We start from the raw sequence: 45607 nt of genomic DNA on the forward strand, positions 1-45607 counted from the left end.
GCACCCGCTCGCGCTGGCCGGCGTCCAGCGGCACTCGGCCTACCGCGAGGACCCGTGGAAGCGGCTGGCCGGGACCGCCCGCTGGCTGGTGGTCAGCACGTTCGGCTCGGTCGAGCTGGCCGAGCGCGAGGCGGCGCGGGTCCGGGGCATGCACGAGCGGGTCCGCGGCCGGGTCGGAGGCACCCCCTACTCGGCGTCCGACCCGGCGCTGCTGCGCTGGGTGCACCTGGCCTTCACCGACGCCTTCCTCGCCGCCCAGCAGGCGGTCGGCAGCGACCTGACCTGGCGGTTCGGCCGCGGCTGGCCCGACACCTACGTGGGGGAGTGGGCCCGCGCTGCGGAGGAGCTGGGCGCCACCGACCTGCCGCTCACGAGGGCCGAGCTGGCCGAGGCGCTCGCGGCGCACGGCTCCGAGCTGCGGCCCGTCCCCGGGGACCTGCGCGCGTTCCTCGCCGCCCCGCCTGGCCTGAGCGCCCCGGAACGGGTCGTCTACCGCGGGCTGTCGGGTGCGGCGGCGCACGTGGTGTCGCCGTCGATCGCCGGGTGCGCGGGGGTCCCCGGGCGGGGCCGTGGCGGCGCGGCGCAGCTCGCCGTCACCCGCGCTCAGCTGCGGGCGCTGCGCCTGGCGCTCGGCCCGTTCAGCCCGTCCGAGGAGGCGGCGCGCTGGCGGCTCGGCATGGGCCCCGCCCCGGCGTGGGCCGACGCCGGCTGACGGCCGACGACGCCGGCCGTCAGCCCGAGGTCAGCTCTCGGGGACCTCGGCCAGGACGACGTCGACCGTCAGCTCGCCCTCACCCGGCCGCACGACGAGCGTGCGGATCCGGCCGGCGTCCACGAGGTCCGACTGCCCGGCCTCGACGAGGGGCAGCTGGTCGGGCGCCGCCGTGACGGTCGCCGTCTCCACCTCCGCACGCATCGACTGCTTGGCGTCTGACTTCGCCTTGCGCACCCCGGCCAGCGCCGCCGCCGTCACCGCGACGACCGCCGGGTCGCCGTCGGCCGGCAGCTCCCCGGCGGCCGGCCACGGGGCGCGGTGCACCGAGCCGGTCTGCCACCAGGACCAGACCTCCTCGGTGACGAACGGCAGCACCGGCGCGAACAGCCGCAGCTGCACGTCCAGCGCGATCGCCAGCGCCGCCTGGGCGGAGGTGGCGGCATCACCGGAGCCGTACGCGCGGGATTTCACCAGCTCCACGTAGTCGTCGCAGAACGACCAGAAGAACGCCTCGGCGACCTCGAGCGCCCGCGTGTAGTTGTAGGACTCCAGCGCGGCCGTGGCCTCCTCGACGACGGCGGCCAGCCCGGTCAGGAGCGCCCGGTCGATCGGCTGGGTCACCTGCTCGGCGGTCAGCGAGGCCGAGGCCCCCAGCCCGAGCACGAACTTGCCGACGTTGAGGATCTTCATGGCCAGCCGCCGGCCGACCTTCATCTGGGCCTCGTCGAACGGCGAGTCCGCACCCGGGCGCGCACCGGCGGCCCGCCAGCGGACGGCGTCGGTGCCGTACCGCTCGAGCACGTCGATCGGCGTCGTCGCGTTGCCCTTGGACTTCGACATCTTCTTGCGGTCGGGGTCGACGACGAAGCCGGAGATGGTGGCGTGCGTCCAGGGCACGGTGCCGTGCTCGAAGTGCGCCCGGACGACGGTGGAGAACAGCCAGGTGCGGATGATGTCGTGCGCCTGCGGCCGCTGGTCCATCGGGAAGACCGTGGCGAACAGCTCGGGGTCGGTGTCCCAACCCGAGGCGACCTGCGGCGACAGCGACGACGTCGCCCAGGTGTCCATGACGTCGGGGTCGGCCATGAACCCGCCCGGCTTGCCGCGCTGCGACTCGTCGAAGCCGGGCGGGACGTCGGAGGACGGGTCGACCGGCAGCGACTCCGCGGCGGCCAGGATCGGGCTCTCGAAGTCGGGCTCGCCGGCCTCGTCGAGGCGGTACCAGACCGGGAAGGGGACGCCGAAGAACCGCTGGCGGCTGATCAGCCAGTCGCCGTTGAGGCCCTCGACCCAGTTGTCGTAGCGGTGCCGCATGTGCTCGGGCACCCACTGGATCTCCCGCCCGCGGGCGACCAGGGCGTCGCGCAGGTCGGCGTCGCGGCCGCCGTTGCGGATGTACCACTGGCGGGTCGTGACGATCTCGAGCGGGCGCTCGCCCTTCTCGAAGAACTTGACCGGGTGGGTGATCGGCTTGGGCTCGCCGTCGAGGTCGCCGGACTCGCGCAGCATCTCGACGATCCGCTGCTGGGCGCTGAACACCGTCTTGCCGGCCAGCTCGGCGTACGGCTCCGCGGGGACCTCGGCCGGGGGGTCGGCCAGGATCCGGCCGTCCCAGCCCACGATCGCGCGCGTGGGCAGCTGCAGCTCGCGCCACCAGGTGACGTCGTTGAGGTCGCCGAAGGTGCAGATCATCGCGATGCCCGAGCCCTTGTCCGGCTCGGCCAGGCGGTGCGCCACCACGGGCACCTCGACGTCGAACAGAGGCGTCCGCACCGTCGTCCCGAACAGCGGCTGGTAGCGCTCGTCGTCGGGGTGGGCGACCAGGGCGACGCAGGCCGGGATCAGCTCGGGCCGGGTGGTCTCGATGAAGACGGGGCCGGCGGGGGAGTGGAAGGCGATCCGGTGGTAGGCGCCGGGGCGCTCGCGGTCCTCCAGCTCGGCCTGCGCGACGGCGGTGCGGAAGGTGACGTCCCAGAGGGTCGGTGCCTCCTGCGCGTAGGCCTCACCGCGGGCGAGGTTGCGCAGGAACATCCGCTGGGCCGTGGCGCGGGAGGACTCGGAGATCGTCCGGTAGACGTTCGACCAGTCGACCGACAGGCCGACGCGGCGCCAGAGCTTCTCGAACTCGGCCTCGTCGTCCTCGGTCAGCTGCATGCACAGCTCGACGAAGTTGCGCCGCGAGATCGGCACCTGGTCCTTGCCGGGTTTCGCGGGCGGCTCGAACGACGGGTCGTAGGGCAGCCCCGGGTCGCAGCGCACGCCGTAGTAGTTCTGCACCCGCCGCTCGGTGGGCAGGCCGTTGTCGTCCCAGCCCATCGGGTAGTAGACGTGCTTGCCGCGCATCCGCTGGTAGCGGGCGACGATGTCGGTGTGGGTGTAGCTGAAGACGTGGCCCACGTGCAGCGAGCCGCTGGCGGTCGGCGGGGGCGTGTCGATCGACCAGATCCGCTCGCGCGGCGCGGCGAGCGCGGCCTCGCGGTCGAAGCCGTAGGTGTCCTCGGCCGCCCAGCGGGCGATCCACTTCTCCTCGAGGCCGTCGATGGTCGGCTTGTCGGGTACGCCGACGGTCGCAGCCGGGGCAGTCGTGTCCGGGGTCGCGATGTCGGGAACCATGCGCCCATCCTAGGAAGGGCGGGCAACGAGGCTCCGCCCCGCCGGGGAACGCTGCGCCGGTGTCGTCCGTGGACATGACGTGGACACGCTTCGCCTCCTGCTCAACCTCGTCTGGCTGCTCCTCCAGGGCTGGATCCTCGCGCTGGCCTACCTGCTGGCCGGGGTCATCGCCTGCCTGCTGGTCGTCACCATCCCGTTCGGCATCGCCGCGTTCCGGCTGGCCGGCTTCGTCGTCTGGCCGTTCGGGCGCACGACGGTGCGCGCGCCGGGCGCGGGGGTGGCGTCCGCGGTCGGCAACCTGCTGTGGTTCCTCGTCGCCGGCTGGTGGCTCGCGGTCCTGCACGTCATCGCGGGCATCGGGTTCTGCCTGACGATCATCGGGATCCCCTTCGGCATCGCCTCGTTCAAGCTCGCCGCCGTCGGGCTCTTCCCGCTGGGCAAGCGCGTGGTGGAGACGGCGCCGCCGAGGAACTGGATGCACGCGGGCGGCGGCGTGGTCGGCGGCGCACCCCCGCGGCGCGCCGCGGCGTACTGAGCGGCTGGCATCCTTGACCGGGTGAGCAGCAGCACCGGTGACATGGCCCGGGTCGAGAAGGAGCTGCTGGCCCGCTGGCCGGAGAGCCGGCTGGAGCCCTCGCTCACCCGCATCTCGGCGCTGGTCGACCTGCTCGGGTCCCCGCACCGCGCGATGCCGGTCGTCCAGGTGGCGGGCACCAACGGCAAGACGACGACGGCCCGGATGATCGACGAGCTGCTGCGCGGCTTCGGCCTGCGCGTGGGCCGGTTCACCAGCCCGCACCTGGAGTCGATCCGGGAGCGCATCGTGCTCGACGGCGAGCCGGTCAGCGCCGAGCGCTTCGTCGAGACCTACCAGGACATCGCGCCCTACGTGCGGATGGTCGATGCCGCCGGCGAGACGCCGATGAGCTTCTTCGAGGTCATGGTGGGCATGGCGTACGCGCTCTTCGCCGACGCGCCGGTCGACGTCGCCGTCATCGAGGTCGGCATGGGCGGCACCTGGGACGCGACCAGTGTGGCCGACGCCCGCGTCGCCGTCGTCACGCCCGTCGACCTCGACCACGCCGAGTACCTCGGCCCCGACGTCGCGACGATCGCGGGGGAGAAGGCCGGGATCATCAAGGCCGACGCGATCGCCGTCCTCGCCCACCAGCAGCCCGGCGCGCTGGACGCCCTCGTCCGCCGCGCCGTCGAGGTGGAGGCGGTGGTCGCCCGCGAGGGCACCGAGTTCGGCGTGCTGGAGCGGCGGGTCGCCGTCGGCGGGCAGCAGGTCCGCCTGCAGGGCCTGGGCGGGGAGTACGAGGAGGTCTTCCTCCCGCTGTTCGGCGCCCACCAGGCGCAGAACGCGGTGACGGCGCTGGCCGCGGTCGAGGCGTTCCTCGGCGCGGGCGCGGCGACCGGGCCGATCGAGCAGGAGACCGTCCGGGCCGCCTTCGCGGCCGTCCGGTCGCCGGGCCGGCTGGAGCGGGTGCGCACCAGCCCCACCGTGCTGGTCGACGCGGCGCACAACCCGGCCGGCATGCGCGCGACGGCAGAGGCGATCCGGGAGTCCTTCGACTTCACCCGGCTCGTCGGCGTCGTCGGCTGCGTGCACGGCAAGGACGTCGCCGGGATGCTCGCCGCGCTGGAGGAGATCTGCGCGGAGCTCGTCGTCACCCAGAACGGCTCGCCGCGGGCGATGCCGGCCGACGAGCTCGGGGCGCTCGCAGTCGACGTCTTCGGCGCCGACCGGGTGAGCGTCTCCCCGCGGCTGACCGAGGCGCTCACCGAGGCGATGGAGCTCGCCGAGGCCGGGCCGGACGACGCGCTGGGTGGCTCCGGCGTCCTGGTGACCGGCAGTGTGATCACCGCCGGCGAGGCGCGGACCCTGATGGCGCGGGGCTCGCGGTGACCGCCCCGGACCCGGTCCGCGCGGCCAAGGCGCTGCGCGGCGCCGCCGCCGCGGTGCTCGTGCTCGAGGGCATCGCCGTGCTCTTCGTGCCGCGCGGCATCGCCCAGACCGACGAGGGCCTCGGCGGCGGCCTGCTCGCGGCCCTGCTCGTCCTGGCCGTCGTCCTCATCCTGGCCAGCGGGATCCAGCGCCGTCCCCGTGGGCTGGCGATCGGGACGGCGCTGCAGGTGCCCCTGCTGGCGACCGGGCTGATCAACGGTGTCATGTGGTTCGTGGCGGGGGCGTTCCTGCTGATCTGGGCCTACCTGCTGCAGGTGCGCAAGGAGCTCATCGGCAGCGCCTTCGGCGACGTCGAGACGCCCGACCGCACCGACGGCGGCGGCGACGCTCCGGCCACCCCGTAGGCTGCCGCCCCGTGACCGAACGCACTCTCGTCCTCGTCAAGCCCGACGGCGTCTCCCGCGGCCTGGTCGGCGAGGTGATCACGCGGCTCGAGCGCAAGGGCCTGCGCCTGGTCGCCGCCGAGCTGCGCACGCTGGACCGCGAGACCGCCGAGACCCACTACGCCGAGCACCGGGAGCGGCCGTTCTTCGCCGACCTGGTGGAGTTCATCACCGGCGGCCCGCTCATGGCGCTGGTCGTCGAGGGGCCGCGGGCCATCGAGGCGTTCCGCGCCCTGGCCGGCGCGACCGACCCGGTGAAGGCCGGCCCCGGCACCATCCGCGGCGACTTCGCCCTCGAGGTGCAGAACAACATCGTGCACGGCTCCGACTCGCCGGAGTCGGCCGCTCGCGAGGTGAAGCTGTTCTTCCCCGACCTGGGCTGAACTGCCGCTGGGATCAGGGAACCTGATCATCGAGCGTCCTCCCTCACCGTGCACCGTGAGGGAGGACGCTTCACGATCAGGGGAGCTGATCGTGGCGTACCCGGCGGCGGTCAGGTGTCGGCGTCGGCCGGCTCCTCGGGCGCGGTCCAGGCCAGGTGCCAGTAGGACAGCAGCCCGGCGGCGAGCCACAGCAGGAACCCGAAGCACAGCGCCAGCGGGACGTGACCGCTCAGCGCGACGATCGCGACCGCGCCGGTGAAGGCGAGCAGGTGCAGCCCCGTCGCCGGCCACGCCATCGCGGTGAAGGACCGGTCGCGCAGCGACTGCTGGTGCTCGTCGAGCGACCGGGCGCTGCGGTCGAACACCCCTCGGATGCCCAGGTTGAGCAGGGAGTGCAGCGGGATGAACGCGAGCATCCCCACCGTCCAGACGACGAAGAACCACGTCGACCAGCCCTCGGTCGAGGTGGCGCACACGAGCGTCGCGGTGACGAGCGCGGCGAACAGCGCTGCCTCGGCGAGCACCGCCCGGCGCCGGGTCGGGCGGCTGCGCGCCCAGTCGTAGCGGCTGTCGTCGAAGGTCCGGGCGAGGTAGGTCTGCTGCGGGTGCGTGCTCACGGCGTCCTCCTGAGGAGCTCCTCGCTGAGCGAGGGCAGCGGGTCGAGGGAGAAGACCGCCTCGACGGGCAGGTCGAAGAAGCGGGCGATGCGCAGGGCCAGGGCCAGCGACGGGCTGTACTCGCCGCGTTCGACGTAGCCGATCGTCTGCGGGTGGACGCCGACGGCGTCCGCGAGCTCCTTCCGGCTGACGCCGCGGTCGGCGCGGAGCACCGCGATGCGGTCGTGCACCTTGTCCGCCTCGGACTTCGGCTGTCGTCCCATACGACGAAATGTAGCAATAATGCTACGACGGCTCGAACCTCCGCCCGTCCTCCCTCGTCGCAGCGCGTCCTCCCTCGTCGTCTGCGGTGCGGGAGGACGCTCGACGATCAGGTGACCTGATCGTCGACGGCGTGGGCGGCGGTCGGCGGCGGCTACCCTGGACGGGTCATGACTGGTGAGACCCTCTACCCCCGCCTCGAGCCGCTGCTGGCCCAGATCCAGAAGCCGATCCAGTACGTCGGCGGCGAGCTCAACGCCCAGACCAAGCCGTGGGAGTCCGCGGCCGTGCACTGGGCGCTCATGTACCCCGACGCGTACGAGGTGGGGCTGCCGAACCAGGGCCTGATGATCCTGTACGAGGTGCTCAACGAGCGCCCCGACGCCCTGGCCGAGCGCACCTACGCCGTCTGGCCCGACCTCGCCGCGCTCATGCGCGAGCACGGCGTCCCGCAGTTCACCGTCGACGGCCACCGCTCGGTGCGCGACTTCGACCTCCTGGGCGTCAGCTTCGCCACCGAGCTCGGCTACACCAACCTGCTCGAGGCGCTCGACCTCGCCGGGGTCCCGCTGCACGCGGTGGACCGCGACGAGACCCACCCCGTCGTCGTCGCCGGCGGGCACGCCGCCTTCAACCCCGAGCCCGTCGCCGACTTCGTCGACTGCGCGGTCCTGGGCGACGGCGAGCAGGCCGTCGGCGACATCACCGACGTCGTCAAGGCGTGGAAGGCCCAGGGCCGCCCCGGTGGCCGCGAGGAGCTGCTGGCCCGCCTCTCGCGGATCGACGGCGTCTACGTGCCCCGCTTCTACGCCTTCTCCTACGGTCCGGACGGCGCCATCGCCGCCGTCGCCCCCACCCGCGACGACGTGCCCGCCAAGGTGGGCAAGCGCACCGTCATGGACCTCGACGAGTGGCCCTACCCCAAGCAGCCGCTGGTGCCCCTGGCCGAGAGCGTGCACGAGCGGATGAGCGTGGAGATCTTCCGCGGCTGCACCCGTGGCTGCCGGTTCTGCCAGGCCGGGATGATCACCCGCCCCGTGCGCGAGCGGACGATCACCGGCATCGGCTCGATGGTCGAGCAGGGCCTGAACGCCACCGGCTACGAGGAGGTCGGGCTGCTCTCGCTGTCCAGCGCCGACCACTCCGAGATCGGCCAGGTGGCCAAGCAGCTCGCCGACCGCTACGAGGGCACCAACACCGGCCTGAGCCTGCCGAGCACCCGCGTGGACGCCTTCAACGTCACGCTGGCCAACGAGCTCTCGCGCAACGGGCGGCGCTCGGGCCTGACGTTCGCCCCCGAGGGCGGCAGCGAGCGCATCCGGCGGGTGATCAACAAGACGGTGTCCAAGGAGGACCTCGTCCGCACGGTCACCACCGCCTACGCCAACGGCTGGACGCAGGTGAAGCTCTACTTCATGTGCGGCCTGCCCACGGAGACCGACGAGGACGTGCTCGAGATCGCCGAGCTCGCGGTCGAGGTGATCCGTGCCGGCCGCGAGGCCAGCGGGCGCAAGGACATCCGCTGCACCGTGTCGATCGGCGGCTTCGTGCCCAAGCCGCACACCCCCTTCCAGTGGGCCGCCCAGGCGAGTGCGGAGACCATCGACTCCCGGCTCAAGCTGCTCCGGCAGGCGATCAACAGCGACCGCCGCATCGGCCGCTCCATCGGCCTGCGCTACCACGACGGCAAGCCCGGGATGATCGAGGGGCTGCTGTCCCGCGGTGACCGCCGGGTCGGCCGCGTCATCGAGCGGGTGTGGCGCGAGGGCGGGAAGTTCGACGGCTGGAGCGAGCACTTCTCCTACGAGCGGTGGACGAAGGCCGCGGCCGAGGAGCTGGCCGCCTTCGGTGTCGACCTCGACTGGTACACGACCCGCGAGCGCACGGAGCACGAGATCCTGCCCTGGGACCACCTGGACTCCGGGCTGGACAAGGAGTGGCTCTGGGAGGACTGGCAGGAGGCCCTCTCCGAGGAGGAGGTCGCCGACTGCCGGTGGACCCCCTGCTACGACTGCGGCGTCTGCCCGACGATGGGCACCGAGATCCAGATCGGGCCCACCGGCCGCACCCTGCTCCCGCTCACCGTCGTCTGATGGCCCGCCAGCCCGAGGGGCCCCCGCCGCCGCCCACCGTGCAGAAGCTGCGCATCCGCTACGCCAAGCGGGGCCGGCTCCGGTTCGCCTCGCACCGCGACCTCGCCCGCGCGCTGGAGCGGGCGCTGCGCCGGGCGCGGGTGCCGATGGCGTTCTCCGCCGGGTTCAGCCCGCACCCCAAGATCTCCTACCTCGGCGCCGCGCCCACGGGCTCGGCCAGTGAGGCCGAGTACGTGGAGATCGGGCTCGCCGAGCGCCGGGACCCCGAGGCGGTGCGGGCCGCGCTGGACGCCGCGCTGCCGGAGGACATCGCCGTCCTGGAGTGCGTCGAGGCGGTCCAGGGGACGGGCTCGCTGGCCGACCGGATCGACACCTCCGTGTGGCGGGTGGAGCTGCCCGGCGTGCGCCTGGAGGAGCTCGCCCCGGCGGTCGAGAAGTTCCTTGCGGCCGACGTCGTCACCGTCGCCAAGCGGACCAAGAACGGCCTCAAGGACGTCGACGCGCGCCCCGCCGTCGCCAGCGCGTCGGCGGCGGAGGAGGCAGGTTGTGCCATACTGCACATGGTCGTCCGGCAGGTGACGCCCGCTGTACGACCCGATGACGTGTTGGCCGCCCTGGCTGCCGTCGCCGACCTGCGCCCGCCGTTGCCCCCCCGGGCCGTGCGTGAGGCGCAGGGCCGGCTCGACGACACCGGGACCGTGGCCGATCCGCTCGGTCCTGACCGTGCGGCGCGCACCCGCTGCCAGGGGGAGCACGCGACGGTCTGACCGGCGGACGCCCGGAGACCGCGCGCTGTCGAGCGGCACGGCTGCCAGACGTGACGCGCCAGTCCCGGGTCAGCCCGGCCGGGACGCCCAGACCACCGCAGGACCCGCACCACCGCCCCCGGCGTCACCGGAGACGGGCACCACCGCACACCGGCTCCCTGCCGCGGCAACCGTCGCGCGGGAGCCGCCCACAGACTTCGCAGGGCGAGCCCGTCCGCCGTACCCCGCGCGGCGGCCCGCCCCGCCCAACCCCGTGCTCCTGCGCGGCCGCCAGTCCCTCCGGATCGGCGCCCGGGAGCAGCACAGGAGGCGAGAGCCCTCGTGGCTGACACCGACCACCCGACCACCGAGACCGACGACACCACGGCCGCCGCCGTGCCGCCGGGCACACCGCAGCCCGCCGAGGCGGAGGCCACCGGGATGCCGGCCACCTCCGAGGAGGGGGCTCCGGAGACCGGCGCCACCGACGAGGACGACGAGGCGACGGCGGAGCCCGAGGACGCGGCCGAGCCCGAGCCCGACCCGGAGCCCGAGCCCGCCGGGCCCCGCTTCGGCGCCCAGTTCAGCTCCCCGGAGCCCACCGCGGTCGTCGCCCGCCCGCGCCGCCGGGCCACCCGCCCGGCCGGTGCGGCCGCCCCCGACCCCGAGCCGGTCGAGCCGGTGCGTCCGGTCACCGCCGCGGCGATCCCGGCCTTCGTCAGCTTCATGGCACCGCCCGACGACGCACCCCCGGCGCCGCGCCGGCGCAGCCGCCGCCCCGTCGAGTCACCGGACGCCGACGCGGCCGACGACACCGCGGCCGAGCGGTCCGGCGACGAGGACGCCGCCGAGGAGGCGCCCCGCTCCCGCCGCAGCCGCTCGCGCCGCCGCCCCGCCGAGGAGCAGTCCGAGCCGGCCGAGGTCGACACCGACGACGAGCAGACCGAGGACGCCGAGGACCGCGACGAGTCCGGCGAGGACCGCGACGAGGGCGGCTCCTCGAGCCGTCGCCGCCGCCGTGGCCGTCGCGGCCGGGGCCGCGGTCGCAGCGGCGAGGACTCCTCGGACTCCGACGACGACACCCCCGACGAGCGCCCGCGGGTCGAGGACACCGAGGACGAGGACACCTCCGGCGAGACGGCCGACACCGACGAGGACGAGGACACCGAGGACGAGGGGTCGACCGGCTCGGGCACCCGCCGCCGCCGCCGTCGTCGCCGCCGCAGCGGGAGCACCGGCGGGGACGAGTCATCCGACGACACCGACGACGACGACCGCCCGGAGCGGGCCGGCCGCAACGGCCGCCTGACGAGCGACGACGACGTCCGCGGCATCGCCGGCTCCACGCGGCTGGAGGCCAAGCGCCAGCGCCGGCGGGACGGCCGCGACACCGGGCGCCGGCGCACGCCGATCCTCACCGAGAGCGAGTTCCTCGCCCGCCGGGAGGCCGTCGACCGCAAGATGGTCATCCGCCAGCGGGGCGAGCGGACGCAGATCGCCGTTCTCGAGGACGACGTCCTCGTCGAGCACTACGTCACCCAGGCCTCGGCGACCTCCTTCGCGGGCAACGTCTACCTGGGCCGGGTTCAGAACGTGCTGCCCAGCATGGAGGCGGCGTTCGTCGACATCGGCAAGGGTCGCAACGCCGTCGTCTACGCCGGTGAGGTCAACTGGGACGCCGCCGGCCTCTCGGGCAAGCAGCGCTCGATCGAGCAGGCGTTCAAGTCGGGGGACAAGATCCTCGTGCAGGTCACCAAGGACCCGATCGGCCACAAGGGCGCCCGGCTGACCCAGCAGATCAACCTGCCCGGCCGCTTCCTCGTCTACGTGCCCGGCGGCTCGATGACCGGCATCAGCCGCAAGCTGCCCGACACCGAGCGGCAGCGGCTCAAGGACATCCTCAAGAAGATCGTGCCCGAGGACGCCGGCGTCATCATCCGGACCGCAGCGGAAGGCGCCTCGGAGGAGGAGCTCACCCGCGACGTCAACCGGCTCAAGGCGCAGTGGGAGGTCATCAAGCAGAAGTCGGAGTCGACGTCGAATGCGCCGACGCTGCTCTACGGCGAGCCCGACCTCGCGATCCGGGTCATCCGCGACGTCTTCAACGAGGACTTCAAGGAGCTCGTGGTCCAGGGCGACGACGCCTGGGACACCGTCGAGGCCTACGTCGCCCACGTCAGCCCCGAGCTGACCGAGCGGCTGACCCGCTACACCGGCCAGGGCGACGTCTTCCACGACCTGCGGATCGACGAGCAGCTGACCAAGGCGCTGGACCGCAAGGTGTGGCTGCCCTCGGGCGGCTCGCTGGTGATCGACCGCACCGAGGCGATGACCGTCGTCGACGTCAACACCGGCAAGTTCACCGGCTCCGGTGGGAACCTCGAGCAGACCGTCACCCGCAACAACATGGAGGCGGCCGAGGAGATCGTCCGCCAGCTCCGGCTGCGCGACATCGGCGGCATCATCGTCATCGACTTCATCGACATGGTGCTCGAGAGCAACCGCGACCTCGTGCTGCGGCGGCTCACCGAGTGCCTGGGCCGCGACCGGACCAAGCACCAGGTCGCCGAGGTGACCTCGCTGGGCCTGGTGCAGATGACCCGCAAGCGGGTGGGCCAGGGCCTGCTCGAGGTCTTCTCCGAGGCGTGCGACCACTGCCGCGGCCGCGGCATCGTCGTGCACACCGACCCGGTGGACGAGAAGCGCCGGGGCGGTGGCTCGGGCGGCAACACCTCCTCGGGCAAGGAGGCCGCCAAGGACCCGGGTGTCAAGGACTCCGGGAACGGGCGCGGCCGAGGCAAGGAGAGCAAGGAGACCTCCGCCCAGGAGGCTCCCGCCGTCGAGCCGGCCGAGGAGGACGCGCAGCCGGTCCCCGCGGAGACCCCCGCCGGCGACGGCGAGGCGCCCGAGGGTGGCCGCAGCGGCGGTCGCCGCAGCCGTGGCCGGCGCAACCGCGGGCAGTCGGGGGAGGAGCGCGCGGCCGAGGACGCCGCCGTGCTCGCCGGCACCCGCGCCGAGGACGGCGCGCCCGTAGGCGAGCCCGTGGCCGACGGCTCGGCGGAGACGGTCGAGGAGGTCGCCCCGGTGGCGCGTGAGCCGCAGCCGGTCGAGGCGTCGGTGACGACGGTCCCGCCGCTGCCCGGCACCACGCCCGCAGCGGCGGAGACAGACGCCGACGACGTGCTGCCGGCCGGTGAGGTCGCCGCCGTGGAGGCCCCCGAGCAGGACGCGATGCCGATCACCCCGGCGACGACGACCGCCGACGCCGTCCCCGGGACGGTGGCGCACGCCGCCGACGCCGGTGCCGAGGCGGCGCCGGCCGAGGAGATCCCGATGGCACCGGCACCCGCGAACGGCGAGGCCCCTGCCGCGGCGACGCGGCCGCGGCGCCGCCGGGCGGCCAGCCGGCCGGCCGGCCCCCCGGTCTCCTAGCACCGAGGCCCCCGTCCCCGGTTCCGCACGCGGCGCCCGGGACGGGGTCACGGTCACAGGGGACCACGTTCGACCGCCCGGCACGGCTCGGGTACGCTGGTCGGGTTGCTGCGCCACCGCGCAGGCGCCTCCGGGCGCCGCCGGGACGGCGTGCGCAGCCCGTCCAAGCACCCGGCGCCCCCCGGTCGTGCGCGCCGGACACAGAGCTCGACGTGAGTAACGCGAACAGGAGTCAGTGGTGTACGCAGTGGTGAAGGCTGGCGGCAGCCAGCACAAGGTGGCCGTGGGCGACACGTTCACGATCAACCGTCTCGCCGGTGAGGCTGGCGACTCCGTCACCCTGCCGGCCATCCTCCTGGTCGACGGTGACACCGTCACCAGCGATGCGGCGGCCCTGGCGAAGGTGACCGTGACGGGTGAGATCCTCGCCCACGGCAAGGGTCCCAAGATCCACATCCACAAGTTCAAGAACAAGACCGGCTACCACAAGCGTCAGGGGCACCGTCAGCGCCTCACCGACGTCGTGGTCCGCGACATCACGAAGGGCTGACGCCGACATGGCACACAAGAAGGGCGCCTCGTCCTCCCGGAACGGCCGCGACTCGAACGCCCAGCGCCTCGGCGTGAAGCGCTTCGGCGGCCAGGTCGTGAAGGCCGGCGAGATCATCGTCCGCCAGCGCGGCACCCACTTCCACCCCGGCCTCGGTGTCGGGCGCGGCGGCGACGACACGCTGTTCGCGCTCGCGCCGGGTTCGGTCACCTTCGGCACGCGGCGGGGACGCAAGACCGTCTCCATCACCGCGGTCGACTAAAGGGCACCGTCCTCCCATCCCTCGCACGCTCGGGACGAGCCTCGGGACGGGGCCGTTCCACCACATTCGTCTCGCCTACGAGCGCACGGGCCGATCGGCCCGTGCGCTCGTGGCGCTTGTCAGCTAGCTAGGAGGCGGCGGACACCCGCCCCACGACTATGGCCGCTTTCGTCGACCGCGTGACCATCCACGTCGCCGCCGGCAACGGCGGGCACGGCGTGTCCTCCGTTCACCGCGAGAAGTACAAGCCGCTCGGCGGCCCCGACGGGGGCAACGGCGGGGACGGCGGCGACGTCGTCCTCGAGGTGGACCCCAGCGTGCACACGCTGCTGGACTTCCACCACCGCCCGCACCAGAAGGCGGCCAACGGCCGCCCTGGCGCCGGCAGCAACCGGCACGGCGCGCGCGGCGAGGACCGGGTGCTCCGCGTTCCCGAGGGCACGGTCGTGAGCACGCCCGACGGCCGCCAGATCGCCGACCTGGTCGGCGCCGGCACCCGCGTCGTCCTGGCCCACGGCGGCAAGGGCGGGCTGGGCAACGCCGCGCTCGCCAACAACCGCCGCAAGGCTCCCGGCTTCGCGCTGCTGGGCGAGCCGGGCGAGACGTTCGACGCGGTGCTGGAGCTCAAGAGCATCGCCGACGTCGGCCTGGTCGGGTACCCGTCGGCCGGCAAGTCCTCGCTGGTCGCCGCGATGTCGGCCGCCCGGCCCAAGATCGCCGACTACCCGTTCACCACGCTGGTGCCCAACCTGGGCGTCGTCCGCTCCGGCGACACCGTCTACACGATGGCCGACGTGCCGGGGCTGATCCCCGGGGCGTCGGCCGGCAAGGGCCTGGGCCTGCAGTTCCTGCGGCACGTCGAGCGCTGCGCCGTCCTGGTGCACGTCATCGACATGGCCACCATGGAGCCCGGCCGCGACCCCGAGACCGACATCGACGCGCTGGAGCACGAGCTCGCGGAGTACGGCGGCGACGAGCTCGACCTCGTCGGCCGGCTCCGCATCGCCGTGCTGAACAAGATCGACGTCCCCGACGGCCGTGAGCTGGTCGACCTGGTCCGCGGCGCCCTGGAGGCGCGCGGGCTGCAGGTCTTCCCGATCAGCGCCGTCACCGGCGAGGGGCTGCCCGCCTTCGGGTTCGCGCTCGCCGCGGCCGTGGAGGAGCACCGGGCCGCGCTGCCCGCGCCGGCCCCGGTGCGGGTGACGCTCACCCCGCGCGCCGTCGACGACTCCGGCTTCACCGTCGAGCGCGACCCCGACGACGCGGAGGCGTTCGTCGTCCGTGGCGTGAAGCCCGAGCGCTGGGTGCGGCAGACCGACTTCACCAACGACGAGGCCGTCGGCTACCTGGCCGACCGGCTCAACCGGCTCGGTGTCGAGGAGGAGCTGGCGAAGGCCGGTGCCCGCGAGGGCGACGCCGTCACGATCGGCGACGTCACCTTCGACTGGGCGCCGAGTCTGCCCGCCGGCACGCTCACCGTCGAGGAGTCCGCGGGCCTCGGGGGGCGTGGCACCGACACCCGGCTGGAGAGCAACGAGCGGGTCGGGGCGTCCGAGCGGCTGGCGGCCAAGCGGGCCCGCCGGGTGCCCTTCGAGGTCTCCGAGGACGGCTGGACCGACGAGGACCTCGAGGAGCTGGCCGACGACCTGCCCGGTGGGGCCGGCGAGGAACCCCGGTGACCCGCGCCGCCGCCCGCCCCGCGATCGCCGGGGCGGGGCGCGTCGTGGTCAAGGTCGGCTCCTCGTCGCTGACCACCCTGCCCGGCGGTCTGGACGTCGAGCGCCTCACCGCGCTGGTCGAGGCGCTCGCCGCCGTCCGGGCGTCGGGCCGGGAGGTCGTGCTCGTCTCCTCCGGGGCGATCGCCGCGGGGCTGGCGCCGCTCGGCCTGGACGGGCGGCCCCGCGACCTGGCGACCGCGCAGGCCGCGGCGAGCGTCGGGCAGCTGCGCCTGGTGCAGACCTACGCGGACGCGTTCGCCCGGCACGGGATCACCGTCGGCCAGGTGCTGCTCACCGCCGACGACCTGACCCGCCGCAGCCACTACCGCAACGCCCGCCGGACGGTCGACCGGCTGCTCGACCTCGGGGTGCTGCCGATCGTCAACGAGAACGACACGGTGGCCACCGAGGAGATCCGCTTCGGCGACAACGACCGCCTCGCCGCCCTGGTCGCCCACGTCTCGCAGGCCGGCGCCCTGGTGCTGCTCTCCGACGTCGACGGCGTGTACGACGGCGACCCGCGCACCGGGCCGGCGCAGCTGGTCGACACGGTGCGCGACCCCGCGGACCTGGCGTCGGTCACGCTCGGCTCGGCCAGCCGCAACGGCGTCGGCACCGGCGGGATGGCGACCAAGGTCGAGGCGGCGTTCATCGCCGCGCACGCCGGCGTCCCGGTGGTGGTGACCTCCACGCCGCAGGCCGCCGGCGCCCTGGACGGGGAGCGGGTGGGCACGCTGTTCGCGCCGATGGGCAAGCGGCCCAGCGCCCGTCAGTTCTGGCTGCGCTACGCCAGCCGCCCGCGTGGCCGGCTGCTGCTGGACGACGGCGCGGTCGAGGCGCTCCGGGAGCGGCACGCCTCGCTCCTGGCGGCCGGCATCACCGGGGTCGCGGGGGAGTTCCTCGCCGACGACCCGGTGGAGCTGGTCGGGCCGGACGGCGTGGTGGTGGCCCGCGGGCTCGTCGCCTACGACGCCCGCGAGCTGCCCGCGCTGCTCGGCCGCAAGACCGGGGACCTGCCGCCCGAGCACCGCCGCGAGGTGGTGCACCGCGACGAGATGGTGCTGGTCGGACGCCTGCGCTGAGCCGTCCGGCCCGGCTGAGAGACTGCACGGGTGACGATCCGCCCCATCCGCGAGCTCGGCGACCCCGTGCTGCGCACCCCCGCCGACCCGGTCCGCGTCTTCGACGACTGGCTCGCCGCGCTGGTCCGCGACCTGGAGGACACCGTCGACCACCCCGGCCGGGCCGGGGTCGCGGCGACGCAGATCGGGGTGGGCGTGCGCGCGTTCTCCTACAACGTCGACGGCGTCATCGGGCACATGGTGAACCCGGTGATCGTCGAGCGCTCCGAGGAGATCCAGGACGGCGACGAGGGCTGCCTGTCGGTTCCGGGCATCTGGGCGCCGACGGTGCGGGCGATGCGCTGCGTCGCCGAGGGGTTCGACGTGCACGGAGAGCCCCTGCGCCTGGAGGGGGAGGGGCTGATGGCCCGCTGCCTGCAGCACGAGGTCGACCACCTCGACGGCAAGGTGTTCCTGGACCGGCTGACCGGCGACGCCCGGAAGGCTGCCCTGCGGGCGCTGCGCGACCGCTGACGCGTCCTCACCACGTTCGCCGCGAACGCGTGGCGGAGTGCTCCGCGCCCAGTCCGGGGGGCCCGGAGGACCTGGCGCAGGGGTTCGAGGTGGTCGGCCGCTGGGCGCCGCCCCGGGAGAACGCCGGCGGCGGGTACCCGGAGCCGGTGGCCGCGGCCCGGTCGGTGGTCAGGATCGAGGCGCCGGCGACCCCGTACGAGAGCTGACCGACCGTGGGGTGCGGGTCAGCTCCGCGCGGTGGCGCAGGGCCCGCAGGTGCCGAAGACCTCGAGCTCGTGCTGGACGTCGGCGAATCCGTGCTCCGCGGCGACCTTGGCCGCCCAGCGCTCCACCGGCGGGTCGGCGACCTCCACAGTGCGGCCGCAGGAGCGGCACACCAGGTGGTGGTGGTGGACCGGGGAGCAGCGGCGGTAGGCGGCCTCGCCCTCGCCGCTGCGCAGGACGTCGACCAGGCCGTCGTCGACCAGCGCCTGCAGGGCCCGGTAGACCGTCGCCAGACCCACCGAGTCCCCGCGCTCGCGGAGCAGGGCGTGCAGGTCCTGCGCGCTGCGGAAGCCGTCGAGCTCGTCGAGCAGGTCGAGGACGGCGGTGCGCTGGCGGGTCTGCCGGCGAGCGGGTGGCGCGACCTCGGGGTGGCTCACGGGCGGCCTGCCTTTCCCTCCGCCGGCGTGGTCACCGGGTGCTCGCCGTGCTCGTCGTAGTGCACGCCCGACCCGGTCCGGTGCGGCGCGTGCAGGTGGCCGTCGTGGTCGTAGTCCACGTGGTCGCCGTGCGAGACCGCCCGGTGGCCGCAGTCCTCCCCGTGCTCGTGGGGGTGGGCGGCGTGCAGATCGACCCTACGCCGGTGCCGCCGACGGGCCGTGGTGTCCCGGATCGCGACGGCCAGCGTGACGACGAGGAACAGCGCGATGGCCAGCAGCACGATCGTGCCGCCCGACGGCGTGCCCGTGTAGTAGGAGGCGGTGGTGCCGCTGACGCTGACCACCAGGCCGATACCGCAGGCGAGCAGCAGCGCCTGGCGGAAGCTGCCGGCCAGCAGCTGGGCCACCGCGCTGGGGAGGATCATCAGCGCGCTGATCAGCAGCAGCCCGACCACGCGCATCGACAGCACGACCGTCGAGGCGACCAGCGCGGCCAGCACGACGTTCAGCGCGAGCACCGGCAGTCCGACGGCGCGGGCGTACTCCTCGTCGTCGCTCACCGCGTACAGGCGCTGCCCGAGCAGCCACACGACCGAGAGGATGACCACGGTGATGACGCCGAAGGCCACCAGGTCCCCGGCGCTCGTGGTCGTGATCGCCCCGAACAGGTAGGCGTCGAGGTTCGTCGCCTGGCCGGGGGGCGCCAGGCTGAGCAGGACCACTCCGCCGGCGATGCCGCCGTAGAAGAGGACGGCGAGCGCCACGTCGCCGCTGGTGCGTCCGCGCGCGCGGACGAGCTCGATGAGCACCGCCCCGGCGATGGCGGCCACGAGGGCGGCGCCGACCGGCGCGGTGGAGGTGAGGACGCCGATCCCGACGCCGACCAGCGCCACGTGGCCGAGGCCGTCGCCCAGCAGTGACAGCCGGCGCTGCACCAGGAAGATGCCGACCGCGGGCGCGGCCAGCCCCACCATCAGGGAGGCGAGGAGCGCCCGCTGCATGAACTCGTACTGGAGGATCTCCACGTCACAGCTCCCCGTCGTGGGTCCGGACGGGGCGGGACGGCGCCCACGGCTGGTGCTGCCGGTACCCGGTCGACGGCAGCTCGTGGTCGTCACCCGGATGGTGGTGGTGGCCCGCGTCCCCCGCGAGGGGGCCCGCCTCGGCCAGGGGGCCGTCGTAGCGGATGCGGCCGTGGTCGACGACCACCGCGCGGGTCAGGACCCCGGCCAGCGGGCCGGCCTCGTGCGTGACGACCAGCAGCGCGGTGCCGCTCGCCGACACGTCGGCGAGGACCCGGGCGAGGGTGGCCTGGTTGGCGGCGTCGACCCCGGCGGTCGGCTCGTCCATGATCAGCACCTCGGGCTCGGCGGCGAGGGCGCGGGCCACGAGCACGCGGCGCTGCTGGCCACCCGACAGGGAGGCGACGGGGTCGCGCGTCCGGTCGCTGAGCCCCACCGCGGCGATGGCGTCGGCCACGGCCGCGCGGTCGGCGGCCGTCGGGCGGCCGAACAGACCGCGCCGGGCGAGCCGGCCCACGCCGACCACCTCGCGGACGGTGGCCGGGACCGCGCCGCTCACCGTGTGCCGCTGCGGCACGTAGCCGACCCGGCCGCGCTCCCGGAGCCGCCCCACGGGCGCGCCCAGCACGGTCACCTCGCCGCCCAGCACGGCGGCGAGCCCGAGGAGGCCGCGGGCGAGGGTGGTCTTGCCGGACCCGTTGGACCCGAGGACGGCGATCGCCTCGCCGGCCCGCACCGACAGGTCGACGTCCCGGACGACGGGGACGTCGCCGTAGCCGATGCTGGCGCCGCGGAGCCCGACCGCGAGCGCGTGACCGGGCTCCGCCGGGAGCCGTTCGGCGGTGGTCCGGCCGGTCACGAGCAGTTCTGACCCTCCTGGAGGGTGGCCAGGTTGGCGCGCATGACCTCGAGGTAGTCCTCCCCGGCCGACGCGTCGGTGAGGCCCTCGATCGGGTCGAGGACGGCGGTCTCGACGCCCGCCTCGGCGGCCACGGTCTCGGCCACCGCCGGGTCGACCAGGGTCTCGGTGTAGACGGTGGTGATGCCGCGGTCGTCCACCAGCTCGGTGATCTCGGCCAGCTGGGCCGCGCTGGGCTCCTGCGTCGGGCTGAGACCGTTGATGCCGACCACCTCGAGACCGTAGCGCTCGCCGAGATAGCCGAACGCGTCGTGGCTCGTCACCAATGTGTCCACCGCGCAGCCCGAGAGCGCGGCGGCCATCTCCGCGTCGAGGGCCTCGAGGTCGGCGCGCAGCGCGGCGGCGTTGTCCGCGTAGGTGTCCGCGCCGTCCGGGTCCAGCTCGGTGAGCCGGTCGGCGAGGGCGTCGGCGACGTCGGCCAGGCGGGTGGGGTCCAGCCAGAAGTGCGGGTCGACCGTCTCGCCGCCCTCGGCGTGGGCCTCCTCCTCGGCGTGGGCTTCCTCCTCGGCGTGGGCTTCCTCCTCGGCGTGCTGCTCCTCCTCGTGGGCGTGGTCGTGCTCGCCCGCGGTGGTCAGCGAGAGGTCGGCGGCCTGCCCGGCGTCCCAGGCGGCGTCGGCGGCCTCGGAGGCGACCGCCTCGTCCAGGCCCGGCTGGAAGCCCTCCAGGTGGACGACCAGGTCCGCCTCGGAGATCGCGGCGACGTCCCGGGGGGTGAGCTCGAGGTCGTGCGGCTCGGCGCCGGGCGGGGTGGCCGAGGAGACCGACACGCGGTCGCCGCCGACCTGCTCGGCGGCCCACTGCAGCGGGTAGAAGCCGGCTAGCACGGACAGCTCGCCCTCACCCGCTGCGCCGGAGGCCTCGTCGGTCCCCGTGGTGGAGCCGCAACCGGCCAGGAGCAGGCAGGCGGCCGAGCCGAGGACGGCGGCGTTGCGGCGGAGCGAGGAGGTGTGCATGGGAATCATTCTCACACAGGATCCGGTGTGACCGGCGCCCGGTCGCACCGGGGAGCCCGTGCGGACGCGCGCGTATCCTCTCGGTGTGTCCGACGTCTCCGGCCTGCCGCTCATCGGTGCCGCCGCGCTCCGCGCGAAGGCCGCCGCCCGGGTGCTGCGCACCCTGCCGACCGACACCAAGGACGCCGCGCTGGCCGCGATGGCCGATGCGCTGGTCGAGCGCGCCGACGCGATCCTGACCGCCAACGCGGCCGACGTCGCCGCCGCGCGGGCCGACGGCACGCCTGAGGCGATCGTCGACCGGCTGCGGCTGGACGCCGGCCGGACCGCCGGGGTCGCCGACGCGCTGCGCCAGCTGGTCGCCCTGCCCGATCCGGTGGGCGACGTCGTCCGCGGGTCCCGGCTGCCCAACGGGCTGGAGCTCAAGCAGGTCCGCGTGCCGCTCGGCGTCGTCGGGATCGTCTACGAGGCCCGCCCCAACGTCACCGTCGACGCCGCGGGGCTGTGCCTGAAGAGCGGCAACGCGGCCCTGCTGCGCGGCTCGGCCTCGGCGTTCGGCACCAACACCGCGCTGCTCGCCGTCCTCGCCGAGGCGGGGGAGAAGGCGGGCCTGCCGGCCGGCTTCGTCGAGCTCCTCCCGGCCGACCGCGCGTCGGTGGGGGAGCTGCTGAACGCCCGGGGCCTGGTCGACGTCGTCATCCCCCGCGGCGGTGCCTCGCTCATCCAGCGGGTGGTTCGGGAGTCGCGGGTGCCGGTGATCGAGACCGGCGAGGGGAACTGCCACGTGTACGTGGACGCCTCGGCCGACCCGGAGATCGCCGAGGCGGTCGTGCTGAACTCCAAGACCCACCGGGTGAGCGTCTGCAACAGCGCCGAGACGCTGCTCGTGCACCGTGACGTGCCCTTCCTTCCGCGGCTGCTCGCCGCGCTGGCCGACGCCGGCGTCGCGCTCCACGGCGACGACGCGGCGCGCTCGGCCCACGGCGGCGTCGTCCCGGCCACCGACGAGGACTGGGGCACCGAGTACCTGTCGATGGACATGGCGGTGCGCGTGGTCGACGACCTGCCGCAGGCGCTGGACCACATCGCGCGCTGGAGCACCGGCCACACCGAGGCGATCGTTGCCGACTCCGCCCGCGCCATCGCCGAGTTCACCGCCGGGGTGGACGCCGCGGCCGTGCTGGTCAACGCCTCGACCCGGTTCACCGACGGCGGCGAGTTCGGCTTCGGCGCCGAGATCGGCATCTCCACCCAGAAGCTGCACGCCCGGGGCCCGCTCGGCCTGCCCGAGCTGACCTCCACCACCTACGTCGTCACGGGGTCCGGCCACACGCGCTGACCCCGCCCCCAGCACGAGGAGCCGCATGCCCCGCCCGCCGTCCCAGTCCCCGCACTTCTCGTCGGTCGCGGACGTCAGCAAGCGGCTGTCCACCGCGGGGTACCTGCCCGACGCGCAGATCGCGACGACGGTCTTCCTCGCCGACCGCCTCGGCAAGCCGCTGCTCGTCGAGGGGCCGGCGGGCACGGGCAAGACCGAGCTGGCCAAGGCGCTGGCGACGGCGACCGGGTCGGAGCTGATCCGGCTGCAGTGCTACGAGGGCCTGGACGAGGCCCGGGCGCTGTACGAGTGGAACTACAAGAAGCAGCTGCTGCGCATCCAGGCGTCCCAGGCCGAGGGCGGCGCGGACTGGGACACCGTCCACGACGACATCTTCGGCGAGGAGTTCCTGCTCGCCCGCCCGTTGCTCACCGCGATCCGCCGCACCGAGCCGACCGTGCTGCTCATCGACGAGACCGACAAGGCCGACGTCGAGGTGGAGGGCCTGCTGCTCGAGGTGCTCAGCGACTTCCAGGTGACCATCCCCGAGCTGGGCACGGTGACCGCGACCCGCCGGCCGACCGTCGTCCTCACGTCCAACGCCACCCGCGAGCTCTCCGAGGCGCTCAAGCGGCGCTGCCTGTACCTGGCGCTGGACTACCCGAGCGCGGAGCGGGAGCGGGAGATCGTGCTCTCCCGGGTGCCCGACCTCGCATCAGGGCTGGCCGACCAGCTGGTGGCCACCGTCCGGGCGCTCCGCGGGCTGGAGCTGAAGAAGTCGCCGTCGATCTCGGAGACCCTCGACTGGGCGCAGACCCTGCTCGAGCTCGGTCTGGACACCCTCGACGAGCCGGCCATGGCTGCCACGCTGGGCGTCGTGCTGAAGCACGCCAGCGACCAGACCCGGGCCGCGGCCGAGCTGCGGCTGAACTGATGGACGCTGCTCCGCAGGGGATCCGGAGGGAGCCCGGGGGGCTCGCCGGGCACCTGGACGGGTTCGTGCGGGCGGTGCGCGAGGCCGGCATCCCGGTCGGCATCAGCCAGGCCGTCGACGCCGCGGAGATCCTCACCGTCGTCGACCTGCTCGACCGGGAGCAGCTGCGCCACGGGCTGGCCGCCGTGCTGCTCCAGCGCGCGGCCCAGCGGCCGACGTACGACGTGCTCTTCGACCTGTGGTGGCCGCTGGGCGACCGGCCGGCACCGGAGGCCGAGGACGGCGAGGGCGCGGGGGAGCCGGGGGAGTCCACGCTCGACGTGCCGGACGACGCGGCGCTGGCCGAGCTCATGCGTGCCGAGTTGCTGCGATTGCTGCAGGACGGCGATCCCGAGGCGCTGCGCCGGTTCGCGCGGGACGCCGTCGACCAGCTCGGCCAGGGGCAGCCGACGCCCTCGGGGCAGTCCTACTTCAGCTACCGGGTCATGCGGGCGCTCTCGCCGGACACGCTCGTGGCCCAGCTGCTCGCCGGGCTGCTCGGTGGCGGCGACCGCGGTGGGCTGGCCGAGCAGGTGGCGCGGCAGACCGTGCGCGACCGGCTGGCGGCGTTCCGCACCGCGGTCGAGGCCGAGGTGCGGCGGCGGACGGCGGCGGAGAAGGGTCGCGACCGCGTCGCGAAGAACGCCGTGCGCCCGCTGGCCGACCAGGTGGACTTCCTCCGCGCCCAGTCCTCCGATCTGGCGGAGCTGCGGCGCGCGGTCGCCCCGCTGGCCCGCCGGCTCGCCGTCCGGCTCTCGGCGCGCCGGAAGATGGGACGCCAGGGCCGGCTCGACTTCCGCAAGACGGTCCGGGCCTCGCTCGGCACCGGCGGGGTCCCCGTCGTCACCCACCACCGGCCGCGCAAGGTGCACAAGCCCGAGCTGGTCGTGCTCTGCGACGTCAGCGGCTCGGTGGCCGGCTTCAGCCACTTCACCCTGATGCTCACCCAGGCGCTGCGGGAGCACTTCACCGGCGTGCGGGCGTTCGCGTTCGTCGACTCCACCGACGAGGTGACCCGCTTCTTCCGGCCGGGCGTCGACGTCGCCGACGCCATCGCGCGGATCGGCCGGGAGGCGCAGGTGGTCGGCTTCGACGGGCACAGCGACTACGGCACCGCGTTGGACGTGTTCGCCGACCGCTGGGCGTCGGCGGTGGGGCCGAAGACCTCGCTGCTCGTGCTCGGCGACGGGCGGACCAACTACCGGCAGCCGGGCGTCCCGGTGCTGGCGGGCCTGGTGGGCAAGGCCCGGTCGGCGCACTGGCTGAACCCCGAGCCGCGCCGGCTGTGGGGCAGCGGGGACTCTGCCGCGGACCGGTACGGCGAGGTCATCGACATGGTGGAGTGCCGCAACGCCGCCCAGCTGGCCGACTTCGTCACCACGCTCTGACGCGCCGGCAGGCTGAGCCCCGTCGACGTGCGGGCACGTCGAGCTGTCGACGTGTCGACGTGTCGGCCCTCCGGCACTGTCACGAACGGCGTGCACAGCGTGGTTCCCGGCGTGCCGGCCGTAACCGGGAGCCGTCGCGGCCGTTGGTCAGCCCGGTGTCGAGATGTCGACCACCCGCCGGCCGCGCGGTGCGGCCGGACGGCGACCGGCTGCACGGGGGAGCCGGTCGCCCGTGCAGCCGGTCCTCGCGGCGCGGTTCCGCGCGTCCCGGATACGCTCGCGCGGTGGCGGGACGACGAGTCGGCGTGATGGGTGGGACCTTCGACCCCATCCACCACGGGCACCTGGTCGCCGCCAGCGAGGTCGCCGGGCTGTTCGGGCTCGACGAGGTCGTGTTCGTGCCCACCGGCGAGCCGTGGCAGAAGAGCGACCAGGTGGTCAGCCCGGCCGAGGACCGGTACCTCATGACGGTCATCGCGACGGCGTCCAACCCGCGGTTCTCCGTGAGCCGGGTCGACATCGACCGCGGCGGGCCCACCTACACCTTCGACACCCTCACCGATCTGCAGGCCCAGCGCCCGGGGGCCGAGCTCTTCTTCATCACCGGAGCCGACGCCCTGGCGCAGATCATGACCTGGCGCGACGGCGCCCGGTGCTTCGAGCTGGCGCACTTCATCGGGGTGACCCGGCCCGGGTACACGCTGGCCGACAGCCACCTGCCCGAGGGCGGGGTCAGCCTCGTGGAGATCCCCGCGCTGGCGATCAGCTCGAGCGACTGCCGCGACCGGGTGGGCCGCGGGATGCCGGTCTGGTACCTCGTGCCCGACGGCGTCGTGCAGTACATCGAGAAGCGCGGCCTCTACCGGAGCCCCGCGCGGCGCCCGGCCCCAGGGCCGGGCCGCGACGGCCGCCCGGCGGGCGACCGCCCCACCTACGACCGCCCCCCGGCCGGCTCGGGGAACAGCCCCGACAGCGCCGGCGTGCGCACCCCACCCACGACGTCCCACCTCCAGGAGGTGCCCGAATGACCGCCTCGCCCGAGGCCCGGGAGACCGCGCTGCGCGCCGCCCAGGCGGCCGCGGACAAGCTCGCCACCGACGTCACGATCGTCGACGTCAGCGAGCGGCTCGCCATCACCGACGCCTTCGTCCTCGCCTCCGCACCCAACGAGCGGCAGGTCCAGGCGATCGTCGACGAGGTCGAGGAGCGGCTCCGGGAGCACGGCGTGAAGCCGGTCCGCCGCGAGGGCGTCGCCGAGGCGCGCTGGGTGCTGCTGGACTTCGTCGACGTCGTGGTGCACGTGCAGCACGCCGAGGAACGGGCCTACTACGCCCTCGAGCGCCTGTGGAAGGACTGCCCGAGCATCCCCTTCACCGACGCCTCCCTCCCCGCCTCCGCCACCGGCGACGCGGCGGACCCCGGCTCCCCGTCCGTCGCGGAGACGGCCGGCCAGTGACGGCCCCGGCCCTGCCCGAGCTGCCGGTGACCCGCCTGGTCGTCTGGCGGCACGGGCGGACCGGGTGGAACGCGGCCGGGCGGTTCCAGGGGCAGCTCGACCCGCCGCTGGATGCGGTCGGCCGGGCCCAGGCGGCCCACGCCGCGCCGCACCTGGTGGTGGCCGCCGGGCTGACCGGCCGGTCCACCGCGGTGGTGGCCAGCGACCTGGAGCGGGCGGCGGACACCGCGCGGGCCCTGACGTCGGTGCTGGACGTGCCGCTGCGGCTGGACCCCCGGCTGCGCGAGCACGGCATGGGCTCCTGGGAGGGGCTGACCCGCGAGGAGGTCGCCGACCGGTACCCCGAGCAGTACGCGGACTGGCTGGCCGGGCGCCCGGTGCGCGGCCGCGGCGGTGAGGAGGCCCCGGCCGTCGTCGCCCGGGTGCTCGCCGCGCTCGCCGACCTTCCGCCGGCCGAGGTGGCCGTCGTGGTGACCCACGGCGGCACGAGCGGCCGGCTGATCGAGGCGCTGCTGGAGCTCGGCCCCGACCACCGGCGGGTGTTCGGCCCGCTGGGCAACTGCGCGTGGAGCGAACTCGCCCGCCAGAGCGGCCGGTGGCGGCTCCTGCGGCACAACGCGTCGGCCGGCCCGCTCCCGGAGGGCCTGGTCGTCCCCGGAGCGGAGCAGCGCCGCGCCGACCCGGAGCAGGGTGCTCCGGGCGCCGCCGGCGACGGGCCGGCCCAGGACGCCGACGCCGTCGGCTGACCCTCCCCGCTCCGACCGTGCACGCCCCGGTGGAGCGCGGCAGCTAGCCTCGCCGGGTGCCCGTCGCCGTCCTCACCGATTCGACGGCCTACCTGCCGCGAGCGATCGCCGACGAGTACGGCGTCCGGGTCGTCCCGCTCTACGTCGTCCTGGCCGGCCGGTCGGGTCGGGAGGGCGAGGACGTCAGCTCCGAGGACGTCGCGAAGGCCCTGTCGACGCGTGGCCAGCGGGTCTCCACCTCGCGGCCCACGCCCGGGGACTTCGTCGCCGCCTACCGGGCCGCGCTGGAGGCGGGGGCCGACCGGCTGGTCTCGGTCCACCTGTCCGCGGACCTCTCGGGCACCTGGGACGCCGCCCGCGTCGCCGCTTCGCAGGTGGGGGAGCACGTCGTCTCCGTCGTCGACTCCCGCTCGGCCGCGATGGGCACCGGGTTCGCCGTCCTGGACGCCGCCCGGGCGGCCGCGGGTGGCGCCGACCGGGACACGGTGGCGCGGGTGGCGCGGGAGGCCGCGGCGCGCACCCGCACGTTCTTCGTCGTCGACACGCTGGAGCACCTGCGCCGGGGCGGGCGGATCGGCTCCGCGGCCGCCGTCCTCGGTTCGGCGCTGGCGGTCAAGCCGGTGCTGCACGTGGTCGACGGCCGGGTGGTGCCGCTGGAGAAGGTGCGCACCTCGGCGCGGGCGCTGGCCCACCTCGTCCAGCACGTCGTCGAGCACGCGGGGGAGCGCGAGGTGTCGCTCGCCGTGCACCACCTCGCGGCGGCCGAGCGCGCGGACCGGCTCGTCGCCGAGCTGCGGGCGCGGGTGCCCCGGCTGCGCGAGCTGCACGTGAGCGAGCTCGGGGCCGCGATCGGCGCGCACGTCGGGCCTGGAGCGGTCGGGGTGGTCGTCGCCACCGGGCCGGAGCCGTCGGACGACGCTGCCGAGCAGGCGGACGAGAGCGCGGACTGAGCGCGGGCGGGGCTGCACCGGCACAGGATGAGGTGGCCCGCCCGGAACCGGGCTCTGCGCGTCCACAGCCGGCGGTCTCGTCCACAGGTCCGCCGTGACCCGGTGCGGAGGAGGCGCGGCTCCCTAGCGTCGCCGGGGTGCGCCTGCTTGCCCGCCGCGACGACGACGCGGACGTCATCCGTGCCCGGCTCCGCGCCGTCCTGGCCGAGCCCCGCCCGGTCGAGGGCGGCTGGCTGCCCGGGGACGACGACGACCTCGCCTGGCCCGTGGACGACCGGATCACGGTGCCGGTGCACGTCCAGGCCCCCCGGGACCGGCCAGCCCGCGGAGGGCGGCACCGGGCGCCGGGGACGACGTCGCGCTGGGACGCCGGCCGGGCGGGCGGGCGCGCCGTCTGGACCGCTGCCGTGGGCGCGGTCCTGCTCCTGCTCGCCTGGACCTGGGCGGAGCGGCCCCGGGTGGAGCCGGCAGCTGCTCCTGTGCCTTCTCCGGCCGCGACGAGCGGCGCCGCACCGGCCGGGGCCCCGGTGGGCGAGGTGGCCGGGACGTCCCACCCCGTGGTGGTCTCGGTCGTCGGTCAGGTGGCCCGCCCCGGCCTGGTGACGCTGGCCGCCGGGTCGCGGGTCGCCGACGCCGTCGAGGCGGCCGGTGGGCTGCTGCCCGAGGCCGACCCCGCCTCGGTGAACCTCGCCGCACCCCTCGCGGAAGGGCAGCAGATCGCCGTGGGCGTCCCCGGGGCAGCTGCCGGCGGGCCGCCCGCCGCGGCCGGTGCCGGGGGTGCCGGGGGACGCGTGGACCTGAACACCGCGGGCGTTGCCGAGCTCGACGCCCTGCCGGGGATCGGCCCGGTGCTGGCCCAGCGGATCATCGACCACCGGGCCCGCATCGGCTCCTTCCGCAGCGTCGAGGAGCTCGACGAGGTGCCGGGCATCGGGCCGGCCAAGGCCGCGGAGCTCGCCGAGCTGGTGCGGGTGTGAGCGCACCCGCCCTCCGCCCGCGGGTGCTGGACCTGCGGCTCTGGCCGCTCGCGGCCGCGGTGTGGGGCACGGGCCTGGCCGCCCCGCTGCTGCGGTGGCCCGCGCTGGCCGCGCTCACCGGGGCGGCGCTGGTCGCGGCCGCGGTCCTGGTGCGCGGCCGGGGTCCGGCGGGAACGGTCGCCCTCGTCGTCCTGGCCGGCGTCGCCGCCGGCGCAGGCACCGGGGCCGTGCGGGCAGCGGCCCGGGACGCGTCCCCGCTGCGGGCGGCTGCCGAGGCGGGCGGCAGCGTGCAGGTGACCCTCGCGGTGCGCGCCGACCCGCACGTGCTGGCGGCCGGCGCCGGTCCGCCGCGCGTGCTCCTCGAGGCCGACGTGACCACGCTGGCCGGCGGCGGCACCGTGCACCACCTGGACGACGCGGTCCTGGTCTTCGCACCCGCCGAGGGCTGGGCGGGTCTGCTGCCCGGGCAGGAGCTCCGGGCGCGCGCGGGCGTCGCGCTGCCCGAGCCCGGCGACGACGTGGTGGCGGTGCTCTCCGCCCGCGGCCCGCCGGAGCCGGTCGGCGGGCCGGGAGCGGTCCAGCGCGTCGCGGGCGACCTCCGGCAATCCCTGGGTGCCACCTCGGGACGGGTGCTCGACGACCGGGCGGGTGGTCTGCTGCCGGGGCTGGTGGTCGGCGACACCAGCCGGATGGACCCGGTGCTGGACGAGGAGTTCCAGCGGGCCGGCCTGGCCCACCTCACCGCCGTCTCGGGCGCCAACGTGGCGATCGTGATCGCCGGCGTGCTCCGGCCGCTGCGGCGCCGCGCGGTCGACCGGCGGGTCCAGGCGCTGGCGGGCGCGCTCGCGCTGGTCGGGTTCGTGGTGCTGGCCCGGCCGAGCGCGAGCGTGCTCCGGGCGGCCGCCATGGGGGCGGTCACCCTGCTCGCGCTCGCCTCCGGTCGCTCCCGGGCGGCGCTGCCGGCGCTGGGTGCCGCGGTGACCGTGCTCCTCCTGGTCGAGCCCGGGCTCGCGCGCGACCCGGGCTTCACGCTGTCCGTCGTGGCGACCGCGGCCATCGTGCTGCTCGCACCGCCGTGGGCGCGCAGGCTCCGGGAGCGGGGCTGGCCCGCGTGGGCGGCCGATGCCGTCGCGGTGAGCGTGGCCGCCGGGCTCGCGACCGCCCCGGTGATCGCCGGCCTGACCGGCACGGTGAGCCTGGTGTCGGTACCGGCCAACCTGCTCGCGGCGCCGGCCGTGCCACCGGCGACGGTCCTCGGGCTGCTGGCCGCCCCGGCCGGTCTGGTGCTGCCCCGGGTCGGTGACGTGCTGGTCGGGCTCGCCGGGTGGCCGGTGCGCTGGATCGTGCTCGTGGCCGAGCGCGCCGCCGCGGCGCCGGACGCCGTCGCCGGCTGGCCGGCCGGCACGGTCGGGGCGCTGCTGCTCGCCGTCCTCCTGCTGGCCGCCGGCCTCCTGCTGTGGCGCTTCCCCCGGGCGCGGCCGCTCGCACTGGCCGCTCTGCTCGGGCTGGTGGTGGTGGGCTGGCCGCTGCGCCAGCAGCTCGACGGCTGGCCACCGGCCGGCGCGCTGCTGGTGGCGTGCGACGTGGGGCAGGGCGACGGGCTGGTGCTGCCGGTCGGGGGCGGGCGAGGGGTGCTGGTCGACGCCGGCCCGGATCCCGCCGCGATCGACGGCTGCCTCGACCGGCTGGGCATCGACGCGCTGCCCCTGGTGCTCCTCTCGCACCTGGACGCCGACCACGTCGGAGGCCTCGCCGGCGCGTTCGGGGGCCGCACGGTGGGCGTGGTGGCCGGCGGCGCCCTCTCGCCGGTCGACGACCGGGCGCCGGTCGTCGACGGCCTCGTACGGCGCGCCGGCGGCACCCGCGAGGTGCTCGTCCCCGGGGACCGCCGCACCGTGGCCGGTGCGGTCCTGGAGGTCCTCGCACCCGACCCGCGCCGGATCACCGCGGCCGACGACCCCAACGGGCTCTCCCTCGTCGTCCGGCTGACCGTCGCAGGGGTGCGGGTGCTGCTCACCGGCGACATCGGCGCCGACGAGGAGGCCGCGCTGCTGCGCGCCGGCGTGGACCTGCAGGCGGACGTGCTCAAGGTCCCCCACCACGGCAGCGGCGACGCCGACCCGGCGTTCCTGGCGGCCGTCGGGGCCCGCAGCGCGCTCGTCTCCGTCGGCGCCGGCAACGGCTACGGCCATCCGGCGCCGCGGCTGCTCGACTGGCTGGCCGCCGCCGGCACGCGCGTGCACCGCACCGACCGGGAGGGCGACCTCGCGGTGGTCGGCGCGGCCGGGGGCTGGGGGATCGCCGCCCGGGGCGCGGACAGCGGCGGCCAGGCGTCGGCAGCGGTGCCCGCGCCGCCGGCGCCCGGGCTCCCGGACGTGCTCGCGGGGCCCCGGGCGGTCGCCGCGGGCCGTCGGTGGCGCGTGCGACCATGCGGAGGTGCCTGCCACCCCCGTCGAGCCCACGTCGCGCCTGCGGGTGGTGATCGGCGAGGAGGAGCTGCTGCGCTCCCGCGCCGTCGCGGCCGTGCGCCGGGCGGTGCTCGCCCGCCACCCCGACGGCGAGGTGCACGAGCTGGCCGCGACGGGGCTGCCCGTGGGGGAGCTGGCCGACGTGCTGGCGCCGTCCCTGTTCGGCGGTCACCGGCTGGTCGTCGTCACCGGCGTCCAGGAGTCCGCCACCGCGCTGGCCGATGCGCTGGCCGGCTACGCGAAGGTGCCCGACCCCGACCTGACGCTCGTCATCGTCCACAACGGCGGCAAGCGGAACGAGGCGCTGGTCAAGGCGTTCAAGGCCGCCGGCGCCGCGGTGGACGAGTGCCCCAAGGTCTCCTCCGTCGGCGACCGCATCGCCTTCGTCAGGAACGAGGTGCGCCAGCTGGGCGGGCGGATCACCCCCGACGCGGTGACCGCCCTGGTGGACGCCATCGGCGCGGACCTGCGGTCGCTGTCGGCCGCCGCGGCCCAGCTGGTCTCCGACTTCGGCGGCAGCATCGACGCCGAGGACGTCGCCCGGTTCCACCGCGGCCAGGCCGAGGTCACCGGGTTCACCGTGGCCGAGCGCGTGCTGACCGGTGACCGCGCCGGCTCGATCGAGATGCTCCGCTGGGCGCTCGAGCGAGGGGTCGCGCACGTGCTCATCGCCGACGCGATCGCCGACGGCGTGCGCACCGCCGCACGGGTGGCCTCGCTCAGCTCGACGAACCCCGGCGACCTCGCGCGCACGCTGAAGATGCCGCCGTGGAAGGTGAAGAAGGCCCAGGCGCAGGCGCGCGGCTGGAGCATCGAGGGGCTGCAGCTGGCCCTGGGCGTGGCCGCGGATCTGAATGCCGACGTCAAGGGCGCCGCGGCCAGCGCCGACTACGCCCTGGAGCGGGCCATCCGGCGCATCGTCACCATCCGGACGGAGACCGGTCGGGGGCGGGTGCGCGCCGGCCGGTGAGCCGGCACGGGCGTCCGGCGCCGGTCAGCCGCGGGACGTCAGGCGGCTGGCGGGTCCGGACACCACTGCTCGAGGGCCGGCGGCGAAGGCGGGCAAGGACGCGACGAGCCCCCGTCCCGCGAGGGGAGGGGGCTCGTCGTGGAGCGTGCGCGTCCGGCGGGACGCGGGCCGATCAGAGACCGGTGGTGAGCTTCGCCAGACCCGACTTGCGGTTGGCGGCCTGGTTCTTGTGGATGACGCCCTTGCTGGCGGCCTTGTCCAGCTGCTTGGCGGCGGCCTGGTAGGCGGCGGTCGCGGCCGCGGCGTCCCCGGACTCGGCGGCGGTGCGCACCCGCCGGACGGCCGTCTTGAGGGCGGACTTGACCGCGACGTTGCGCTGGCGCGCCTTCTCGTTGGTCTTGATCCGCTTCATCTGGGACTTGATGTTCGCCACGCGTGAGCCTCGGTGTCTCGACAGGAGGGAGTACTTCTGACAGTCGTTCGTGCGTCCGGGCGGCGTGCGCCACAGGACCGGCCTGCAAAGATACCAGCGCCCCCGCGGCCACCCCAACCCGCCGTCCGGCGACGTCCAGCACACCCCGGACGCACCCGGGGACGCGCCCGTCTCCGACCCGGCGCGCGGACGTGGGACGATGGCGGCACTGTGACGACTCCTGCTGCCACCGATCCGGCCCGCATCCGGAACTTCTGCATCATCGCCCACATCGACCACGGCAAGTCGACGCTGGCCGACCGGATGCTGGAAGTCACCGGAATCGTCGAGGGCCGGAAGATGCGCGCCCAGTACCTCGACCGCATGGACATCGAGCGCGAGCGCGGCATCACCATCAAGGCGCAGAACGTCCGCCTGCCGTGGACGCCGCGGACCGGCGAGGACACCAGCACCGAGTTCGTGCTCGACATGATCGACACCCCCGGCCACGTGGACTTCACCTACGAGGTGTCCCGGTCGCTGGCCGCCTGCGAGGGCGCGGTGCTGCTGGTCGACGCGGCGCAGGGCATCGAGGCCCAGACGCTGGCGAACCTGTACCTGGCGCTGGAGAACGACCTCACGATCATCCCGGTCCTCAACAAGATCGACCTGCCGGCCGCCCAGCCGGAGAAGTACGCCGCGGAGATCGCGCACATCATCGGCTGCGACCCCGACGACGTCATGCGGGTCAGCGGCAAGACCGGAGCGGGCGTCCCGGAGCTGCTCGACCGGATCGTCACCGACATCCCCGCTCCGACCGGCGTGGCCGAGGGGCCGGCCCGGGCGATGATCTTCGACTCGGTCTACGACATCTACCGCGGCGTCATCACCTACGTCCGCGTGGTCGACGGCCGCATCTCGGCCCGCGAGAAGATCAAGATGATGTCCACCGGCGCCACGCACGAGCTGCTGGAGATCGGGGTCATCTCGCCCGAGCCCAAGCCGGTGGACTCCCTGGGTGTCGGCGAGGTCGGCTACTTCATCACCGGCGTGAAGGACGTCCGCCAGTCCCGCGTCGGCGACACGGTCACGCTCCAGCACAAGCCCGCGACGGAGTCGATCGGTGGCTACCGCGACCCCCGGCCGATGGTCTACTCCGGGCTCTACCCGATCGACGGCAGCGAGTACCCGCTGCTGCGCGAGGCGCTGGACAAGCTGCTGCTCAACGACGCCGCGCTGGTCTACGAGCCGGAGACCTCGGCGGCCCTGGGCTTCGGCTTCCGCGTCGGCTTCCTCGGCCTGCTCCACCTGGAGATCGTGCGCGAGCGGCTGGAGCGCGAGGCGGGCATCAGCCTGATCTCGACGGCGCCCAACGTCGTCTACCGGGTGATCATGGAGGACGGCACCGAGCACACGGTGACCAACCCCAGCGACTGGCCCGAGGGCAAGATCGACCGCGTCTACGAGCCGGTCGTCAACGCCACCGTCATCGCGCCCAGCGACTACACCGGCGCGATCATGGAGCTCTGCCAGGGCCGCCGGGGGCAGCTCGGGGGGATGGACTACCTGAGCGAGTCCCGGGTCGAGCTGCGCTACACCCTGCCGCTCGGCGAGATCATCTTCGATTTCTTCGACGCGCTGAAGTCGCGCACCCGCGGCTACGCCTCGCTGGACTACCAGGAGGCGGGCGAGCAGGAGTCCTCGCTGGTCAAGGTGGACATCCTGCTGCAGGGCGAGGCCGTCGACGCGTTCAGCGCGATCGTGCACAAGGACAAGGCCTACAGCTACGGCGTGATGATGGCCGGCAAGCTGCGCGAGCTCATCCCGCGGCAGCAGTTCGAGGTGCCCATCCAGGCCGCCGTCGGCTCCCGGGTCATCGCCCGCGAGACCGTCCGCGCCATCCGCAAGGACGTCCTCGCCAAGTGCTACGGCGGTGACATCACCCGCAAGCGGAAGCTGCTGGAGAAGCAGAAGGAGGGCAAGAAGCGGATGAAGATGGTCGGCCGCGTCGAGGTCCCCCAGGAGGCGTTCGTCGCCGCGCTCTCCACCAACGAGTCCACCGCGTCGGCCAAGCCGAAGTGACCGGGCGGGTCGACGCCGTCTGCGTGTCCGGGGCCGACCTGCTGCCGCTGCCCGACCGGAAGCCGAACCGCAGCGGCATCGCCAAGCGGCCGGTGCCGGGGCGGGTCGCCGTCGGGGAACTGGGGCTCGCCGGCGACGTCCAGGTCAACCGCAGGTACCACGGCGGGGACGGCCAGCAGGTCTACGCCTACGCCCAGGAGGACGCCGACTTCTGGATCGCGGAGCTCGGCCGCGAGCTGCCGCCGGGGATGTTCGGCGAGAACCTGCGGACCACCGGGCTGGACCTCACATGCGCCGTCCTGGGCGAGCGGTGGCGGGTCGGGACGGCGCTGCTCGAGGTGACCGCCCCCCGCATCCCGTGCGCCAACTTCGCCCGGTTCTGGGACGAGCGCCAGCTGGTCCGGCGCTTCACCGCGCGGGGCGCCCCGGGCGCCTACCTCCGGGTGATCGAGGCCGGTGAGCTGGGCGCCGGCGACGCCGTCGAGGTGGTCGCGCGGCCGGACCACGGCGTCACCATCGGCCTCGTGTTCCGCGCCTGGACGACGCAGAAGCACCGCCTGCCCGAGACGGCGGCCGCCCTCGACGTGCTGCCGGAGCGCAACCGCGCGAAGGTCGCCGCGAAGATCGCCGCGCGGGCGGCCACCGTCCGCTGACCCGGGCCGCCTCGCCGCACGGTGTCCCGCGCGGGGCCCGGGGCGGCGCCGCGCTAGGGTCCGTCGTCGGTACGCCGGCACGCCCGGTCCACGGAGGGGGCACCATGTCGCTGCGTCGAGGAGCCGTCCCGCTGCTGGCGCTGGCCCTGCTGGCCGGCCCGGGGCTCGCTGCCTGCGGATCCGACGAGCCCGCCGAGTCGGCGGCCGAGCTGCTCGACCGCGCCAAGCGGACGCTCGACGAGGCGGAGAGCGCGCACTTCGTGCTCGACAGCGACGGCGCCCCGGCCTCCGGGACCGTGCTCGTCGGCGGTGAGGGTGACATCGCCCGCCCGGCGTCCTTCGACGGGACCCTGCAGGTGCGGGCGCTCGGGTCCAGCCTGGACCTCCAGGTGGTCTCGGTCGACGGGACCGTGTACGCGCAGCTGCCGTTCACCAGCGGGTTCAGCGTGATCGACCCCGCCCAGTTCGGCATCGGTGACCCGGGTGCGCTGCTCGACCCCGAGACCGGCATCTCCCAACTGCTCGCCGAGGCCGACTCGGCGGAACTGGGGGAGGAACGGCGGGTCGACGGCGTGGTGGTCCGCGAGGTCACCGCCGAGCTGCCCGGCGACCTCGTGCAGGACGTCCTCACCAGCCAGGACCCCAGCCAGCCCGTGCAGGCGCGGTTCTCGGTCGCCACGGAGAGCGGTGAGCTGCGCCGCGCGGAGCTCACCGGCCCGTTCTTCGAGGCCGGCACCGACGCCACCTACCTCCTCGAGCTCAGCGACTTCGGGGCCGATGTCGAGATCAGCGCGCCGCCGACCGGCTGAGCCCGCGGCCGCGCCTCCCCGGCCGCAGCCGGGGATGGCTGCGATCGTCCTCGCCACCCTCGCCGTGCTGGTCACGGCGGCCGACACCTACGTCGTCGTCCTGGCACTCCCCGACATCCTCACGGGGGTCGGGGTGGGGCTGGACGAGCTGCAGCGGGCGACGCCCATCGTGGGTGGGTTCCTCCTCGGCTACACAGCCACCCTGCCGCTGCTCGGCCGGCTGGCCGACCTGCGGGGGCGGGCCCCGGTGCTCATCGGCTGCCTGCTGCTGTTCGCCCTCGGCTCGCTCCTGACGGCGACGGCGACGGCGCTCGGCCCCGCCGTGGCCGGCCGCGGCCTGCAGGGCATCGGCGCCGGTGGCCTGGTGCCGGCCACCCTCGCGCTCGTCGCCGACCGCTGGCCGCCGGAGCGCCGGGCGGTCCCGCTGGGCGTCGTGGGGGCGGTGCAGGAGGCCGGTGCGGTGCTGGGGCCGCTGGCGGGCGCCGCGGTGCTGGCGGTGGCCGACTGGCGGGCCATCTTCTGGCTCAACCTGCTGCTGGGGGTGGCGCTGGCCGCGGGCGTCGTCGTCACCGGCCGGGTCCGCCGCCCCGACCCCGTCGGGCTGGCGCTCGCCGTCCTCGCCGCCTGCGCGCTGGGCCTGCTGCTCGCCGAGCCGCCATGGCTCGCCGAGGACGTCACCCTGGGGTTGCTGTACGTCCCCCTGCTCGACGGAGCGGCGTGGACGGCGCCGCTGCTGCTGGCCACCGTCCTGCTCGTGCTCGCCCTCGTCGTCCGTGGCGTGGTGCGGCCCGCGGGCGCGGTGCTCCCGCTCCGCGGGCTGGGCCGGCTGGCGCGGGAGGTGGACGTCGTCGGCTCCCTGCTGGCGGTGGTGTCGCTGGGCGCCCTGGTGTGGGCCTTCGCCGCCGCCGACCCGGCCCGCGAGGTGGTCGCCCACGGCCGGCTGCTCCTGCCGATCGCCGCCGTCGCCGGTGTGCTCTTCGTGCTGCACGAGCGGCGCGCCCCGCAACCGGTGCTGCCGCTGGCGGCGCTGCGGCCGGTGGGGGCCTGGGGCGCCCTGCTGGTCAACCTCTTCGTGGGGGCCGCCCTGGTCGCCGCGCTCGTCGACGTCCCGCTCTTCGCCCGCGCGACCACGACGCCCGGTGACCAGCTGGGGGCGGCGCTGGTGCTGCTGCGGCTGCTGGTCGCCGTGCCGGTCGGCGCGGTGGCCGGGGGCTGGCTGTGCCGGGTCGTCGCGCCGCGCGTCGTCGCCGGGGCCGGGATGGCGCTGACGGCGGCTGCCTTCACCGCGATGACCGAGTGGGACGAGCGGGCCCTGGACGGCGCCTGGTCGACCGTCGTCCTCGTCGCCGCGGGCCTCGGCTTCGGGCTGGCCATCGCGCCGGTCAACGCGGTGCTGCTCGCGGTCACCCCGCCGCGGGTGCACGGGAGTGCCAGCTCGCTGGCCGTCGTCGCGCGGACCGTCGGGATGCTCGCGGGGCTCTCGCTGCTCACCGCCGTCGCGCTGCGCCGCTTCACCGCCGAGGTGACGGCGATCGGGACCCCGATGGAGCTCTGCCCCACGAGCCCGGCCGACTGCGCGGCCTACGACGCCGCCACCGAGGCCGCGATCCTCACCCAGCTGCACACCGTCTTCGCCGGTGCGGGGATCGCCGCCGCGCTGGCCGCGGTCGCGGCGCTGGTCCTGCTGCGCGGCGGGCCGCTCAGGGGTCCAGGGCCAGCCTGAGGTCCTCGCGCAGGGCCGGCACGTCGACGCCGCGGTCGTGCAGCAGCTTCATCGCCAGACCCTGGCCCTCGCGGATCAGGCCGAGCGCGATGTGCCCGTCGGTGATGGTGCGCGACTTCAGCGCGATGGCCTCGCGCAGCGCCAGCTCCAGGACCTTCTTCGCCCGCGGGCCGAAAGGGACGTGCCCGCCGGTGCGCCTGCCCCGCGGGTCGTCGAGGGCGCCCGGGCCGAACGCCTCCTCGACCCGGTCGCGGACTGCGTCGAGGTCGATGCCCAGGCTGCTCAGCGCGTCGGCGTCGAGGTCACCGGCCGCGACGGTCGTGCGCACCGCGGTGACGGCGACGTCGTGGGTGACGCCGTGGCCGGCCAGCACGCGGGCCGCCGTCGACCCCGGTGCGGCCAGCATGCCCAGGAGCAGGTGCTCGGTGCCGACGCGCCCGTGCCGGAGCGCCCGCGCCTCGGCCTGCGCGCCGACGACGACGTCGCGGGCCTCCTGCGTGAAGCGTTCGAACATCGTCAGTCCCTCCGTCGGAGCGGCCCGCGGCCGCGCGCGTACTTCTTGTGCACCGCCTGCCGGCTGACGCCGAGCTGCTGGGCGATCTGCTCCCAGGTCCACCCCTCGTCGCGGGCGTTGTCGACCTGCAGCGCCTCGAGCCGCTCGACGAGGACCCGCAGCGATCGGACCGCTGTCAGCCCCACCGCCGGGTCCTTGCTGCTGGCAGCCGCCGCCACCTGTGCCGTGTCCGCCATGGCTGTCAACCTAGGTTGCGCCCGCCCCCGGTGTCAATCAGTGTTGACACGTGCGAGGGTGGAGGGGAGCCGTCTCCCGGCTCCCGGACGAGCGGTGCCGTACCCGGTGTGCGACAAGACGGCGCCAGAGGAGGCCACGATGGCGTGGTTGGTGCTGGTGCTGTCCGGGGTGCTGGAGGCGGTGTGGGCGACCGCGCTCGGCCGGTCGGAGGGCTTCACCCGGATCGGCCCGTCGATCCTCTTCGTCGTTGCCCTCCTGCTGAGCATGGCCGGGCTCGCCTACGCGATGCGGGAACTGCCCATCGGCACGTCCTACGCGGTGTGGGTCGGCATCGGCGCCTCGCTCACCGTGGCCTACGCGATGGTGACCGGCACCGAGCCGGTGTCGCCGGCGAAGGTGCTCCTGATCCTGGGCCTCATCGGCTGCGTCGTGGGGCTGAAGGTTCTCCACTGACCGCTGTTCGGCCCGCCGCCGGGATGCGACCGCTCCTCAGGGACCGCTCACTCGTCTAGCTTTTCCCGCGAGGGAGGCGCTGTGGGCGGCACCGGGCAGCTGCGGATCCACCTGCTGGGCTCGTGCGCGGCCTCCGCCGGAGGGGCGCCCCTGGATCTGGGAGGCCCGCGCCAGCGCGCCGTCCTCGTCCTCCTCGTGCTCGCGCGGGGCGAGGTGGTGCCGGTCGAGCGGCTGACCGAGTCCGTCTGGGGAGACCGGGCACCGGCCGACCCGGCGGGCGCGCTCCAGGCCTACGTCTCGCACCTGCGCCGACGGCTGCAGCCCGGTAGCGCGGCCCGTCACCGATCGACGGTCATCGTCAGCGAGGGGCGCGGCTACGCCGTCCGGCTGCCACCGGACGCGGTCGACGTCTGGCAGTTCGAGCAGCTGCTCGACCGGAGCGGGGCGGTGGGCGATCCGGCGGAGGTGGCGGAGCTGCTGTCCCGCGGCCTCGCGCTGTGGCGGGGGCCGGCGCTGGCCGAGTGGGCCGACGAGCCGTGGGCGGCTCCGGAGATCGGCCGCCTGGACGAGCTGCGGGCGGTGGCCCGCGAACGCCTGGTGGCCGCGCGGCTGGCGCTGGGGGACGCGGCGGTGCTCGTGCCGGAGCTGGAGGCGATGGTCGCCGAGCAGCCGATGCGCGAGGAGCGGTGGCGCCTGCTGACCCTGGCTCTCTACCGGGCGCAGCGGCAGGCCGACGCGCTCGGGGCGCTGCGCCGGGCACGCAGCACCCTCGCCGACGAGCTGGGCGTCGACCCGGGGCCCGCGCTCCAGGAGCTGGAGCGGCAGGTGCTGGCCCAGTCGCCGGAGCTGGCCGTCCCCGCGCAACGAGGCCGCCCGGAACGGTCCGACCGCGCGGCCGACCCCCCGCCGGACGACCTCCTCGACCGCGACGCCGAGCTGACCGCGGTCCGCGCCGCCCTCGACGAGCTCCTCCGGGGTGAGCCGCGGCTGCTGCTCATCGAGGGGCCGGCGGGCATCGGCAAGACCCGGCTGCTCACCCAGGCCCGGCGCATGGCCGTCGAGCGGTCCATCGGGGTGCTGTCGGCGCGGGGCAGCCCGCTGGAGAAGGCGTTCGGCTTCGGCGCGGTCAGGCAGCTGTTCGAGCCGCGGCTCACCGATCCCCGGCGCCGGGACGAGCTGCTCGCGGGGGCGGCGGCCAGTGCGCGGGCGGTGTTCGACCCCGCGGGCGGGGAGGCGCCGGACGGCTCGTTCGCCGCCCTGCACGGGCTCTACTGGCTCGCGGTCAACTTCACCGCCGACGGTCCGGTGATGCTCGCGATCGACGACGTGCAGTGGTGCGACAGCGCGTCGCTGCGCTCGCTGGCCTACCTGGTGCGCCGGCTGGAGGCGGTGCCGGTGCTCGTCGTCGGGACGGTGCGGACCGGTGAACCGCACGAGGACGAGGAGCTGCTGGCCGAGCTGGCGCTGGAGCCCGCCGCCGTCGTCCTCCGGCCGGGCACGCTCTCCGCCGGGGCCGTCACCGAGCTGGTGGCGCGGCGGCTGGGGGAGCCGGTCTCGCCGCTGTTCGCCCTCGCCTGCCACCGCACGACGTCGGGCAACCCGCTGCTGCTGCGCCAGCTGCTCCGTGCCCTCGAGGCCGACGGCGTGCGGCCCGACGCCGCCCACGCCGACGTGGTCGTGGCCGTGGGGTCGCGTGCGGTCTCGAGCATGGTGCTCCTGCGCCTGCGCCGGCTCGGCGGCGCGGCACCGGTCGTGGCGCGTGCCGCCGGGGTCCTCGGTGACGGGGCGCCGCTCCCGGTGGTCGCCGCGCTCGCCGAGCTCTCCGAGAGCGACACCGCGGCCGCCCTGGCCGGGCTGGCCCGCGCCGAGATCCTGAAGGACGAGCAACCGCTGGCCTTCGTCCACCCGCTGGTCCGCGAGGCGGTGTACCGCGACCTCCCCGCCGCGGAGCGGGCGCTCCGGCACGAGCGGGCCGCCCGGCTGCTGCGCGAGGCGGGGGCCAGCGACGAGCAGGTGGCCGCCCACCTCCTGCTCGCGCCGGTCCGAGGCGACGGCGAGGCCACCGAGGTGCTGCGCCGCGCGGCGCGGACCGCGGCCGAGCGCGGGGCCGCCGACAGCGCTGTCACGTACCTGCGCCGGGCGCTGGCGGAGCTGCCCACAGGTGAGCAGCGGTGCGACGTGCTGCGGGAGCTGGGCATGGTGGAGTCGCCCCTGGAGGGCGCGGCGGGCACCGAGCACCTGATGCAGGCCTACGAGGGGACCACCGATCCCCGGGAGCGCGCCGGCATCGCCGTCGCCATCGCCCGCACGCAGGTCTTCGCCAGCCCACCGGGGACGGCGACGGCCTTCGCCCGCCAGGCCGCGGAGGCGCTGCCCGACGGGCTCGACGACCACCGGCAGGCGTTGCTGGCGATCGAGCTGGTGAGCGGCTACATGCACGCGCTGGACCCCTCCCTCTGGCGGCACCCGGTACCCGAGCCGTCCGGCGACGGGCACGGGGCGCAGATGCTGGCGGCGGCCCTGGCCTACGACGCGACGATCGAGGGCACCGACCGCGACCGCGCCGTGCGGCTGGCCCGCTCCGCACTCGACGGCGATCGCCTCTGGGTGGTCGACCACGGCCTGTTCTGGGTCGTCGCCGCCATCATCCGGATGCTCGCCGACGACGACCTGGGCGACTTCTGGGCCCGCGCCCGCGCCGAGGCCCACGCCCGCGGATCGCTGTTCGCGGTCCTGTCGACCAACCTGTGGCAGGGCTTCTGGCACTGGCGTCGCGGGGAGCTGGCCGAGGCCGACTCGTGCCTCACCAACGCCCTCGACGAGAGCCGGATGTGGGGCGGGGCGGGGATCGCGCCGCCCTTCGCCCACGCCTTCCTGATCGGGTGCCACCTCGACCGCGGGGACCTCGCCGCCGCTCGCGCCACCGCGGACGCGGCCGGTGGCGGTCCGGGCGTCGGCGACGGTGGCCGGCTCCTGCAGCATGCCCGGGCCCGGGTGCTCACCGCCGAGGGGCAGCACGAGCGGGCCCTCGCCCTCCTGGACACCGTGCCGACGCCGATCCCCGTCCCCAACCCGGTGTGGAACCCGTGGCGCAGCACCGCGGCCCTCGCGCTGCGCGGGCTCGGCCGGACCGACGAGGCGGTGGCGCTGGCGGAGGAGGAGGTGGGCCTGCTGCGGCGCTGGGGGGCGCCGAGCCATCTGGGCGCGTCGCTGCGGCTGCTGGGCGAGCTCCGGGGGCCGGACGGGCTGGCCGAACTGCGGGAGGCGGTCGCGCTGCTGGCTCCGACGACGGCGGCGGTCGACCTCGCCCGCGCCCGGTGCACCCTCGGCGCCCGTCCGGAGGTGACCGACCACGAGGCGGTACCGCTGCTGCGGGCCGCGGTCGAGGAGGCGCACGCCCGGGGAGCGCTCGGCGTGCGGGATCGGGCGCGGGAGGCGCTGCAGGCCCGCGGCTGTCCCGACGCCGTCCACCGGGTGGCCGTCCGATCCCCGACGGTGACCGAGCGCCGCATCCTCGAGCTGTCGGCCGCCGGGCTGGGCATCCGCGAGGTGGCCCAGCAGCTGTTCCTGACGCCGGGCATGGTCCGCTCGGTGCTCGAGCGGGCGTCGGCCGACGGCCTCAAGTTCTTCTCAAGTCCGACGGGTGAGGCTCGGACACCGGCACCCGGGAGGACCCCGTGACCCAACAGCAGATCGCCGAGTCCGCACCCTCCCGCGCCGAGGCGCTGCGGGGGTTGTGCGGGGGCTCCGTGCAGCTGCCGGGGGATCCCGCTTACGACATGGCGCGCTCGCCCTGGAACCTGCAGGTGCGCGACCACCCGGCGGCGGTGGCCTACCCCGCCTTCCCGGACGAGGTGGCCGACGTGCTGCGCGCCGCGGCCGCCGCCGGCCTGCAGGTGGCCGCCCAGGGCACCGGGCACGGGGCGCCGCCGCTCGAGGGCCGGCTGGGGGAGGCCGTGCTGCTGCGCACCTCGGCGATGACCGAGCTGGAGATCGACCCCGACCGCCGCACCGTGCGGGCCGGCGCCGGCGTGCTGTGGGGTGACCTGGCCGAGACGGCCGGCCGCCACGGGCTGGCCGCCCGGCACCCGTCGTCGCCGGACGTCGGGGTGGTGGGCTACAGCCTGGGCGGGGGGATCGGCTGGTATGCCCGGAAGCTCGGCCTGCAGTGCAACGCGGTGACGGCGGCCGAGCTGGTCCTGGCCGACGGCACGTTCGTGCGGACGACGGCCGAGCGGGACGCCGAGCTGTTCTGGGCGCTGCGGGGCGGGGCCGTGCCGCTCGGCGTGGTGACCGCGCTCGAGTTCGACCTCTTCCCCCTCGAGACCGTGGTGGCCGGCCACCTGTCCTGGGACTGGACGGTGGTGGAGCGGGTGCTCCCGGCCTGGGTGGCCTGGTGCGCGGACGCGCCCGAGGACGTCACGACGGCGTTCCGGCTGCTCGACGTCCCGGACGACCCCTCGGTCCCGGCGCACCTGCGCGGCCGCCGGATCGCGATGATCGACGGCGCGGTCCTGGGCGACGACGCCTACGCCGCCGACGTCCTCGCGCCGCTGCGCGCCCTCCGTCCCGAGCTGGACACGGTCGCGCGGGTCCCGGCGGCGTCCCTCGTCCGGCTGCACCTCGACCCGGAGGGGCCCACCCCCGCCTACGCCAGCAGCACGCTGGTCTCCCGGCTGCCCGAGGCGGCCGTCGCCGCCATCACGGCCGCGGTGGGTCCTGGTTCGGGCACCCGGCTGGCCGCCGCGGAGCTGCGCCAGCTCGGCGGTGCGCTGGCCCGCCCGGACGCCCACGGTGGTGCGCTGTCCGCGCTGGACGGCGAGTTCCTCGCCCTCGGGCTGGGTCTCGGCGGTGGCGACGACCAGGACTGGGAGCAGCAACGCGAGGACGCCGCCCGTTTCCTGGCCGCGGTCGAGCCGTGGGCCACCGGCCGGCAGTACCTGCCGATGCTGGACGAGCGCACCGACACCCGGAAGGTCTTCCCGCCCGGTGTGCACGCCCGGCTGGCCGCCGTCCGCCGGGCCGTCGACCCGGGCGACCTCTTCGTCGCCGCGCACCACGTGGAGACCCGCCCGCCGGCTTGAGACGGCGCCTCAAGGTCGTCGCAACCGCCTGTCAAGGACGGCGCGCCACCGTTCCTCCATCAGCTCGACCCCGACCTGGAGGACCCCGTGACCGCCATCCTCGACGCCCCCGTCGTCGACACCGAGATCTCGTTCGACACCCTGCGCAGCCTGCTGACCGGTTCGGTGCACACGCCCGAGGAGCCGGAGTACGACGCGCTCGTCTCACCCTGGAACCTCGCCGTCCCGATGCGCCCGGCCGCCGTCGTCGCCGTCCGCACGGCCGACGACGTCGCCGCCGCCGTGCGCTTCGCCGGCGCCCACGGCATGACCGCCGGCGTGCAGGCCACCGGCCACGGCGCCGAGCGGTCCCTCGCCGGGCACCTGCTGGTCCTCACCCGCGGCCTCGACGAGGTCACCGTGCACCCGGAGGGCTGGGCCCGGATCGGCTCCGGCGTGAAGTGGTCGCAGCTGGTCCCGGTCGCGGCGTCCCACGGCCTGGCCGGGGTCAACGGCTCGACCACGGACGTGAGCATCGTCGGCTACACGACCGGTGGCGGTGTCGGGCCCCTCGCCCGCACGTACGGCATCAACGCCGACCGGGTGCGTGCCTTCGAGGTCGTCACCGGCGACGGGGTGTTCCGCCGGGTGACCCCGACCGAGCACCCCGACCTGTACTTCGCGCTCCGCGGCGGGAAGGGCGCGGCCGGCATCGTGACCGCCATGGAGTTCGACCTCGTCCACATGCCGGAGTTCTACGGCGGTGCGATCTACTTCGACTCCGCGGATGCGGCCCGGGTCATCGGCCGGTGGCGGGGCTGGGCGGACGACCTGCCGGAGCTGGGGACGACGTCCTTCGCCATCTTCCAGCTCCCGCCGCTGCCCGAGGTCCCGCCGCCGCTCGCCGGCCGGGTGACCCTCGCGATCCGGTTCCTGTGGACCGGGGAGCCGTCGGAGGGCGCCCGGCTGCTGGACCAGCTGCGGGACGTGGCACCGGTGGTCCTGGACGACGCCCGGCTGCGGCCCTACACCGAGATCGACGCCGTGCACGCCGACCCGGTCGACCCGATGCCCGTCGTCGACCCGGCGATCCTGCTGAACGCCTTCCCGGCCGAGGCGGCCGACCGGCTGCTCGCCGTGGCCGGGCACGGGTCGGAGTCCCCGCAGGTCATCGTCGAGGTGCGGCACCTGGGCGGGGCCTACGCCCGCGAGGGCGCCCACCCCAGCGCGTTCAGCCACCGGGCGGCGCGGTTCAGCGTCCTCACCGTCGGCATGGCGATGGACGAGGAGATGGCCGCTGCTGCACTCGCGCACGCCGACCAGGTGTTCTCGGCGCTCGCCGACTGGGACACCGGGGGCGTGTGGCCGAACTTCGGGATCCCGCACGACGCGGTCTCCGCCCGGCGGTCCTACGACGAGGCGACCCTCTCCCGGCTGCGGGAGGTCGTCGACGCCTACGACCCGCAGGGGGTCCTGCAGGCCGGGGCCTACACCCGGGCGTGAGTCCCGGGCGGTGCCCGGACGTGGTCTCCCACGTCCGGGC

Annotated in this window: 41 protein-coding genes, 1 pseudogene and 1 riboswitch (1 of these 43 running past the window's edge); of the genes and pseudogenes, 32 read left to right on the forward strand and 10 right to left on the reverse strand. The window is 75.3% G+C overall.

What is annotated here, in order from left to right; all coding sequences use genetic code 11:
* Positions 1–712, forward strand: the 3' portion of a protein-coding gene (locus ACI794_RS17485; protein ID WP_456616994.1) for an oxygenase MpaB family protein. It extends 212 nt beyond the left edge of the window; 712 of the gene's 924 nt are visible here — the last part of the coding sequence; its start codon lies off the left edge, out of view; the stop codon is at positions 710–712.
* Positions 713–742: 30 nt separating this feature from the next.
* On the opposite strand, the gene valS is transcribed toward ACI794_RS17485, so the two are convergent.
* Positions 743–3328 (reverse strand): valine--tRNA ligase, encoded by a 2586-nt coding sequence (gene valS, locus ACI794_RS17490; protein ID WP_456616995.1) that lies wholly within the window; start codon positions 3326–3328, stop codon positions 743–745.
* Positions 3329–3407: 79 nt separating this feature from the next.
* Between valS and ACI794_RS17495 the strand changes: the two genes are divergently transcribed.
* From ACI794_RS17495 to ndk, 4 genes are read left to right on the forward strand one after another with little or no spacing between them, the layout of a single operon-like run.
* Positions 3408–3863 (forward strand): YccF domain-containing protein, encoded by a 456-nt coding sequence (locus ACI794_RS17495; protein ID WP_456616996.1) that lies wholly within the window; start codon positions 3408–3410, stop codon positions 3861–3863.
* A 21-nt stretch (positions 3864–3884) separates the two neighbouring features.
* Positions 3885–5237, forward strand: coding sequence for a bifunctional folylpolyglutamate synthase/dihydrofolate synthase (locus ACI794_RS17500; protein ID WP_456601200.1), 1353 nt, complete (start codon positions 3885–3887; stop codon positions 5235–5237).
* Positions 5234–5641, forward strand: a complete 408-nt coding sequence (locus tag ACI794_RS17505) for a DUF4233 domain-containing protein (RefSeq protein WP_456601199.1) — start codon at positions 5234–5236, stop codon at positions 5639–5641. Before ACI794_RS17500 ends, ACI794_RS17505 begins: the two co-directional genes overlap by 4 nt.
* A gap of 11 nt (positions 5642–5652) precedes the next feature.
* The gene (gene ndk, locus ACI794_RS17510) at positions 5653–6063 is read left to right on the forward strand and encodes a nucleoside-diphosphate kinase (RefSeq protein ID WP_269190806.1); all 411 of its coding nucleotides are present in this window, start codon (positions 5653–5655) and stop codon (positions 6061–6063) included.
* 110 nt (positions 6064–6173) lie between these two features.
* Here the strand turns inward: ndk and ACI794_RS17515 are convergent, their stop codons facing one another.
* Together ACI794_RS17515 and ACI794_RS17520 are read right to left on the reverse strand one after the other, a co-directional pair.
* On the reverse strand, positions 6174–6680 hold the full coding sequence (locus ACI794_RS17515; RefSeq protein WP_456601198.1) for a hypothetical protein: 507 nt from the start codon (positions 6678–6680) through the stop codon (positions 6174–6176).
* Positions 6677–6943 carry a helix-turn-helix transcriptional regulator gene (locus tag ACI794_RS17520; RefSeq protein ID WP_456581697.1) on the reverse strand — a complete coding sequence of 89 codons (267 nt, stop codon included), beginning with the start codon at positions 6941–6943 and terminating at the stop codon, positions 6677–6679. Before ACI794_RS17520 ends, ACI794_RS17515 begins: the two co-directional genes overlap by 4 nt.
* Before the next feature lie 168 nt (positions 6944–7111).
* On the opposite strand from ACI794_RS17520, the gene ACI794_RS17525 reads away from it, so the two are divergent.
* The 9 genes from ACI794_RS17525 (at position 7112) to ACI794_RS17565 (ending at position 17543) form a co-directional block, all read left to right on the forward strand.
* Entirely contained in the window at positions 7112–9034 is a 1923-nt protein-coding gene (locus ACI794_RS17525; protein WP_456616997.1) for a TIGR03960 family B12-binding radical SAM protein, read from the forward strand.
* Positions 9034–9801, forward strand: a complete 768-nt coding sequence (locus ACI794_RS17530) for a TIGR03936 family radical SAM-associated protein (protein ID WP_456581695.1) — start codon at positions 9034–9036, stop codon at positions 9799–9801. The genes ACI794_RS17525 and ACI794_RS17530 overlap by 1 nt, the downstream gene beginning before the upstream one ends.
* A gap of 321 nt (positions 9802–10122) precedes the next feature.
* On the forward strand, positions 10123–13212 hold the full coding sequence (locus ACI794_RS17535) for an Rne/Rng family ribonuclease (RefSeq protein WP_456616998.1): 3090 nt from the start codon (positions 10123–10125) through the stop codon (positions 13210–13212).
* A gap of 238 nt (positions 13213–13450) precedes the next feature.
* Positions 13451–13762, forward strand: a complete 312-nt coding sequence (rplU, locus tag ACI794_RS17540) for a 50S ribosomal protein L21 (RefSeq protein WP_456581693.1) — start codon at positions 13451–13453, stop codon at positions 13760–13762.
* A gap of 7 nt (positions 13763–13769) precedes the next feature.
* Complete coding sequence (gene rpmA, locus ACI794_RS17545; protein WP_456581692.1) at positions 13770–14024, forward strand: 50S ribosomal protein L27; 255 nt, start codon at positions 13770–13772, stop codon at positions 14022–14024.
* Between the two features lie 158 nt (positions 14025–14182).
* Positions 14183–15703 carry a GTPase ObgE gene (gene obgE / locus ACI794_RS17550; protein WP_456616999.1) on the forward strand — a complete coding sequence of 507 codons (1521 nt, stop codon included), beginning with the start codon at positions 14183–14185 and terminating at the stop codon, positions 15701–15703.
* A complete protein-coding gene (proB, locus tag ACI794_RS17555; protein WP_456581690.1) occupies positions 15700–16824 on the forward strand; it encodes a glutamate 5-kinase in 1125 nt (374 codons plus the stop codon). The genes obgE and proB overlap by 4 nt, the downstream gene beginning before the upstream one ends.
* Positions 16825–16854: 30 nt before the next feature.
* Positions 16855–17337: a peptide deformylase gene (locus ACI794_RS17560; protein WP_456581689.1), complete on the forward strand. Its 483-nt coding sequence runs from the start codon at positions 16855–16857 to the stop codon at positions 17335–17337.
* A 29-nt stretch (positions 17338–17366) separates the two neighbouring features.
* Positions 17367–17543 carry a hypothetical protein gene (locus ACI794_RS17565; RefSeq protein WP_456617000.1) on the forward strand — a complete coding sequence of 59 codons (177 nt, stop codon included), beginning with the start codon at positions 17367–17369 and terminating at the stop codon, positions 17541–17543.
* Between the two features lie 18 nt (positions 17544–17561).
* Here the strand turns inward: ACI794_RS17565 and ACI794_RS17570 are convergent, their stop codons facing one another.
* The 4 genes from ACI794_RS17570 to ACI794_RS17585 are packed head-to-tail and all read right to left on the reverse strand — an operon-like array spanning position 17562 to position 20872.
* Positions 17562–17978, reverse strand: a complete 417-nt coding sequence (locus tag ACI794_RS17570; RefSeq protein ID WP_456581686.1) for a Fur family transcriptional regulator — start codon at positions 17976–17978, stop codon at positions 17562–17564.
* Entirely contained in the window at positions 17975–19003 is a 1029-nt protein-coding gene (locus ACI794_RS17575) for a metal ABC transporter permease (protein WP_456581685.1), read from the reverse strand. Before ACI794_RS17575 ends, ACI794_RS17570 begins: the two co-directional genes overlap by 4 nt.
* Position 19004: 1 nt before the next feature.
* Positions 19005–19859 (reverse strand): metal ABC transporter ATP-binding protein, encoded by an 855-nt coding sequence (locus ACI794_RS17580; protein WP_456617001.1) that lies wholly within the window; start codon positions 19857–19859, stop codon positions 19005–19007.
* Complete coding sequence (locus tag ACI794_RS17585) at positions 19856–20872, reverse strand: metal ABC transporter substrate-binding protein (protein WP_456617002.1); 1017 nt, start codon at positions 20870–20872, stop codon at positions 19856–19858. Before ACI794_RS17585 ends, ACI794_RS17580 begins: the two co-directional genes overlap by 4 nt.
* An 85-nt stretch (positions 20873–20957) precedes the next feature.
* Here ACI794_RS17585 and ACI794_RS17590 point away from each other — a divergent pair, with 85 nt between their 5' ends.
* The 10 genes and pseudogenes from ACI794_RS17590 to holA all read left to right on the forward strand — a co-directional run bounded on the left by ACI794_RS17590 (position 20958) and on the right by holA (position 32118).
* Complete coding sequence (locus ACI794_RS17590; protein WP_456617003.1) at positions 20958–22211, forward strand: glutamate-5-semialdehyde dehydrogenase; 1254 nt, start codon at positions 20958–20960, stop codon at positions 22209–22211.
* Positions 22212–22236: 25 nt separating this feature from the next.
* Positions 22237–23124 (forward strand): AAA family ATPase, encoded by an 888-nt coding sequence (locus tag ACI794_RS17595; protein ID WP_456601187.1) that lies wholly within the window; start codon positions 22237–22239, stop codon positions 23122–23124.
* Entirely contained in the window at positions 23124–24551 is a 1428-nt protein-coding gene (locus ACI794_RS17600) for a vWA domain-containing protein (protein ID WP_456601186.1), read from the forward strand. Before ACI794_RS17595 ends, ACI794_RS17600 begins: the two co-directional genes overlap by 1 nt.
* Before the next feature lie 284 nt (positions 24552–24835).
* Positions 24836–25579: a nicotinate-nucleotide adenylyltransferase gene (gene nadD, locus ACI794_RS17605; RefSeq protein WP_456617004.1), complete on the forward strand. Its 744-nt coding sequence runs from the start codon at positions 24836–24838 to the stop codon at positions 25577–25579.
* Entirely contained in the window at positions 25576–26007 is a 432-nt protein-coding gene (rsfS, locus tag ACI794_RS17610; RefSeq protein ID WP_456581678.1) for a ribosome silencing factor, read from the forward strand. The genes nadD and rsfS overlap by 4 nt, the downstream gene beginning before the upstream one ends.
* Positions 26004–26753, forward strand: coding sequence for a histidine phosphatase family protein (locus ACI794_RS17615; RefSeq protein ID WP_456601184.1), 750 nt, complete (start codon positions 26004–26006; stop codon positions 26751–26753). Before rsfS ends, ACI794_RS17615 begins: the two co-directional genes overlap by 4 nt.
* A gap of 56 nt (positions 26754–26809) precedes the next feature.
* On the forward strand, positions 26810–27703 hold the full coding sequence (locus ACI794_RS17620; protein ID WP_456601183.1) for a DegV family protein: 894 nt from the start codon (positions 26810–26812) through the stop codon (positions 27701–27703).
* Between the two features lie 137 nt (positions 27704–27840).
* Positions 27841–28680 (forward strand): helix-hairpin-helix domain-containing protein, encoded by an 840-nt coding sequence (locus ACI794_RS17625; RefSeq protein WP_456617005.1) that lies wholly within the window; start codon positions 27841–27843, stop codon positions 28678–28680.
* Positions 28681–29369: 689 nt separating this feature from the next.
* Positions 29370–30728 (forward strand): annotated as a pseudogene (locus ACI794_RS17630) (ComEC/Rec2 family competence protein); the annotation flags it as partial.
* A 487-nt stretch (positions 30729–31215) separates the two neighbouring features.
* Positions 31216–32118, forward strand: a complete 903-nt coding sequence (gene holA, locus ACI794_RS17635) for a DNA polymerase III subunit delta (protein WP_456617006.1) — start codon at positions 31216–31218, stop codon at positions 32116–32118.
* 172 nt (positions 32119–32290) lie between these two features.
* On the opposite strand, the gene rpsT is transcribed toward holA, so the two are convergent.
* Positions 32291–32551, reverse strand: coding sequence for a 30S ribosomal protein S20 (gene rpsT / locus ACI794_RS17640; protein WP_091933029.1), 261 nt, complete (start codon positions 32549–32551; stop codon positions 32291–32293).
* Between the two features lie 210 nt (positions 32552–32761).
* On the opposite strand from rpsT, the gene lepA reads away from it, so the two are divergent.
* The 4 genes from lepA to ACI794_RS17660 all read left to right on the forward strand — a co-directional run bounded on the left by lepA (position 32762) and on the right by ACI794_RS17660 (position 37797).
* On the forward strand, positions 32762–34612 hold the full coding sequence (gene lepA, locus ACI794_RS17645) for a translation elongation factor 4 (protein WP_456601180.1): 1851 nt from the start codon (positions 32762–32764) through the stop codon (positions 34610–34612).
* Positions 34613–34635: 23 nt separating this feature from the next.
* Positions 34636–35265 (forward strand): MOSC domain-containing protein, encoded by a 630-nt coding sequence (locus ACI794_RS17650; protein WP_456601179.1) that lies wholly within the window; start codon positions 34636–34638, stop codon positions 35263–35265.
* Between the two features lie 104 nt (positions 35266–35369).
* Positions 35370–36074: an LppX_LprAFG lipoprotein gene (locus ACI794_RS17655; RefSeq protein ID WP_456601178.1), complete on the forward strand. Its 705-nt coding sequence runs from the start codon at positions 35370–35372 to the stop codon at positions 36072–36074.
* Positions 36075–36108: 34 nt separating this feature from the next.
* A complete protein-coding gene (locus ACI794_RS17660) occupies positions 36109–37797 on the forward strand; it encodes an MFS transporter (RefSeq protein WP_456617007.1) in 1689 nt (562 codons plus the stop codon).
* Here the strand turns inward: ACI794_RS17660 and ACI794_RS17665 are convergent.
* Positions 37775–38311: a Clp protease N-terminal domain-containing protein gene (locus ACI794_RS17665; protein WP_456601176.1), complete on the reverse strand. Its 537-nt coding sequence runs from the start codon at positions 38309–38311 to the stop codon at positions 37775–37777. The two genes, ACI794_RS17660 and ACI794_RS17665, sit on opposite strands and share 23 nt — an antisense overlap.
* Positions 38312–38313: 2 nt before the next feature.
* A complete protein-coding gene (locus ACI794_RS17670) occupies positions 38314–38547 on the reverse strand; it encodes a helix-turn-helix domain-containing protein (protein WP_456581668.1) in 234 nt (77 codons plus the stop codon).
* A gap of 63 nt (positions 38548–38610) precedes the next feature.
* A riboswitch (guanidine-III (ykkC-III) riboswitch) is annotated at positions 38611–38675 on the forward strand.
* A gap of 11 nt (positions 38676–38686) precedes the next feature.
* Here ACI794_RS17670 and ACI794_RS17675 point away from each other — a divergent pair.
* From ACI794_RS17675 to ACI794_RS17690, 4 genes are all read left to right on the forward strand, one after another.
* A complete protein-coding gene (locus ACI794_RS17675; RefSeq protein ID WP_456601175.1) occupies positions 38687–39001 on the forward strand; it encodes a DMT family transporter in 315 nt (104 codons plus the stop codon).
* Between the two features lie 81 nt (positions 39002–39082).
* Positions 39083–42682 (forward strand): BTAD domain-containing putative transcriptional regulator, encoded by a 3600-nt coding sequence (locus ACI794_RS17680; RefSeq protein WP_456617008.1) that lies wholly within the window; start codon positions 39083–39085, stop codon positions 42680–42682.
* Positions 42679–44085: an FAD-binding oxidoreductase gene (locus ACI794_RS17685; RefSeq protein ID WP_456617009.1), complete on the forward strand. Its 1407-nt coding sequence runs from the start codon at positions 42679–42681 to the stop codon at positions 44083–44085. The genes ACI794_RS17680 and ACI794_RS17685 overlap by 4 nt, the downstream gene beginning before the upstream one ends.
* Positions 44086–44172: 87 nt before the next feature.
* Complete coding sequence (locus tag ACI794_RS17690) at positions 44173–45567, forward strand: FAD-binding oxidoreductase (RefSeq protein ID WP_456617010.1); 1395 nt, start codon at positions 44173–44175, stop codon at positions 45565–45567.
* Positions 45568–45607 lie beyond the last annotated feature (40 nt).

Source organism: Blastococcus sp. SYSU DS0541, assembly GCF_054050875.1.

Excerpts from the sequence above, each read along its gene's own strand:
- ACI794_RS17530 (WP_456581695.1), top strand. The coding sequence starts at position 9,034 with ATGGCCCGCCAGCCCGAGGGGCCCCCGCCGCCGCCCACCGTGCAGAAG.
- rpmA (WP_456581692.1), top strand. The coding sequence starts at position 13,770 with ATGGCACACAAGAAGGGCGCCTCGTCCTCCCGGAACGGCCGCGACTCG.
- ACI794_RS17600 (WP_456601186.1), top strand. The coding sequence starts at position 23,124 with ATGGACGCTGCTCCGCAGGGGATCCGGAGGGAGCCCGGGGGGCTCGCC.
- ACI794_RS17520 (WP_456581697.1), bottom strand. The coding sequence starts at position 6,943 with ATGGGACGACAGCCGAAGTCCGAGGCGGACAAGGTGCACGACCGCATC.
- ACI794_RS17655 (WP_456601178.1), top strand. The coding sequence starts at position 35,370 with ATGTCGCTGCGTCGAGGAGCCGTCCCGCTGCTGGCGCTGGCCCTGCTG.
- ACI794_RS17665 (WP_456601176.1), bottom strand. The coding sequence starts at position 38,311 with ATGTTCGAACGCTTCACGCAGGAGGCCCGCGACGTCGTCGTCGGCGCG.
- rsfS (WP_456581678.1), top strand. The coding sequence starts at position 25,576 with ATGACCGCCTCGCCCGAGGCCCGGGAGACCGCGCTGCGCGCCGCCCAG.
- ACI794_RS17525 (WP_456616997.1), top strand. The coding sequence starts at position 7,112 with ATGACTGGTGAGACCCTCTACCCCCGCCTCGAGCCGCTGCTGGCCCAG.
- ACI794_RS17660 (WP_456617007.1), top strand. The coding sequence starts at position 36,109 with ATGGCTGCGATCGTCCTCGCCACCCTCGCCGTGCTGGTCACGGCGGCC.
- ACI794_RS17670 (WP_456581668.1), bottom strand. The coding sequence starts at position 38,547 with ATGGCGGACACGGCACAGGTGGCGGCGGCTGCCAGCAGCAAGGACCCG.
- valS (WP_456616995.1), bottom strand. The coding sequence starts at position 3,328 with ATGGTTCCCGACATCGCGACCCCGGACACGACTGCCCCGGCTGCGACC.
- ACI794_RS17595 (WP_456601187.1), top strand. The coding sequence starts at position 22,237 with ATGCCCCGCCCGCCGTCCCAGTCCCCGCACTTCTCGTCGGTCGCGGAC.
- ACI794_RS17675 (WP_456601175.1), top strand. The coding sequence starts at position 38,687 with ATGGCGTGGTTGGTGCTGGTGCTGTCCGGGGTGCTGGAGGCGGTGTGG.
- ACI794_RS17585 (WP_456617002.1), bottom strand. The coding sequence starts at position 20,872 with ATGCACACCTCCTCGCTCCGCCGCAACGCCGCCGTCCTCGGCTCGGCC.
- obgE (WP_456616999.1), top strand. The coding sequence starts at position 14,183 with ATGGCCGCTTTCGTCGACCGCGTGACCATCCACGTCGCCGCCGGCAAC.